This window comes from Vibrio sp. 1S139, from assembly GCF_041439475.1.
Lineage (GTDB): Bacteria > Pseudomonadota > Gammaproteobacteria > Enterobacterales > Vibrionaceae > Vibrio > Vibrio crassostreae_C.
The window spans coordinates 1-57,671 of record NZ_JBGOOD010000015.1 but is presented as its reverse complement, the minus strand read 5'-3'; the positions used below and the strand labels follow the sequence as shown (position 1 = coordinate 57,671).

The 57,671-nt window shown below is 45.8% G+C and carries 54 protein-coding genes and 1 riboswitch (1 of these 55 running past the window's edge); of the genes, 20 read left to right on the top strand and 34 right to left on the bottom strand.

Annotation, left to right across the window (positions count from 1 at the left end; genetic code table 11):
• Together ACED46_RS07410 and ACED46_RS07405 are read left to right on the top strand one after the other, a co-directional pair.
• Positions 1-284: the 3' portion of a thiol:disulfide interchange protein DsbA/DsbL gene (locus ACED46_RS07410; protein ID WP_017063015.1), read on the top strand. The gene continues 316 nt to the left of window position 1, outside the view; only the last 284 of its 600 coding nucleotides appear in the window; the start codon falls outside the window, past its left edge; the stop codon is at positions 282-284.
• A 140-nt stretch (positions 285-424) separates the two neighbouring features.
• Positions 425-1,381 carry a DUF2860 domain-containing protein gene (locus tag ACED46_RS07405; RefSeq protein ID WP_371721169.1) on the top strand — a complete coding sequence of 319 codons (957 nt, stop codon included), beginning with the start codon at positions 425-427 and terminating at the stop codon, positions 1,379-1,381.
• A gap of 62 nt (positions 1,382-1,443) precedes the next feature.
• Here the strand turns inward: ACED46_RS07405 and ACED46_RS07400 are convergent, their stop codons facing one another.
• Positions 1,444-2,967 (bottom strand): YifB family Mg chelatase-like AAA ATPase, encoded by a 1,524-nt coding sequence (locus tag ACED46_RS07400; RefSeq protein ID WP_371721168.1) that lies wholly within the window; start codon positions 2,965-2,967, stop codon positions 1,444-1,446.
• A 472-nt stretch (positions 2,968-3,439) separates the two neighbouring features.
• Between ACED46_RS07400 and ilvG the strand changes: the two genes are divergently transcribed.
• The 5 genes from ilvG to ilvA are packed head-to-tail and all read left to right on the top strand — an operon-like array spanning position 3,440 to position 9,776.
• Entirely contained in the window at positions 3,440-5,086 is a 1,647-nt protein-coding gene (gene ilvG, locus ACED46_RS07395) for an acetolactate synthase 2 catalytic subunit (protein ID WP_371721167.1), read from the top strand.
• A gap of 1 nt (position 5,087) precedes the next feature.
• The gene (gene ilvM / locus ACED46_RS07390; protein ID WP_017055442.1) at positions 5,088-5,372 is read left to right on the top strand and encodes an acetolactate synthase 2 small subunit; all 285 of its coding nucleotides are present in this window, start codon (positions 5,088-5,090) and stop codon (positions 5,370-5,372) included.
• 12 nt (positions 5,373-5,384) lie between these two features.
• On the top strand, positions 5,385-6,353 hold the full coding sequence (locus ACED46_RS07385) for a branched-chain amino acid transaminase (protein ID WP_017063017.1): 969 nt from the start codon (positions 5,385-5,387) through the stop codon (positions 6,351-6,353).
• Between the two features lie 33 nt (positions 6,354-6,386).
• Positions 6,387-8,228 carry a dihydroxy-acid dehydratase gene (gene ilvD, locus ACED46_RS07380; RefSeq protein WP_371721166.1) on the top strand — a complete coding sequence of 614 codons (1,842 nt, stop codon included), beginning with the start codon at positions 6,387-6,389 and terminating at the stop codon, positions 8,226-8,228.
• A 3-nt stretch (positions 8,229-8,231) separates the two neighbouring features.
• A complete protein-coding gene (gene ilvA, locus ACED46_RS07375) occupies positions 8,232-9,776 on the top strand; it encodes a threonine ammonia-lyase, biosynthetic (RefSeq protein WP_261885050.1) in 1,545 nt (514 codons plus the stop codon).
• Positions 9,777-9,876: 100 nt separating this feature from the next.
• Here ilvA and punR read toward each other — a convergent pair whose 3' ends face one another.
• Positions 9,877-10,791, bottom strand: a complete 915-nt coding sequence (punR, locus tag ACED46_RS07370; RefSeq protein ID WP_371721165.1) for a DNA-binding transcriptional activator PunR — start codon at positions 10,789-10,791, stop codon at positions 9,877-9,879.
• Positions 10,792-10,954: 163 nt separating this feature from the next.
• On the opposite strand from punR, the gene punC reads away from it, so the two are divergent.
• Positions 10,955-12,166: a purine nucleoside transporter PunC gene (gene punC / locus ACED46_RS07365; protein ID WP_017063021.1), complete on the top strand. Its 1,212-nt coding sequence runs from the start codon at positions 10,955-10,957 to the stop codon at positions 12,164-12,166.
• 124 nt (positions 12,167-12,290) lie between these two features.
• Here punC and glmU read toward each other — a convergent pair whose 3' ends face one another.
• The 23 genes from glmU to ACED46_RS07250 all read right to left on the bottom strand — a co-directional run bounded on the left by glmU (position 12,291) and on the right by ACED46_RS07250 (position 32,486).
• Positions 12,291-13,652 (bottom strand): bifunctional UDP-N-acetylglucosamine diphosphorylase/glucosamine-1-phosphate N-acetyltransferase GlmU, encoded by a 1,362-nt coding sequence (gene glmU / locus ACED46_RS07360; RefSeq protein ID WP_017058790.1) that lies wholly within the window; start codon positions 13,650-13,652, stop codon positions 12,291-12,293.
• Positions 13,653-13,834: 182 nt separating this feature from the next.
• A complete protein-coding gene (locus ACED46_RS07355) occupies positions 13,835-14,257 on the bottom strand; it encodes a F0F1 ATP synthase subunit epsilon (protein WP_017058791.1) in 423 nt (140 codons plus the stop codon).
• Between the two features lie 18 nt (positions 14,258-14,275).
• Entirely contained in the window at positions 14,276-15,679 is a 1,404-nt protein-coding gene (gene atpD, locus ACED46_RS07350) for a F0F1 ATP synthase subunit beta (RefSeq protein WP_017058792.1), read from the bottom strand.
• Positions 15,680-15,713: 34 nt separating this feature from the next.
• Positions 15,714-16,580, bottom strand: coding sequence for a F0F1 ATP synthase subunit gamma (atpG, locus tag ACED46_RS07345; RefSeq protein WP_017058793.1), 867 nt, complete (start codon positions 16,578-16,580; stop codon positions 15,714-15,716).
• 48 nt (positions 16,581-16,628) lie between these two features.
• Positions 16,629-18,170, bottom strand: a complete 1,542-nt coding sequence (atpA, locus tag ACED46_RS07340) for a F0F1 ATP synthase subunit alpha (RefSeq protein ID WP_017063023.1) — start codon at positions 18,168-18,170, stop codon at positions 16,629-16,631.
• A 13-nt stretch (positions 18,171-18,183) separates the two neighbouring features.
• A complete protein-coding gene (gene atpH, locus ACED46_RS07335; protein ID WP_371721164.1) occupies positions 18,184-18,717 on the bottom strand; it encodes a F0F1 ATP synthase subunit delta in 534 nt (177 codons plus the stop codon).
• A 15-nt stretch (positions 18,718-18,732) separates the two neighbouring features.
• Positions 18,733-19,203 (bottom strand): F0F1 ATP synthase subunit B, encoded by a 471-nt coding sequence (gene atpF, locus ACED46_RS07330; protein WP_010433231.1) that lies wholly within the window; start codon positions 19,201-19,203, stop codon positions 18,733-18,735.
• 59 nt (positions 19,204-19,262) lie between these two features.
• Positions 19,263-19,520 (bottom strand): F0F1 ATP synthase subunit C, encoded by a 258-nt coding sequence (atpE, locus tag ACED46_RS07325; protein ID WP_004411110.1) that lies wholly within the window; start codon positions 19,518-19,520, stop codon positions 19,263-19,265.
• Between the two features lie 49 nt (positions 19,521-19,569).
• On the bottom strand, positions 19,570-20,367 hold the full coding sequence (atpB, locus tag ACED46_RS07320) for a F0F1 ATP synthase subunit A (protein ID WP_009848124.1): 798 nt from the start codon (positions 20,365-20,367) through the stop codon (positions 19,570-19,572).
• An 8-nt stretch (positions 20,368-20,375) separates the two neighbouring features.
• Positions 20,376-20,765, bottom strand: coding sequence for a F0F1 ATP synthase subunit I (locus ACED46_RS07315; RefSeq protein WP_010433210.1), 390 nt, complete (start codon positions 20,763-20,765; stop codon positions 20,376-20,378).
• Positions 20,766-20,956: 191 nt separating this feature from the next.
• A complete protein-coding gene (locus tag ACED46_RS07310; protein WP_017063024.1) occupies positions 20,957-21,838 on the bottom strand; it encodes a ParB/RepB/Spo0J family partition protein in 882 nt (293 codons plus the stop codon).
• A gap of 23 nt (positions 21,839-21,861) precedes the next feature.
• On the bottom strand, positions 21,862-22,635 hold the full coding sequence (locus ACED46_RS07305; protein ID WP_371721163.1) for a ParA family protein: 774 nt from the start codon (positions 22,633-22,635) through the stop codon (positions 21,862-21,864).
• A gap of 14 nt (positions 22,636-22,649) precedes the next feature.
• Positions 22,650-23,282 (bottom strand): 16S rRNA (guanine(527)-N(7))-methyltransferase RsmG, encoded by a 633-nt coding sequence (rsmG, locus tag ACED46_RS07300; RefSeq protein WP_017058801.1) that lies wholly within the window; start codon positions 23,280-23,282, stop codon positions 22,650-22,652.
• Positions 23,282-25,177 (bottom strand): tRNA uridine-5-carboxymethylaminomethyl(34) synthesis enzyme MnmG, encoded by a 1,896-nt coding sequence (gene mnmG / locus ACED46_RS07295; RefSeq protein WP_136974238.1) that lies wholly within the window; start codon positions 25,175-25,177, stop codon positions 23,282-23,284. Before mnmG ends, rsmG begins: the two co-directional genes overlap by 1 nt.
• A 482-nt stretch (positions 25,178-25,659) precedes the next feature.
• Positions 25,660-26,094 carry an FMN-binding protein MioC gene (gene mioC, locus ACED46_RS07290; protein WP_371721162.1) on the bottom strand — a complete coding sequence of 145 codons (435 nt, stop codon included), beginning with the start codon at positions 26,092-26,094 and terminating at the stop codon, positions 25,660-25,662.
• A 50-nt stretch (positions 26,095-26,144) separates the two neighbouring features.
• Positions 26,145-27,506: a tRNA uridine-5-carboxymethylaminomethyl(34) synthesis GTPase MnmE gene (gene mnmE, locus ACED46_RS07285; protein ID WP_029235098.1), complete on the bottom strand. Its 1,362-nt coding sequence runs from the start codon at positions 27,504-27,506 to the stop codon at positions 26,145-26,147.
• Between the two features lie 130 nt (positions 27,507-27,636).
• Positions 27,637-29,259 (bottom strand): membrane protein insertase YidC, encoded by a 1,623-nt coding sequence (gene yidC, locus ACED46_RS07280; RefSeq protein ID WP_017058806.1) that lies wholly within the window; start codon positions 29,257-29,259, stop codon positions 27,637-27,639.
• Positions 29,260-29,261: 2 nt separating this feature from the next.
• Positions 29,262-29,519 (bottom strand): membrane protein insertion efficiency factor YidD, encoded by a 258-nt coding sequence (gene yidD / locus ACED46_RS07275; RefSeq protein WP_004735802.1) that lies wholly within the window; start codon positions 29,517-29,519, stop codon positions 29,262-29,264.
• Positions 29,486-29,809, bottom strand: a complete 324-nt coding sequence (gene rnpA / locus ACED46_RS07270) for a ribonuclease P protein component (RefSeq protein ID WP_017055478.1) — start codon at positions 29,807-29,809, stop codon at positions 29,486-29,488. Before rnpA ends, yidD begins: the two co-directional genes overlap by 34 nt.
• Positions 29,810-29,854: 45 nt before the next feature.
• Positions 29,855-29,989 (bottom strand): 50S ribosomal protein L34, encoded by a 135-nt coding sequence (rpmH, locus tag ACED46_RS07265; protein ID WP_004735800.1) that lies wholly within the window; start codon positions 29,987-29,989, stop codon positions 29,855-29,857.
• Positions 29,990-30,195: 206 nt separating this feature from the next.
• Positions 30,196-30,933, bottom strand: coding sequence for an amino acid ABC transporter ATP-binding protein (locus ACED46_RS07260; RefSeq protein WP_371721161.1), 738 nt, complete (start codon positions 30,931-30,933; stop codon positions 30,196-30,198).
• The gene (locus tag ACED46_RS07255) at positions 30,930-31,601 is read right to left on the bottom strand and encodes an amino acid ABC transporter permease (protein WP_009848134.1); all 672 of its coding nucleotides are present in this window, start codon (positions 31,599-31,601) and stop codon (positions 30,930-30,932) included. The genes ACED46_RS07260 and ACED46_RS07255 overlap by 4 nt, the downstream gene beginning before the upstream one ends.
• A gap of 135 nt (positions 31,602-31,736) precedes the next feature.
• Positions 31,737-32,486 (bottom strand): amino acid ABC transporter substrate-binding protein, encoded by a 750-nt coding sequence (locus ACED46_RS07250; protein ID WP_009848135.1) that lies wholly within the window; start codon positions 32,484-32,486, stop codon positions 31,737-31,739.
• A gap of 311 nt (positions 32,487-32,797) precedes the next feature.
• Between ACED46_RS07250 and dnaA the strand changes: the two genes are divergently transcribed.
• The 4 genes from dnaA (at position 32,798) to gyrB (ending at position 38,969) form a co-directional block, all read left to right on the top strand.
• Entirely contained in the window at positions 32,798-34,219 is a 1,422-nt protein-coding gene (dnaA, locus tag ACED46_RS07245; protein WP_017058808.1) for a chromosomal replication initiator protein DnaA, read from the top strand.
• 81 nt (positions 34,220-34,300) lie between these two features.
• A complete protein-coding gene (gene dnaN, locus ACED46_RS07240; RefSeq protein WP_017058809.1) occupies positions 34,301-35,401 on the top strand; it encodes a DNA polymerase III subunit beta in 1,101 nt (366 codons plus the stop codon).
• 53 nt (positions 35,402-35,454) lie between these two features.
• Entirely contained in the window at positions 35,455-36,534 is a 1,080-nt protein-coding gene (recF, locus tag ACED46_RS07235) for a DNA replication/repair protein RecF (protein WP_017058810.1), read from the top strand.
• A gap of 17 nt (positions 36,535-36,551) precedes the next feature.
• The gene (gyrB, locus tag ACED46_RS07230) at positions 36,552-38,969 is read left to right on the top strand and encodes a DNA topoisomerase (ATP-hydrolyzing) subunit B (protein WP_017058811.1); all 2,418 of its coding nucleotides are present in this window, start codon (positions 36,552-36,554) and stop codon (positions 38,967-38,969) included.
• A 239-nt stretch (positions 38,970-39,208) separates the two neighbouring features.
• On the opposite strand, the gene ACED46_RS07225 is transcribed toward gyrB, so the two are convergent.
• Positions 39,209-39,331, bottom strand: coding sequence for a hypothetical protein (locus tag ACED46_RS07225; RefSeq protein WP_267869012.1), 123 nt, complete (start codon positions 39,329-39,331; stop codon positions 39,209-39,211).
• Positions 39,332-39,473: 142 nt separating this feature from the next.
• Here ACED46_RS07225 and ACED46_RS07220 point away from each other — a divergent pair, with 142 nt between their 5' ends.
• Entirely contained in the window at positions 39,474-39,908 is a 435-nt protein-coding gene (locus ACED46_RS07220; protein WP_009848140.1) for an Hsp20 family protein, read from the top strand.
• A 106-nt stretch (positions 39,909-40,014) separates the two neighbouring features.
• Here the strand turns inward: ACED46_RS07220 and ACED46_RS07215 are convergent, their stop codons facing one another.
• From ACED46_RS07215 to glyQ, 4 genes are all read right to left on the bottom strand, one after another.
• Positions 40,015-41,265, bottom strand: a complete 1,251-nt coding sequence (locus ACED46_RS07215) for a valine--pyruvate transaminase (RefSeq protein WP_017058812.1) — start codon at positions 41,263-41,265, stop codon at positions 40,015-40,017.
• Between the two features lie 254 nt (positions 41,266-41,519).
• Complete coding sequence (locus ACED46_RS07210; RefSeq protein WP_017058813.1) at positions 41,520-43,607, bottom strand: alpha-amylase; 2,088 nt, start codon at positions 43,605-43,607, stop codon at positions 41,520-41,522.
• 202 nt (positions 43,608-43,809) lie between these two features.
• A complete protein-coding gene (gene glyS / locus ACED46_RS07205; protein WP_017058814.1) occupies positions 43,810-45,876 on the bottom strand; it encodes a glycine--tRNA ligase subunit beta in 2,067 nt (688 codons plus the stop codon).
• Between the two features lie 2 nt (positions 45,877-45,878).
• Positions 45,879-46,796 carry a glycine--tRNA ligase subunit alpha gene (glyQ, locus tag ACED46_RS07200; RefSeq protein ID WP_017058815.1) on the bottom strand — a complete coding sequence of 306 codons (918 nt, stop codon included), beginning with the start codon at positions 46,794-46,796 and terminating at the stop codon, positions 45,879-45,881.
• 210 nt (positions 46,797-47,006) lie between these two features.
• Positions 47,007-47,182: riboswitch (yybP-ykoY riboswitch) on the top strand.
• Between the two features lie 34 nt (positions 47,183-47,216).
• Between glyQ and ACED46_RS07195 the strand changes: the two genes are divergently transcribed.
• Together ACED46_RS07195 and ACED46_RS07190 are read left to right on the top strand one after the other, a co-directional pair.
• Positions 47,217-47,771 carry a TMEM165/GDT1 family protein gene (locus tag ACED46_RS07195; RefSeq protein ID WP_017055491.1) on the top strand — a complete coding sequence of 185 codons (555 nt, stop codon included), beginning with the start codon at positions 47,217-47,219 and terminating at the stop codon, positions 47,769-47,771.
• A gap of 151 nt (positions 47,772-47,922) precedes the next feature.
• Positions 47,923-48,177, top strand: a complete 255-nt coding sequence (locus tag ACED46_RS07190; RefSeq protein ID WP_017058818.1) for a hypothetical protein — start codon at positions 47,923-47,925, stop codon at positions 48,175-48,177.
• Positions 48,178-48,260: 83 nt separating this feature from the next.
• Here ACED46_RS07190 and tusA read toward each other — a convergent pair whose 3' ends face one another.
• Positions 48,261-48,512 (bottom strand): sulfurtransferase TusA, encoded by a 252-nt coding sequence (gene tusA, locus ACED46_RS07185; protein ID WP_004736675.1) that lies wholly within the window; start codon positions 48,510-48,512, stop codon positions 48,261-48,263.
• Between the two features lie 149 nt (positions 48,513-48,661).
• Between tusA and ACED46_RS07180 the strand changes: the two genes are divergently transcribed.
• Positions 48,662-48,847 carry a hypothetical protein gene (locus ACED46_RS07180; protein WP_004736674.1) on the top strand — a complete coding sequence of 62 codons (186 nt, stop codon included), beginning with the start codon at positions 48,662-48,664 and terminating at the stop codon, positions 48,845-48,847.
• A 156-nt stretch (positions 48,848-49,003) separates the two neighbouring features.
• Entirely contained in the window at positions 49,004-49,945 is a 942-nt protein-coding gene (locus tag ACED46_RS07175) for a LysR family transcriptional regulator (protein ID WP_017058819.1), read from the top strand.
• Between the two features lie 135 nt (positions 49,946-50,080).
• On the opposite strand, the gene ACED46_RS07170 is transcribed toward ACED46_RS07175, so the two are convergent.
• From ACED46_RS07170 to fadB, 3 genes are all read right to left on the bottom strand, one after another.
• The gene (locus tag ACED46_RS07170) at positions 50,081-51,061 is read right to left on the bottom strand and encodes an MDR family oxidoreductase (protein WP_017058820.1); all 981 of its coding nucleotides are present in this window, start codon (positions 51,059-51,061) and stop codon (positions 50,081-50,083) included.
• A gap of 242 nt (positions 51,062-51,303) precedes the next feature.
• A complete protein-coding gene (gene fadA, locus ACED46_RS07165; protein WP_371721160.1) occupies positions 51,304-52,467 on the bottom strand; it encodes an acetyl-CoA C-acyltransferase FadA in 1,164 nt (387 codons plus the stop codon).
• Between the two features lie 26 nt (positions 52,468-52,493).
• The gene (gene fadB, locus ACED46_RS07160; protein WP_371721159.1) at positions 52,494-54,665 is read right to left on the bottom strand and encodes a fatty acid oxidation complex subunit alpha FadB; all 2,172 of its coding nucleotides are present in this window, start codon (positions 54,663-54,665) and stop codon (positions 52,494-52,496) included.
• A gap of 227 nt (positions 54,666-54,892) precedes the next feature.
• On the opposite strand from fadB, the gene ACED46_RS07155 reads away from it, so the two are divergent.
• The 3 genes from ACED46_RS07155 to hemG are packed head-to-tail and all read left to right on the top strand — an operon-like array spanning position 54,893 to position 57,546.
• The gene (locus ACED46_RS07155) at positions 54,893-55,516 is read left to right on the top strand and encodes a YigZ family protein (RefSeq protein ID WP_017058823.1); all 624 of its coding nucleotides are present in this window, start codon (positions 54,893-54,895) and stop codon (positions 55,514-55,516) included.
• Positions 55,517-55,550: 34 nt separating this feature from the next.
• On the top strand, positions 55,551-57,008 hold the full coding sequence (locus tag ACED46_RS07150; protein WP_371721158.1) for a TrkH family potassium uptake protein: 1,458 nt from the start codon (positions 55,551-55,553) through the stop codon (positions 57,006-57,008).
• 10 nt (positions 57,009-57,018) lie between these two features.
• Entirely contained in the window at positions 57,019-57,546 is a 528-nt protein-coding gene (gene hemG, locus ACED46_RS07145) for a menaquinone-dependent protoporphyrinogen IX dehydrogenase (RefSeq protein WP_017058824.1), read from the top strand.
• Positions 57,547-57,671: the final 125 nt, after the last annotated feature.

Genomic DNA, 57,671 nt, shown 5'->3' with positions numbered 1-57,671 from the left:
CAGTGATGTTTAACCGCATCCACACAATGAACAAGCCACCACGTGATGAAGAAGAACTGCGTCAAATCTTCCTAGACGAAGGCGTTGATGCGAAGAAATTCGATGCTGCGTATAACGGCTTTGCTGTAGATTCTATGGTTCGTCGCTTCGACAAAGCATTCAAAGACAGCGGCCTTTCAGGTGTACCCGCTGTTGTGGTTAACAACCGCTACCTAGTAGAAGCTCAAGGTATCAACTCTCTTGATGAGTACTTCGAGCTCGTGAACTTCTTATTAAAGAAGTAAGCCATTGATGAAAGGAAGCTTCGGCTTCCTTTTTTTTTGCTAGTTCAAAAATCATTATTGATAAATAATTAACCTGGAAGTTTAAAGCTTTACTGCTATTAATAACCCGTCCTAAGAACCGGTGGGCAAGGAGCCCTTGAATGAAAATAAAAATAACTCTCTTGGCATTGAGCGTTGCGGCTTCTCCCGCTTTTGCCAAGCTTGCAGACCAACAAGGTTTCAGTGGTGAAATCTCTCTCAATACCGGGGTTACCTCTTCCACCTCGAACTTTAATACCGATGCTGATAGCAATCTTTCATCCACAGATCAGAAGGCTTCTTCGGAAAGCTCTTTTCTGGTTGCTCCTTTAGGTAGTGTTGCTTATACCTTTGGTGAAAAGCTAAACCATCAGGTATACACAGGTACCGCGCGAGATGATGTAGCAACAGGTACTGTAGTTCTCGAAGTCGGTTACAAATACCAACTTGAGTCAGGCATGGTGATCGACGCTTCACTGCTGCCAACCATTATGTCTGGTGAAACTTGGGCTGATCCATACAACACCACATCAGCTCGCACCAAGACCAATGAAACTGGCAATGCGTTTCGTTTGAAGCTAAGCAACATTGCGGGCTCAGCTTTCTCGCTAGACATGGCCTATGCGACCAAAGATGTCGACAAGGATGATATTCAAGATCAAGAGCTCAAACGAGATGCCAATACTCTCTACTTGAAAGGTCAATATCGCCTGCCACTCAGTCGTACCATGATGCTTATTCCATCCGTCATCTATCAAACACGTGATGCTGATGGTAAAGCTGAATCTTACGACCAATTCGGTGGTGAGGTAAGCTTGTTTGGTGGCATGGGGCGTCACCAGTACGCACTAACAGCGGGTTACAACCAACGCTCTTACGATGCGAGCAACCCGATCTACGACAAGAAACGCAGCGACGACAATATCAACCTATTCGCCGCCTATGAGTATGTTCAATTCATGGATTGGGAAAACTGGTCGTTTATTTCACTGGCAGGCTACGGCACCAGCGACTCGAACATTACCTTCTACGGCGAGTCTCAATATATAGTTTCAGTTGGCTTGAACTACAAGTTCTAACCTTAGCGAGTATGAACTGCAATCCAACGAAAGCCTGCATCTAAGCAGGCTTTTTCTGCTTGCTAGACAGCTTGAGCCGTGAGTTGTTTCAGCAAGCGATCCATCGCGCGATAGCCTAGCGCTTCTGATAGATGTTTCTTTTCGATCTGCTCGTTACCGTCAAGGTCGGCAATGGTTCGTGCCACCTTAATAATTCGATGATAAGCACGAATCGATAAACCCAAGCGATGTAGTGCTGTCTCAAGAAACTCTGCATCTTCGCGTCGCAGTGGGCAATACTTCTCAATTTCTCGGCTACCTAACAGTGCATTCGATTTATGGTTGCGAGATAGCATTAACTCGCGCGCCTGCCTAACCCTTTGCTTAACTACTTGAGTTGTTTCACCGCGATCACCGCCTTCGGCCAACATTCCTTTTGGCAACAGAGGTATCTCCAATGACATATCGAACCTATCCAGCAAGGGCCCAGATAAGCGATTGAGGTAACGCAGGATGATCTGTGGGTTGACGCGCGCCTGGTTACCTTCGTAATAACCCGTTGGACTTGGGTTAAGTGCACCGACCAATTGAAAACGCGCAGGAAAACGAGTCTTGCCCGCAGCACGGGAGATAATGATCTCGCCCGACTCTAGTGGCTCTCGTAATGAATCAAGCACCTTGCGCTCAAACTCCGGCATCTCATCTAAGAACAATAAGCCGTTATGCGCTAAAGAGATCTCTCCGGGGCGAGGCACCGAACCACCACCCACTAATGCCGCCATTGAACTGGAATGGTGAGGAGAGCGAAAAGGTCGTTGCTTCCAGTTGTATTGATTGATTTCTTGTTGCGTTAACGAGGCCACCGACGCGGTTTCCATCGCTTCGTCATCACTCATTTCAGGTAATAGGTCACGCAGTCGAGAAGCGAGCATAGTTTTTCCGGTTCCGGGTGGGCCAAGAAACAATAAGTTATGATTCCCAGCAGCGGCTATCTCTAGAGCTCGCTTGCCTTGTTGTTGGCCGATAATATCTTGTAGGTCGCGAAGCACTGAAACATCAGCCTGATGATGTTCCGTTCTATATAGCCCAAGCTGAGCCTGTCCACACATGTCAGCACAAACCTCCAACAAGGTTTGTGCAGATTTATGCGCTCCCTTGCCCACCAGCGCAGCCTGATCACCGTTATGATGTGGGACAACTAAGCATCGCTCTACACTGTCGGCGGCTAACGTCGCAGGCAAAACGCCCTTTACCGAGCGAAGTTCTCCTGACAATGCCAACTCACCGATAAATTCATGTTGAGCTATTTTTGATGTCGGAAGCTGATCTGACGCCACCAAAATCCCAAGCGCGATGGGCAGGTCAAAACGACCACCTTCTTTGGGCAAATCGGCTGGGGCGAGATTGACCGTGATTCTTTTCGATGGAAACTCAAAGCGAGAATTGATGATCGCGCTTCTCACTCGGTCTTTAGATTCCTTGACCGTTGTTTCAGGTAGACCCACCAGCGTGAAGCCAGGCATTCCGTTGCTTATATGCACCTCAACGGTCACTTCTGGCGCCTCTACACCCACACTAGCTCGGCTATGAATTATCGCGAGTCCCATAACTTTCCTTTGTCTTTGATTTAAAAGTATTCGCTCTGGATATTCGTTGCTCACCAAAGCGATAAGGTTGTTATATAGCTTGGTGGAATGGTATTTTAATGTGAAAAAAGAATGACATTTCCCTTGTCATGCGGCAGATTTGTGTGATAACACTAGAGATGTAGACATTTACTGAAGACAATAAACGAGAAAACTCGAATATTATGATTTTTAACGCTCGCATTTACGCACTGATTAACCTGATTATCGTAGTCATTATTAAGACTGCGCGGGGGCGAGTGGGAAGAAAGTAACCACGAATTAGAAAAAACCCCCGCACTGACAAGTCCGGGGGTTTTTTCTAATTTAAACATTCGATTTTTATATTTTTGAGCATTTTCGGCTTTGCCGATTTACAGGAAGAATGGGAGCACAAGATGTGCAGAGACAAAGGAAACAGTTACCAAAATAAAGGTAATACGGGAGAATTCCGATGAAAGGCGCAGAACTAGTCGTATCCGCACTCAAGCAACAAGGAATTGAGACCGTATTTGGTTACCCCGGTGGTGCCATCATGCCAATCTACGATGCACTCTATGACGGCGGGGTTGAACATATCCTATGTCGCCATGAGCAAGGCGCCGCTATGGCCGCGATCGGCATGGCTAGAGCAACACAAGATGTCGCTGTTTGTATGGCAACCTCGGGACCAGGTGCAACCAACCTAGTCACTGGCCTTGCTGATGCCTTTATGGATTCAATCCCATTGGTTGCTATCACAGGTCAGGTTGCAAGTTCCCACATTGGTACCGATGCATTCCAAGAAATGGATGTGATTGGTATGTCTCTGTCATGTACTAAACACAGCTACCTAGTAACTGATATTGAAGAGCTAGCTCCAACCCTCGCTGAAGCGTTTGTGGTAGCAAAGTCTGGCCGCCCTGGCCCGGTTATCGTCGATATCGCTAAAGACGTTCAACTAGCAGAAACACCTGTTAACGCTCTTCCTGAATTTACTCCACCCGCAATTCCTGTTGCGACAACTGATGCCATTGAACAGGCACAGTACTTTTTGTCTCAAGCGACCCGTCCTGTTTTATACGTAGGTGGTGGTGTTCAACTTGCTAAAGCAACCGATGCGGTTCGTGAGTTTTTACGCCTAAACCCAATGCCAGCAGTAAGCACACTGAAAGGCTTGGGCACTATCGAACGTGACGACCCACACTACCTTGGCATGCTGGGTATGCACGGCACTAAAGCCGCTAACCTTGTGGTTCAAGAGAGTGACCTGTTGATTGTTGTCGGTGCTCGTTTTGATGACCGAGTAACTGGCAAACTCGATACCTTTGCGCCGCATGCTAAGGTTATCCATATCGATATCGATGCCGCTGAGTTCAGCAAACTGCGTCTTGCCAATGCGCCAATTCGCGGTGACATCAACAAGATCATGCCTCAACTAGAGCTAAGCCAAGACATCTCCTCTTGGGTTCATCACTCTGAAGGTCTTCGTAGCTCATTCAAATGGCGTTACGACCACCCTGGTGATCTGATTTTTGCTCCACTGCTGTTGAAGCAACTGTCAGACATGATGCCAGCAAGCTCTATCGTATCGACTGATGTGGGCCAACACCAAATGTGGGCAGCTCAGCACATTCAGCCTCGCGATCCACAGAACTTCATTACCTCTGCCGGTTTAGGCACCATGGGCTTTGGCTTGCCAGCTGCAATGGGTGCTTCGGTTGGGCGTCCTGATGACCAATCTATTCTAATCTCTGGTGATGGCTCGTTCATGATGAACGTGCAAGAGCTTGGCACATTGAAGCGTCGTCAGATCCCAGTGAAGATGGTACTGCTTAATAACTCTCGCTTGGGTATGGTTCGCCAATGGCAATCGTTGTTCTTCGATGGCCGCCACAGTGAAACCATCCTAGATGACAACCCAGACTTCGTGATGCTAGCGAAAGCCTTCGATATCCCGGGTAAAACCATCACGCGCAAAGAAGAAGTAGAGCCAGCACTGAAAGAGATGCTAGAAAGCAAAACCGCTTACCTACTTCATGTTCTTATTGATGAAGAAGAGAACGTATGGCCACTAGTACCGCCAGGTGCTTCAAACAGTGAGATGTTGGAGAACACATAACATGAAAAGATACCTATTAGACATCAAAGCCGATGATAAGCCTGTACTACTAGAGCGTGTTCTTCGTGTTATCCGCCACCGTGGCTTTATTGTTAAGCAAGTCGCGGGCACTCAAAACCACGAAAGTAAAGTGGCGAGTGTAGAGATCATTGTAGACAGTGACCGTCCAATCTCTTTTTTGGTCAATCAAATCGAAAAGCTGTGGGATGTGCGTACCGTTGACGTTATCTCGATCAGCCGTAATGAACTGCCAAACAACAACTTACAACAAAAGATAAACGCATAAGGAACCGCAAACATGACAGCTAAAACAGCAGACTATATTTGGTTTAACGGTGAGATGGTTCCTTGGGCAGAGGCGAACGTTCACGTCCTGACTCACGCAATGCACTACGGTACTTCTGTGTTTGAAGGTGTTCGTTGTTACAACACACCAAAAGGGCCGGTTATCTTCCGTCACCCTGAACATGCTAAGCGCCTAAAAGACTCAGCAAAAATCTATCGCTTCCCTATTCCTTACACTGAGGAAGAAATTATGGAAGCGACTCGCGAAACGCTACGCCAAAATAAGCTAGAGTCAGCGTACATCCGCCCTCTAGGTTTCGTAGGTAACGTTGGTTTGGGTGTCTGCCCGCCAGAAAATACTGAGATGGAACTGATCATCGCTGCTTTCCCTTGGGGGTCTTACCTAGGCGAAGAAGCACTAGAAAACGGCGTTGATGCAATGATTTCTAGCTGGAACCGTGCCGCTCCAAACACGATCCCAACCGCAGCAAAAGCCGGTGGTAACTACCTATCTTCACTATTAGTTGGTGGCGAAGCTCGCCGTCATGGTTACGATGAAGGCATCGCACTGAGTGTTGATGGTTACCTTTCTGAAGGGGCTGGTGAGAACATCTTTGTGGTACGTAACGGCGTGCTATCCACACCACCAGCGACCAGTGCGATTCTGCCGGGTATCACGCGTGATTCGATCATGACACTAGCAAAAGACATGGGTTATGAGATCCGTGAAGAGAACATTGCTCGTGAAGCGCTATACCTTGCTGATGAAGTATTCATGACAGGCACAGCGGCGGAAATCGTTCCGGTTCGTAGCGTAGACAAAATTACAGTAGGTGAAGGCAAACGCGGTCCTATCACTGAAAAAGTTCAAGCGGCTTACTTTGGTCTATTCAATGGCACCACTGAAGATAAGTGGGGCTGGTTAGACTACGTTTACCCAGCAGACCAAACTTCAGAAAACCAAACGCAAACAACTAAGTAAGCAACAGCCAAATATTTTATAAGGATTTAAGCAATGCCAATCTATCGTTCAGCAACGACTACCCACGGACGCAACATGGCTGGTGCGCGCGCTTTATGGCGTGCAACTGGCGTTAAAGATGATGACTTCGGTAAGCCAATCATCGCAGTTGTAAACTCTTTCACTCAATTCGTACCAGGCCACGTTCACCTTAAAGATATGGGTCAATTGGTAGCAGGTGAAATCGAGAAAGCGGGCGGTATCGCTAAAGAATTCAACACCATCGCAGTTGATGATGGTATCGCAATGGGTCACGGTGGCATGCTGTACTCACTGCCATCACGTGAGCTTATCGCAGACTCAGTAGAGTACATGGTGAATGCTCACTGTGCGGATGCGATGGTATGTATCTCTAACTGTGACAAAATCACTCCGGGAATGATGATGGCAGCAATGCGCCTTAACATCCCAGTGATCTTTGTATCAGGCGGCCCAATGGAAGCGGGTAAAACTAAGCTTTCCGATCAAATCATCAAGCTAGACCTTGTTGACGCAATGATCCAAGGTGCCGATCCAACCATTTCTGATGAGCAAAGTGAGCAAGTAGAGCGTTCTGCATGTCCGACATGTGGTTCATGTTCAGGTATGTTCACAGCGAACTCAATGAACTGTCTAACAGAAGCGCTTGGTCTATCTCAGCCAGGTAACGGTTCTATGCTAGCAACCCACGCAGACCGTGAAGAGCTATTCATCAATGCTGGTAAGCGCATCGTTGACCTAACCAAGCGTTACTACGAGCAAGATGACGAATCAGCACTGCCTCGTAACATCGCAAACCGCGCAGCATTTGAAAACGCGATGGCACTGGATATCGCAATGGGCGGTTCTAGTAACACCGTTCTTCACCTATTGGCAGCAGCTCAAGAAGGTGAAGTCGACTTTGATATGGGTGATATCGACGAGATGTCTCGTCGCGTTCCACACCTATGTAAGGTTGCGCCTTCAACACCTAAATACCACATGGAAGACGTTCACCGCGCTGGTGGTGTTATGGCTATCCTAGGTGAACTAGACCGCGCAGGCCTACTGAACAACCAAACTCGCACTGTACTTGGCCTAAGCATGCAAGAGCAGCTAGCTCAATACGACATCATGCAGACAGAAGACGAAGCGGTACTTAAGTTCTTCCGCGCGGGCCCAGCAGGTATTCGTACCACCAAAGCCTTCTCACAAGATTGCCGTTGGGATCGTCTTGATGACGACCGTAAAGAAGGTTGTATCCGTACTAAAGAGAATGCATTCAGCCAAGAAGGTGGCCTAGCCGTACTTTCAGGCAACATCGCCGTTGACGGTTGTATCGTTAAGACAGCAGGTGTTGATGAAGAGAACCTGAAATTCCAAGGTCCTGCTATCGTATTTGAAAGCCAAGACACAGCCGTAGACGGCATCTTAGCGGGTAAAGTAAAAGCAGGCGAAGTGGTTGTTATCCGTTACGAAGGTCCTAAAGGTGGTCCGGGCATGCAAGAAATGCTCTACCCAACTACCTACCTAAAATCTATGGGTCTAGGTAAGTCTTGTGCTCTTCTAACTGACGGACGTTTCTCTGGCGGTACATCCGGTTTGTCTATCGGTCACGCTTCTCCAGAAGCAGCAAGTGGCGGTGTGATTGGTCTAGTAAACACTGGCGATATCATCACTATCGACATCCCTAGCCGTTCAATCACACTTGATGTGCCTGAAGCCGAGCTAGAAGCGCGTCGTGTTAAGCAAGACGCACTAGGCTGGAAACCAGAAAACCGTCAGCGTGAAGTTTCATTCGCACTGAAAGCTTACGCAAGCATGGCAACCAGTGCCGACAAAGGCGCCGTGCGTGATAAGTCTAAGCTAGAGGACTAGTCTATGAGTGATGACACGGTCAGTCCCGTAAAACAAACTGGCGCAGATTACCTGCGTCAGATCTTGAGAGCGCCAGTTTACGAAGCGGCAATCGTGACACCTCTGCAAGAGATGCCTCGCTTAAGTGCTCGTATTGGTAATCAGGTTCAGCTAAAGCGTGAAGACCGTCAGCCGGTTCACTCGTTCAAGCTACGTGGTGCCTATAACATGGTATCAAGCCTTTCAGAGCAACAGAAAGCCGCAGGTGTAATTGCAGCATCGGCAGGTAACCATGCTCAAGGTATGGCGCTGTCCGGTTCTAAGCTTGGTATTCAAACCACGATTGTGATGCCGAAAACCACACCAGACATCAAGGTTGATGCGGTACGTGGCTTTGGCGGTAACGTGGTTCTGCACGGCAGCAACTTTGATGAAGCTAAAGCAGAGGCTGAACGTCTTTCAGCTGAACACGGCTATACCTTTGTTCCTCCATTCGATCACCCGTTGGTGATCGCTGGTCAAGGCACCATGGGTATGGAGATGCTGCAGCAAAATGGTCACATGGATTACATCTTTGTGCCTGTCGGTGGCGGTGGCTTAGCTGCTGGTGTTGCTGTGTTAGTAAAGCAGCTGATGCCAGAAATCAAGGTTATCGCGGTTGAACCAGAAGACTCATCTTGTTTGAAAGCAGCACTGGATGCTGGTGAGCCAGTGGTTCTTGATCAAGTGAGTATGTTTGCTGATGGCGTTGCGGTTAAGCGCATTGGTGAAGAGACATTCCGCCTATGTCAGCAGTACATCGATGGACACATTGCCGTATCTAGCGATGAGATCTGCTCAGCGGTGAAAGACATCTTTGAAGACACGCGAGCGATTGCTGAACCTTCGGGAGCGCTTGCTCTGGCTGGTCTGAAGAAGTTTGCAGAGCAGAATCAACTGCAAGGCAAGCAACTGGCGACGGTACTGTCTGGTGCTAACACCAACTTCCACGGTCTGCGTTATGTGTCTGAACGTTGTGAGTTAGGTGAGAAGCGAGAAGGTTTGCTTGCGGTGACTATCCCTGAGCGACAAGGGGCGTTCCTAGAGTTCTGCAATATTATTGGCGGCCGAGCGGTGACGGAGTTTAACTACCGCCACAACGACGAAAGCCTAGCGAATATCTTCGTTGGTGTACGTCTGCAAGGTGGTCAGGAAGAACTTGAGCACATCATCAATGACCTACGTGAGGGCGGATATCCAGTCGTCGACCTTTCTGATGATGAGATGGCAAAACTACACATTCGCTATATGATTGGCGGCAAACCATCAAAACCATTGAAAGAGCGCCTATACAGCTTCGAGTTTCCTGAATACCCAGGAGCCTTGATTAAGTTCCTTGATACCTTAGGTACCCACTGGAACATCAGCCTGTTCAACTATCGTAACCACGGTGCCGATTATGGTCGCGTATTGTGTGGCTTCGAACTTGGCGATGATGATTTAGCTCAGTTCTCAACACATTTACGAGAGCTTGGTTATCAGTGTAAAGATGAAACCGATAACCCTTCCTACAAGTTCTTCTTGTCTTAAGAATTAAACTATCAAACCCAAAAGAGCGAGTTTTTACTCGCTCTTTTTATTGATGCTGATTCAGCTTAAGCTTGAAAAGGATCTTCTTGTAAACAGATCATTAGATCGCCTTGCGATGATCCAACCAATCTTGGTGAAGTTGCTCACTCGATCCTAGGTACTTCACCATCCATTCGATCAGTTTATGGTTATCGTCTTTTCGCCAGACCAAACAACAATGACTCTGCGGGCTCGGTTCAGGCAGTATTTTTTCCACCAGCAAGCCTTGCTCGATAATTGGCGCGGCAATGTGCCTCGGCATATAACCCACCCCAACTCCATTCTTAAGACACTCTATGGCGCTATACCAGTTAGGTAACAATAGGCGTCTTTGATTTGAGTAATGGCCTGTGTGTCGCTTAGGGAGCACACTAGAGGTATCGTCCAAACATATTGCGGGATACTGGCTAACAAACTCTTCATTGAGGTTTTGCTCTCGCACACACGGGTGGCTTGGCGACATCACAAACGCCCAATCTAGGTGTCCCATATCTTTAACCTCAAAGTCGCCGCCGACCGGAATCGCCGAGGTCGCACCAATCACAATATCCGCTCTGCCCTGTGCAATCGCCTCCCAAGAGCCATTAAACACCTCCATGTTGATCTGAAGCTCTGCAAACTCAAAGGTTTGGTAGAACTCTTCAATCATCGGCTTCATTTTGTCGAGCTTAACCACGTTATCGAGCGTTAGGCGCAAGGTTTTCTTCCAGCCACGCGCTGCTCGGCGAGTCTGGGCACTGACCTCTTCCATCTGTCTCAGTAACGCACGTGCCTCTTCAATGAACAATTCACCTGCCGGTGTCAGCTCTACTTTTCTTGGTAAACGTCTGAAAAGTAGAACATCCAGTTCTTGCTCAACCTGCCTAACACCGTAGCTGATCGCCGATGGTACTTTGTGCAATTGTTCTGCCGCCGCAGTAAAACTGCCTAAGCGAGCTACCGTATCGAGCATTTCTAAAGAGGATTTAGAGAACATAAGCCTTCAAATTTTTTGATTGATAACCACATATTTTAGCGTTTTATTTTATCAGGTTCGAAAAATAGAATGTCAGCATAAATAAACAGGGGCTTTCACTTCTGTATATCAAATAATTTTTTTGATGATAAAAACATCACTACCTTTAGCTTAATGGCATCTTATGAATATTTCTAAATTTCAATTGGTCTACCTTGCAGTTCTTTCAATGCTTGGCTTTATTGCGACCGATATGTACCTTCCTGCATTTAAGGCAATGGAAGTTGATTTCGCAACCGGCCCAGAGCAAATTGCTCTGTCTCTAACGGTATTCCTTGGCGGTATGGCAATGGGTCAGCTTCTTTGGGGCCTAGCGAGTGACAAGTATGGTCACCGTAATACGTTGGCGGTTGGTCTTGTTATCTTTACTGCGGCTTCATTCGGCTTAGCATTCAGCACCGAGGTATGGCACCTACTGACACTACGCTTCATTCAAGCGATCGGTGTATGTGCTCCAGCGGTAATCTGGCAAGCAATGGTAATCAAGCGTTACTCACAAAGCAGTAGCCAGCAAATTTTTGCAACCATCATGCCTTTGGTTGCGCTATCTCCTGCACTAGCACCTCAGCTAGGTGTGTTACTGGCGGATAGCTTTGGCTGGCACAGCATCTTCATCACATTAACCTTGATGGGTGCACTGCTAGTGGCGACAACAATGGCTCAACCAAAAGAAGCGCCTGAAGTAAAACAGACATCGATTAAGACAGACATCAAGATGTTGCTTAAATCAAAGCCTTACATGGGCAATGTCTTAATGTTTGCTTCAGCATCTGCAGCGTTCTTCGCTTACCTAACGGGTATGCCAGAGATCATGGCTCAACTAGGTTATGAAGCAAAAGACATCGGTTTGAGCTTTATCCCACAAACAATCGCGTTCATGGCGGGTGGTTACTTCGGTAAGCAAGCAGTGAAGAAATATGGCGATGGCGTTGTACTAAGAAACCTTATCGGTTTGTTCAGTGTAGCGGCGATGCTTATCTTTATCGCATCACAGTGGGAACTGACGTCAATCTGGCCTCTACTTGCGCCTTTCTGTTTGATTGCTGTCGCAAACGGCGCACTTTACCCAATCGTAGTAAACCGTGCTCTATCAAGCGCTAAACAAAGCCCAGCAACAGCTGCTGGTCTACAAAACAGCCTGCAAATCAGTATCAGTGGCCTATCAAGTGCATTGGTCGCGGCAATGGCTAGCCAAGCACTAAGCGCGACGGGTATTGCCGTTGTGATCTGTTTGGGTGCGTTGTGGGTTGGCTATATTGTTTCGAACAAAGAGCTTTCTGAACACTTCGCGACACCTGACAACTCTCGAGTAGTCGCTGACGAGAAACAAGACTAGTTTCTAAGTTAACGAAAACAAAAAAGAGCGAGATTACTCGCTCTTTTTTTATATCTAGATAAATAAGAAAAAGCCAGTAGCGGTACTACTGACTTTCATTTAAATCATCTTATTTATTAAGAGACTACTTTTTCTTAGTCGGACGCTGCCAGTCAGCAATCTTACGTTCTTTCGCACGGCTGATAACTAGCTCATTTTCAGAAACATCGCGTGTTACGGTAGAGCCAGCACCAACCGTCGCACCATTACCAATCGTAACAGGCGCTATTAATTGACTATCTGAACCAACAAACACGTCATCACCAATAATGGTCTTAAACTTATTCGCCCCATCGTAGTTACAAGTAATTGCACCCGCACCCACGTTTACGCGCTGACCAATTTCAGCATCCCCAAGATAAGTCAGGTGGTTGGCTTTAGAGCCTTCGCCAAGGCGAGTGTTCTTCACTTCAACAAAGTTACCGACGTGCGAGTTATTACGCATATCGGCACCCGGACGTAGGCGAGTGAATGGACCAACGGTACAGTCTTCCCCCACCGTTGCCCCTTCAATAACGCTGTATGGACGAACGATGGTGTTGTCGTCAATCTCACAGTCTTTCAGTACACATCCCGTACCAATAACCACATTATCACCAATGCTGACACTGCCTTCAATGATAACGTTAGTATCGATCTCGACATCCATACCGCACTGCAGATCACCGCGTAGATCAAAGCGGCTAGGGTCGCGTAGCATCACGCCTTGCTTCAATAGCTTATCGGCTTGCGTAGCTTGGTAAGCGCGCTCTAGGCGAGCCAGTTGCGAACGATCGTTAACGCCTTCCACTTCAATTGGGCTTACTGGGTGTACCGCTTCAACTGCACGACCTTCGTCGTGAGCCGCAGCGATAACGTCAGTCAGGTAATATTCACCCTGTGCGTTGTCGTTGCTTAGACCTGACAACCAGCGCTTCAGATCGCCACCAGTCGCCACCATAACGCCGGTATTGATCTCTTTGATAAGCTTCTGCTCATCCGTTGCATCTTTCTGTTCAACGATAGCCACAACAGGGCCATTACGACGAATAATACGTCCGTAGCCCATCGGGTTGTCTAACACGACAGTAAGTAGCGCGATGCCACCGTTTGGTTGAGCGTCTAATAGGTTTTCAATGGTTTCAGGTGAGATTAGTGGAACATCACCGTAGAGCACCAATACTTTTTCATCATCAGCGAAATGTGCAGATGCTTGATCCACAGCGTGACCTGTGCCGAGCTGTTCAGCTTGCAGTGCCCAGTTTACAGATTCTTCAGCTAAGGTAGCCTTCATCTGATCACCACCGTGGCCGTAAACCAGGTTGATGTTTTGAGCGCCTAGACCATTACATGTATCGATAACATGTTTCACCATTGGCTTACCCGCAAGTGTGTGCAGAACCTTTGGTGTGTTTGAATACATGCGAGTGCCTTTGCCCGCCGCGAGAATTACCGCGCTAAACTTCATTGTAAACCTATCCAACGTTATTTTTATTAAGCCGATATTGTAACCGTTTTTGGGCAAAAAATTAAATCGCAATAACCATTTAACCGGTAGTGATACGTAAAAGAAGCATTTTTGAGAATCTAAAAATGCAAAAAGGCGACCCTTAGGTCGCCTTTATCTCAGAGTCTGTAATCTTAAAAAGATTAACGACGCTGTTTTGTCAGTTCGATAACTCGTAACTGAGCAATGGCTTTAGCCAGTTCACCGGCCGCTTGTGCGAAGTCTATGTCGCCATGCTGATTTTGGATATTCTCCACAGCCTTGCGCTTAGCTTCTTCCGCCTTTGCTGCGTCTAGCTCTTCACCACGGATAGCTGTATCAGCCAGTACAGTTGCTGTACCAGGCTGAACTTCTACCATACCACCAGAAACATAAATTATTTCTTCGTGGCCGTGCTGCTTAACAATACGCACCATGCCAGGCTTGATAGCGGTCAGCAGTGGACAGTGACCATGGAAAATACCAAGTTCACCCTCACTACCGGTCACCTGAAACGTCTCAACAAGGCCTGAGAAAATTTGTTTCTCTGCACTTACAACGTCTAGGTGAAAGGTTATTGCTGCCATATCGCCTCCTAGTTAGCCTTATAGCTTCTTAGCATTCTCGATAGCTTCGTCAATTGCACCACAGTACATGAACGCTTGCTCTGGAATGTCATCGTATTCACCAGATAGAAGACCTTGGAAGCCACGTAGAGTCTCTTTAAGAGGTACGTAAATGCCTGGGTCACCTGTAAATACTTCCGCTACGTGGTAAGGCTGAGTTAGGAACTTCTCAATCTTACGAGCACGAGATACAACTTGCTTATCTTCTTCAGATAGCTCGTCCATACCTAGGATAGCAATGATATCTTTCAGCTCTTTATAGCGCTGAAGAGTAGACTGAACGCCACGAGCGATGTCGTAGTGCTCTTGTCCAACTACCAATGGATCCAGTTGACGTGAAGTAGAATCTAGCGGGTCGATCGCAGGGTATAGACCCATAGATGCGATGTTACGGTTAAGTACAACCGTTGCATCCAAGTGAGCGAACGTTGTTGCTGGAGACGGGTCAGTCAAGTCATCCGCAGGTACGTATACCGCCTGTACAGACGTGATAGAACCAGCTTTAGTTGACGTGATACGCTCTTGTAGAACACCCATTTCTTCAGCCAGTGTAGGTTGGTAACCTACCGCAGAAGGCATACGACCTAGAAGTGCTGATACTTCAGTACCTGCTAGTGTGTAACGGTAGATGTTATCAACGAACAGTAGAACGTCACGACCTTCGTCACGGAAGCGCTCTGCCATTGTTAGGCCAGTCAGGGCAACACGTAGACGGTTACCTGGTGGCTCGTTCATCTGACCGTAAACCATCGCTACTTTTGATTCTTCAGGTTTTTCGATGTTTACAACACCTGCTTCCTGCATCTCAAAGTAGAAATCGTTACCTTCACGAGTACGCTCACCTACACCTGCAAATACAGATAGGCCTGAGTGTTGAAGTGCGATGTTGTTGATAAGTTCCATCATGTTAACGGTCTTACCTACACCAGCACCACCGAATAGACCGATTTTACCACCCTTAGCGAATGGACAAATCAAGTCGATTACTTTAACACCAGTTTCTAGAAGAGCTGTCTCGTTAGACTGCTCTTCGTAGCTTGGAGCTTCACGGTGAATGGCGTAATGCTCTTCAGCACCAATCTCGCCACACTCATCAATCGCGTCACCTAGGACATTCATGATACGACCCAATGTCTTAGTACCTACTGGTACTGAGATTGGAGCGCCAGTATTTTCAACTGTCAAACCACGACGTAAACCATCAGAGCTACCCATTACGATTGCGCGAACTACGCCACCGCCAAGTTGTTGCTGAACTTCAAGAACTAGACGTTCTTGTACTTCATTAACATTCAGAGCGTCGTATACACGAGGTACTTCACCCTGTGGGAACTCTACGTCGACTACCGCACCGATGATCTGTACGATCTTACCTGTAGCCATCGTTAATCCTCTAACTATTTAGTTTTACCTAAGCTTAAACCGCAGCTGCGCCTGAAACGATCTCAGAAAGTTCTTGTGTAATTGCCGCTTGACGCGCTTTGTTGTACACAAGTTCTAAGTCATCAATAATGTCACCAGCGTTATCTGTTGCTGATTTCATAGCAATCATTCGAGCCGCTTGCTCACAAGCAAGGTTCTCGACCACACCTTGATATACTTGAGATTCGACGTAGCGAACCAGTAGTGCATCTAGTAGTGGTTTTGGCTCAGGCTCATAAATGTAGTCCCAAGCATGATCGCGTTTCATGTCTTCGCTGTCTGATTTAGGCAAAGGAAGTAATTGATCGATCGTTGGTTCTTGTACCATAGTGTTTTCAAACTTGTTGAACACTACGAACAGGCGATCCAATTCGCCTTCATCATATTTCTTCAGCATAACGCTTACAGAGCCAATCAAGTCTTCAAGGCTTGGGCGATCGCCCAGACCAGAAACTTGAGCTGCTACTTTCGCGCCGCTGTTGTTGAAAAATGCTGTCGCTTTTGAACCTACAATTGCAAGTTCAACGTCAGCACCTTTCTCAGACCAATCTTTCATGTCGTTCATGGCTTTTTTGAACAAGTTAATGTTCAAACCACCACAAAGACCACGGTCTGTAGAAACGATGATGTAACCAACACGTTTGGCTTCACGTTCCTCAAGATAAGGATGCTTATACTCGAGGCTACCATTAGCCAAATGACCGATCACTTTACGCATTGTTTCTGCATATGGACGAGTAGCTTCCATTGCGTCTTGAGAACGACGCATTTTTGAAGCTGCTACCATTTCCATTGCTTTCGTAATCTTCTGTGTGCTTTTAACACTACCGATTTTATTACGTATCTCTTTTGCGCCGGCCATCGTTACTCTCCGTTAATGGTATGAGGTGGCCCTAAGACCACCTACCAATTACCAGGTCTGGGTTGCCTTGAAATCGTCAACAAGCTTCTTCAGCTCAGCTTCGATTTCTTTATTGAAAGCACCCGTTGTGTCGATCTGTGTTGCTAGATCGGCATATTGGCCACGAGCAAACGACAATAAAGCAGCTTCAAAGTCTAGAACTTTAGAAAGTTCAACGTCTTGAAGGTATCCACGCTCTGCAGCGAAGATTACTAGAGCTTGGTCAAATACAGACATAGGAGCGTATTGCTTCTGCTTCATCAGTTCTGTAACTTTTTGACCGTGGTCTAGCTGCTTCTTAGTCGCTTCATCAAGATCCGAAGAGAACTGAGCAAATGCTGCAAGTTCACGGTATTGAGCTAGAGCAGTACGGATACCGCCAGATAGCTTCTTGATGATTTTAGTCTGCGCCGAACCACCTACACGAGAAACTGAGATACCAGGGTCAACAGCTGGACGTACGCCCGCGTTGAATAGCTCAGTTTGTAGGAAGATCTGACCATCGGTAATCGAGATTACGTTCGTCGGTACGAATGCAGATACGTCACCAGCTTGCGTTTCGATGATAGGAAGAGCAGTTAAAGAACCCGTCTTGCCTTTCACTTCGCCTTTAGTGAATTCTTCTACGTAGTGTTCGCTTACACGAGCAGCACGCTCTAGTAGACGAGAGTGAAGGTAGAAAACATCACCAGGGAACGCTTCACGACCTGGTGGACGCTTAAGCAGTAGTGAGATCTGACGGTAAGCGACAGCTTGCTTAGATAGATCATCATAAACAATCAGTGCATCTTCACCGCGATCACGGAAGTATTCACCCATCGCACAACCAGCATACGGTGCAAGGTATTGCAGCGCTGCAGATTCAGAAGCCGATGCAACAACAACAACAGTGTTTGCTAGTGCGCCGTGCTCTTCTAGTTTGCGAACTACGTTAGCAATAGTCGACGCTTTTTGGCCGATAGCTACGTAGATAGAGAAAATACCAGAATCTTTTTGGTTAATAATCGCATCGATCGCCATTGCTGTTTTACCAGTCTGACGGTCACCGATTACTAGTTCACGTTGACCACGACCGATAGGGATCATTGAGTCAACAGACTTGTAACCAGTTTGAACAGGTTGATCTACCGATTTACGGTCGATTACACCTGGTGCGATAATTTCTACAGGCGAAGTCAATTTAGCTTCGATTGGACCTTTACCATCAATTGGCTCACCTAGCGTGTTTACAACACGACCAAGCATTTCAGGACCTACTGGTACTTCTAGAATACGACCAGTACCTGTAACTTTCATGCCTTCCTGTAGGTCAGCATACGGGCCCATTACAACAGCACCAACCGAATCACGGTTCAAGTTCAGTGCTAGAGCGTAACGGCCACCCGGTAGTTCGATCATTTCACCTTGCATCACGTCCGCTAGGCCGTGGATGCTAAGGATGCCATCGCTTACAGAAACGATAGTACCTTCATTGCGAGCTTCACTAACAACGTCGAAAGATTCAATACGTTGTTTAATTAGATCGCTAATTTCAGTGGAATTAAGTTGCATGCTCCAATCCCCATTAAGACTGCAATGCATCGCTCAGGCGGTCTAAACGACTGCGCGCTGAGTTATCGATGACTAGGTCTCCGGCTCGAATAATAACTCCACTAAGTAGAGTCTCATCTATACTGCAATTCAGCTGAACTTTGCGCGCAAGGCGCAGTTCCAATTTGCTGATAATGCTTGTGCGTTGTTCTTCAGAAAGTTCAACAGCTGAAGTAACTTCAACGTCGATCTCTTTCTCATACTCTTTTTTGAGTATAAAGAACTCTTTACAAACATCAGGAAAAGCCATTAAGCGGCCATTCTCTGCCATCACTTTAATTAAGTTCTGGCCGAATTCATCAAATTGTTCGCCACAAATTACAATGAATATTTCAGCTAATTTTTCAGCAGTCATAGAACCGCTTAATAAATTGTGAACATCATCATTTTGTGCCACTTCGGCAGCAAAAGTAAGCATTTGACCCCATTGGTCTAGCTCACCTTTATCTACCGCAAAGTCAAACGCTGCTTTAGCATAGGGGCGTGCGATTGTAGTCAAATCAGACATATACAGCCCCTTGCTTTAAAGTTTTGCAGTAATGTTGTTAAGAAGATCATCGTGTACATCTTTATCGATTGTACGCTCAAGGATTTTCTCAGCACCAGCTATAGCCAGAGTTGCGACTTGTTTGCGCAGGTCATCACGGGCACGTGTACGCTCTGCTTCAATTTCTGCTTCAGCTTGCGCTAAGATTTTCTGGCGTTCTGCCTGAGCTTCTTCGCGTGCTTCATCAATAATTTGAGCTTTACGTTTGTTTGCCTGATCAATAACCTCAGTTGCAGTGCGCTTTGCTTCTTTCATTTGCTCAGAAGCGTTGGCTTGTGCCAGGTTCAAGTCTTTAGCAGCGCGTTCAGCGGCTACAAGACCGTCAGCAATTTTTTTCTGACGTTCTTCAATTGCTTGCATGATTGGTGGCCATACATATTTCATGCAGAACCAAACAAACAGTGAAAAAGCAATTGCTTGACCTAGCAGAGTTGCGTTCATATTCACAACAGCTACCCCTCGTTAAGAATCAACTACAAAAATTTAATTAACTATTAAAGAGTTAATTAGCCTGCTAGTTGACCAACAAATGGGTTAGCAAACGTGAATAGTAGTGCGATTACGATACCGATCATTGGAACAGCATCCAGTAGACCAGCGATGATGAACATCTTAACTTGTAGCATTGGAGCCATTTCAGGTTGACGCGCAGCGCCTTCTAGGAATTTACCACCAAGAATAGCAAAACCAATTGCAGTACCTACGGCACAAAGACCAACAATAATAGCAACAGCGATTGCTGAAAAACTTAGTACAGTTTCCATTTACGTTCTCCGATTAACATTAATAGTTAGAATAAAGCTTAAAAATTTTTTAGTGATCACTATCTTCATGAGCCATTGATAAGTAAACGATTGTCAACATCATGAAAACAAACGCTTGAATCAATATAACTAAGATATGGAAGATAGCCCAAGGTAGTGCACCTACCCATTGTAAGTACCACGGTAGCATTGCCGCGATAAGAATAAACACCACCTCACCCGCAAACATATTACCAAATAAACGCATACCTAGAGATAGTGGCTTCGCTAATAACGAAATTACCTCAAGTACCAAGTTAAATGGGATCATGATTGGGTGATTAAATGGATGCAGTGCCAATTCTTTAGCAAATCCGCCTAGGCCTTTCACTTTGATGCTGTAGTAGATCATCAGAGCAAAAACACCCAAAGCCATTGCCATGGTTATATTTACATCAGCTGTAGGAACCACTTTCAAGTAAGGGATACCTAGCCAATGCTCTGCAGGATATGGTAAGAAATCGATAGGCACTAAGTCCATCAAGTTCATAATGATAATCCAGCAGAATATAGTCAGTGCTAGTGGGGCAATCAGAGGGTTGCGACCATGGAAAGTTTCTTTAACGTTGTCGCCAACGAATTCCACTACCATTTCAACAAAACACTGAAGCTTACCAGGTACACCTACTGTTGCTTTCTTAGCGACTGAGCGAAAAACCCAAAGGAATAACATCCCTGTCAACACCGAAAAAAACAGACTGTCTATATGTACGTTCCAGAAACTTGTCTCCTCTACAAGACCAAACTTAGCTAAAGAAAGGTTTTGTAAATGGTGTTCAATGTATCCGGATGCTGTTGGCGCAGCCATAACTCATCCTATTTTTTATTGTTAATGAAAAGCACTGGCGCAAAGATATTAATACCTAGAACCAGTAAATAGGTCAGTTTGAGGGGAATTAATTCCACCTGCATATACATGTAGACAATAGAGAATAGTAGAACTGTGATAAGGATCTTTAGTGCTTCACCTGCATAGAACGACGCCGCAACTAACTTAGTTGCGCGAGCTCCACAAAATAGGAAAGCACACACACAAAAAACCACATTCGCGATGACAAAAATACCGCCACCAACCAATGCAGCAAAACCCCAATCAGGATTAACAGCTAAACCTAACCCTATCGCCACTAATATAACCGCGCTAAGCTCGATCAATAACATTTGCTTTGCAAGCACTCGTCCTGGTCTTGCTAACGCCGCTACCATGTATTCGTTCCTCTTTAAGCCCACTTTACCACTCGCTTAAAAGCGTGCTGAGAAATTGGCGAAAATTATACGTTCAGCCAAATTGATTGCAATAAGAATGCAGCAATCATTTACATTTCTGTATATAAACCAACAACTTTTGTAAGAAATTACTTGTTTATTACATAATTGACCTAAATCAATTATCTCATTTAGTACTCTAGTTTAGCAATAAGTTGCTCTAATTTGTGAGGCTCATCAAGAGTAATTGTCACTTTTGACTTACCGCTAACAGAACGAGTAACTGAAACGTTTGCTTGCAATTTTTCCGTGAGTCTTCGTGAAAGTTCGATGGCCTCAGTGTCTTCGGGCTTCGATTCCGCTTCAACGTCTGGTTTTAAGCACTTTTTGACAAGTTGCTCAGTTTGACGCACGGTCATTTTTTTGGTTGCTGCAGTATTCGCTGCCTCAACCTGGGTAACACCTTCAAGCGCAAGCAGTGCTCTAGCATGCCCCATTTCTAGTTGTTTACTGGAAACTAAACCTTTTACTTCATTTTCGAGCTGATTTAGACGTAATAAGTTACTAACGGTAGCTCTGGATTTACCAATCACATCGGCGACCTGCTGATGTGTCAGTGAAAACTCGTTCTGCAAGCGCTCTAGCGCTTGTGATTCTTCGATAACATTCAGATCTTCACGTTGAATGTTCTCGATCAATGCCATCGCAATCGCGGCCTTGTCTTCTACTCTCTTGATCAAGCATGGAACTTGTTTAAGACCAGCTTGACGAGCCGCTCTCCAACGACGTTCACCAGCAATAATCTCAAATTGGTCGTGCGCTAAAGGGCGTACAACGATCGGTTGGATAATGCCTTGAGATTGTATAGATGCCGCTAACTCTTCTAGCGCTTCCGGCGCAATATCCTTACGCGGTTGATATACACCTGGCTTTAAGCAACCGACAGCAAGTTCGATGAGCTCACCATCAGCCGATAACGCTTGACTATGAGAAGCTACTTGTTGTTTTTCACGAGCCAGAGAGCTAGTTGCAAGCAATGCATCTAGCCCCTTTCCTAAACCGCGCTTAGACATTGAGCGAATTCCTTTGGTTAGACCTATACTGGGACTTCTTCACGACGCAACATTTCGCCTGCAAGAGCAAGATATGCCTTCGCTCCTGCGGAATATTTGTCGTAGTACATTGCTGGCTTGCCATGACTAGGCGCTTCTGCCAGACGCACATTTCTAGGGATAACAGTTCGGTAGACTTTGCTACCAAAATGTTTTTTGAGTTGATCAGATACTTCGTTCGATAAGCGGTTACGAGGATCGTACATAGTACGTAGAAGACCTTCGATCTTAAGATTCTCGTTTACTACCGCAGCGAGTTTACTGATGGTATCCATCAACGCAGTCAAACCTTCCAAAGCAAAGTATTCACATTGCATAGGAACCAATACGGAGTCGGCCGCAGCCATCGCGTTGATTGTAAGAAGGTTTAATGAGGGCGGACAATCAATAAAAATGAAATCATAGTTATTGCGAATGGGTTCGAGTGCATTTTTTAAACGAACTTCACGAGCAAACACTTCCATCAGCTTGATTTCTGCCGCAGTAACATCACCGTTCGCGGCGATGAGGTCATAATTGCCAGATGTACTCCGGCAAACCACCTCATCAAATGGGATGTCTTCAACCAACAAATCGTAAGCTGTTGCTTCAACTTGATACTTGTCGACACCGCTCGCCATAGTGGCATTACCTTGAGGATCGAGGTCAACAACCAATATCTTGCGTTTTGTTGCCGCCATTGATGCTGCTAAATTAATGCAAGTTGTTGTTTTTCCTACGCCACCCTTCTGGTTGGCAATTGCTACGATTCTACCCACTATGGCCTCGCTGATTATCCCTGACGCGATAAAGTAACTAGATGACGCTCTCCATCAAGCTCTGGCACTTGCAAAGCTTTAATGTCTGTCACTGAACACCATTCAGGTAACAGGTCGATTTCGTCTCTAGGATGTTGTCCCTTAAGAGCCAAAAATACACCGGATTGCTCTTTAGGTAAATGGTGACACCACTCTACCATGTCTGTCATTGACGCAAATGCACGACTGAGCACTGCATCAAACTTTTCTTCTGGTTGAAATTCTTCAACGCGACTTTGAACCGGTACCACGTTGTCGATACCCAGCTCATGAATCACCTGTTTGATAAAACGAATACGCTTACCTAGGCTGTCTAGCAAGTAAAACTCGCAGTCTGGATTCATGATTGAGAGCGGAATCCCAGGAAGACCAGGTCCCGTACCCACATCGATAAAGCGCTTACCTTGTAAGTGAGTGCTAACAATGATGCTATCTAAGATATGTTTCACCATCATTTCTTGTGGGTCACGAACTGATGTTAGGTTATAAGCTTTGTTCCACTTGTTCAGTAACTCAACGTAGCCAACCAACTGGCCACGTTGTTTTTCAGATACTTCAAGTTCAGTCTGGCCAATAAGGTGATCCAGTTTTTCGCGTAATGCGCTCATTATGCTTCCTCACCTTTTTTCAACAGGCCGTGTTTTTTCAAGTAAACCAACAGAATTGAGATTGCTGCAGGTGTGATACCTGAAATTCGCGAAGCAATACCAATTGAGTCAGGCTTAGCTGTCGTTAGTTTAAGAACCACTTCGTTAGAAAGTCCTTTTACCTTGCTGTAATCGATATCAGCAGGCAGTTTGGTGTTTTCATGACGCAGTGATTTTTCAATTTCGTCTTGTTGACGCTGAATGTAACCATCGTACTTCACTTGGATCTCAACTTGCTCAGACGCTTGTTGATCTTCCAGTGCAGGACCAAAACGATCCAATGCGGTTAACTGTGAATAAGTCATTTCAGGGCGACGAAGAAGATCTTCACCGCTCGCTTCACGAGACATTGGTGTTTTCAGAATTTGGTTCAGTTGATCAATATCTTCAGATTTTGGATTAATCCAAGTCTCTTTCAGACGTTGACGCTCCTTCTCCATGTTTTCCATCTTCTCGTTGAAACGAGCCCAACGAGCGTCATCAACAAGGCCAAGTTCACGCGACTTTTCAGTCAAGCGGATATCGGCGTTGTCTTCACGAAGCAGCAGACGGTATTCCGCGCGAGACGTAAACATGCGGTAAGGTTCTTTGGTACCCATGGTAGATAGGTCGTCGATAAGCACGCCCATGTAAGCTTGGTCACGACGTGGACTCCAGCCTTCTTTGCCTTGAGTAAACAAACTTGCATTCAGACCTGCCATCAAGCCTTGTGCAGCTGCTTCTTCGTAGCCAGTGGTACCGTTGATTTGACCCGCAAAGAATAGACCTTTAATAAACTTAGTTTCGTAAGTCAGCTTAAGGTCGCGAGGATCAAAGAAATCGTACTCAATCGCATAGCCAGGGCGAACGATATGAGCATTTTCAAAGCCCTTCATCGAACGAACAATTTGAACCTGTACATCAAACGGTAGACTGGTAGAGATACCATTCGGGTATAGCTCATGAGTCGTTAGACCCTCAGGTTCGATAAAAATTTGGTGACTGTTCTTATCAGCAAAACGCATCACTTTGTCTTCAATCGAAGGGCAGTAACGAGGGCCAATACCTTCAATCACACCCGCGTACATTGGGCTGCGATCTAGGTTAGCGCGAATAACGTCATGCGTATTTTCATTGGTATGCGTGATGTAACATGGAATTTGACGAGGCTGTTGAGTTCGGCTACCCATGAACGAGAAAACAGGCGTCGGGTTATCACCGTGCTGAACCTCAAGCTCAGAAAAATCAACGCTACGCGCATCGATACGAGGGGGTGTACCTGTTTTCAGGCGATCAACTCGGAATGGAAGATCACGAAGACGGTCAGCCAGTGCGATCGATGGTGGATCACCAGCACGGCCACCTGAAGAACTTTCCATACCAATATGGATCTTGCCGCCTAGGAATGTGCCCACAGTCAGAACCACAGCGCTTGCGCGGAACTTAAGGCCCATCTGCGTTACCACACCTACCACTTGATCCTGTTCAACGATCAAGTCATCAACCGACTGTTGGAACAAAGTCAGGTTTGGCGTGTTTTCAAGAACGTTACGAACAAAGGCTTTGTACAGTGCGCGGTCAGCTTGTGCACGAGTAGCACGAACCGCAGGGCCTTTTGATGCGTTCAATGTTCTGAACTGAATACCTGCATGATCAATAGCTTGCGCCATTAATCCACCCATTGCATCGACCTCTTTTACCAAGTGGCCCTTACCGATCCCGCCAATGGCTGGGTTACAAGACATTTGTCCTAGTGTATCGATATTATGAGTAAGTAATAACGTACTTTGACCAGTACGTGCAGATGCGAGTGCGGCTTCCGTTCCTGCATGGCCACCACCAACAACGATGACGTCAAATTTTTCGTGATAAAGCATGAACCGACCTCAGGTATTCAAACGTTTTCTAGATTGATAAAAAGGAGCGATATTCTACCTGTTTTCATAGCCTGAGAAAACGTTTTTGGGATTTTTCGAAAAAGCTGTTTTTAATTAATATAGATAAGATCTTTAAGGAGATCTTTTATTAGATCTATTATTAGGATCGAGGGTATCTGTGGATAAGTCGGAAATGATCAACAAGATCATGGATCTTTTTTGGATCAAATGATGTGATCTAACTTTGATCAGGATGAGGATTAGCTGGGATCAAAATGGCTACTTATTCACAGGAGGAAATTAGCCTAAAACTTGTTATTTGGATAACTATAGGTTAATCACCGTATATGTATGATCTTATCCACAGCAGAAATTGAAAATAGATCGCTAATTTTCGGTGTTTTTGAAAAAAAGTTATTCACAATCACGATGTTCAGAGACAAAAAAAGCGGCATAAGCCGCTTTTTGATAGAGGAGAGAGGTTAAAACTGGTCGCTATGATCGTTGAACCAAGCTTCTGCTGCGTCTTCTGGTACCGGAGTTTCCAATACATCGATGGTAAAACAGTCAGAAATAGGCTGAGCACCGAGCTCTTTCATCTGGCTGTGGACTGATTTTCCCGCCAAACAGAAGGTATCGTAACTCGAATCACCAAGCGCCACGACAGCAAAGCGAACCGGGCTTAAATCTGGAGATTGCTGGGTCAATGCGTCGATAAACGGCTTAATATTATCTGGAAATTCACCCGCACCATGAGTTGAAGTCACCAGCAACCAAAAGCCTTGTTGGGGAATATCATCGAATTCAGGCTGATTATGAAAGGTGATCTCGTGGCCTTGCTCTTCAAGAAGATCATTAAGGTGATCGCCAACGTACTCTGCACCACCTAAGGTGCTGCCTGTAATAATGTGGATCATTAAGCTGTCCTTACTAAAGAAAAAGGCCAGCATGAGCCGGCCTTTAAAGGTTATTTACCAATACAGAAAGAGGTGAAGATACGGCCGAGTAGGTCATCGGAACTGAATTCACCAGTAATCTCGTTAAGGTGTTGCTGCGTTATACGCAGTTCTTCTGCCAAGATTTCCCCTGCCATATAGCCTTCGAGCTGTTGCTGGCCAATATCTAGATGCTCAGATGCGCGTTCTAGGGCATCTAAGTGGCGACGACGTGCCATGAAGCCACCTTCATTGCCACCAGCAAAGCCCATGCAATCTTTTAAGTGATTACGTAGTGCATCAACGCCTTGTCCCGTCTTTGCTGATAGTCGAATCAGAGTTGGATCATTAACATGGCAAATCCCGAGATCTTCACCGGTTTGATCGGCTTTGTTACGAATCACGGTCATTCCGATGTTATTCGGCAGACGATCAACGAAATCTGGCCAGATATCTTTCGGGTCGGTTGCATCGGTAGTGGTGCCATCGACCATAAATAAAACGCGATCGGCTTGAGCAATTTCTTCCCAAGCGCGTTCAATACCGATTTTTTCGACTTCATCCGAGGCTTCACGCAGACCTGCGGTATCAATAATGTGCAGTGGCATACCATCAATATGGATATGTTCACGAAGTACATCACGGGTTGTACCTGCAATATCAGTCACAATCGCGGAGTCTTTACCCGATAATGCATTCAGTAAGCTCGACTTACCGGCATTAGGACGACCTGCAATCACCACCTTCATACCTTCACGCATGATGGCACCTTGATTGGCTTCTTGGCGAACCGCTTCGAGGTTGTCGATGATAGCTTGTAAGTCAGCACTTACTTTACCGTCAGCAAGGAAATCAATCTCTTCTTCTGGGAAGTCGATAGCGGCTTCAACATAGATGCGTAAGTGAATCAGAGAGTCCACCAGCGTATTAATGCGTTTCGAGAATTCACCTTGCAACGATTGCAGAGCTGATTTCGCCGCTTCTTCTGAACTGGCATCAATGAGGTCAGCAATCGCTTCTGCTTGGGTTAAATCCATCTTGTCGTTCAAGAAGGCACGCTCCGAGAACTCACCTGGGCGTGCTGCGCGTAGCCCTGGAATAGCGAGGATGCGCTTGATGAGCATATCCATTACCACAGGACCACCGTGGCCTTGTAGCTCTAATACGTCTTCACCGGTAAACGAGTGCGGGTTAGGAAAGTAAAGCGCGATGCCTTGGTCTAGCTCTAAACCATCGTGAGATTTAAAAGGGGTGTACTCAGCGTAACGTGGTTTCAGTACTTTGCCGGTAACTTCAAGCGCAACTTGGGCTGCTTGTGGGCCTGAAACGCGAATAATACCGACGCCGCCACGGCCGGGTGCAGTCGCTTGAGCAACAATCGTATCTGTAGTCATAGTTGTGCCTGCTAGCATGTGAAAGCCAAAAAGGGGCGCTCACGATTAATCAATTAGCTGAATTGTAATCAGCTAAAAACAAAAAGGCGACCTTTTGGTCGCCTTTCTTTGTCTCTTTCTATTATCGAACTTACTTAGAATGTAAGCCTTTCTTTTCCAGCGCGCGGTAGATAAGCGTTTGCTGAATCAGAGTTACGATGTTCGATACTAGCCAGTATAGAACCAGACCTGAAGGGAAGAACAGGAAGAAGAATGTGAACATAACCGGCATAAAGGTCATGATCTTCTGCTGCATTGGATCCGTTACAGTTGTCGGGCTCATCTTCTGGATTAGGAACATTGAAGCACCCATCAGAAGTGGCAAGATGTAGTATGGGTCTTGTGCTGAAAGGTCAGTAATCCAACCGAAGAACGGTGAGTGACGCAGTTCAACAGACTCCATTAGTGCCCAGTATAGCGAAATGAAGATAGGCATTTGCAGAAGGATAGGTAAACAGCCACCTAGTGGGTTTACTTTCTCTTTCTTGTAAAGCTCCATCATTTCTTGGCTCATGCGTTGACGGTCGTCGCCGATACGCTCACGCATTGCAGTCAGCTTAGGCTGAAGCATACGCATTTTCGCCATAGACGTGTACTGAGCTTTCGTTAGTGGGTACATAGCACCACGAACGATGAAAGTTAGACAGATGATTGCCAGACCCCAGTTCACAACGATGCCTTGAATGAACGAAAGCAGAGTATGAAGTGGTTTAGCAATGAACCATAACCAACCGTAGTCAACTACTAGGTCTAGGTTAGGTGCAACAGCAGCCATTTGGTCTTGAAGTTTAGGACCAACCCAAAGCGTTGCTTTGAAGTTTGCTTCGTCGCCAGTAGCGATGGTTTTGTTCGGCATGCGAACACCGATGTCGCCAAGGTTACCAATTACACGAGTGTAAAGGTTGCTGCCTGCTTCGTCGCGTGGGATCCATGCACTTGCAAAGTAGTGCTGAATCATCGCTGCCCAACCTTGACCGTTTGCTAGGTTAAGAGACAGGTTGCGATCTTGCATGTCGTCGAAGCTGTATTTTTTGTAACGCGTATCTTCCGTAGAGTAAGCACCACCACGGTAAGTTGGCATTGTTAGGCTACCGCCGTCATCCATTACGTTCTGACGCAGGTGAGCGTACATGCCGAATGTCGCGTTGTTACCAGAGTTGTTGACTACATCGTATTCAACATCCATTGCGTAGCTGCCACGCTTAAGGATGAATGTTTTCGTGTAATCAAGGCCGTTCGCTTGGTAAGTCATCGGGATGCGTAGTTCATCCTGACCATCAGCAAGCGTGAAGCTGTCTGCTGAAACTGTGTAGCTTGGGCGGTTTGTGCTGCTTAAATCGATACCTTGAGGACCCACTAGACCGCTTTGTGCGATAAATTGGTGACCTGGTTCGTTTTTAAGAAGAACAAACGTATCTTCAGAATCGAACTCAGCAGAGTAATCGTTTAGGTTTGCTTTAACGACATCACCACCAACCGTATCAATTGACAGAGTCAGTACATCAGTTGTTACTGTGATAGTTTTAGCAGAAGAAGCAACTTGACCAGGAGCCGGGTCTAGATCATCTGCATAAGATGGCGCTGGTAGGGTGCTGCCAGATTGTGCCTGCTCAACCGCTTGTGGTGCTGGATTCTGAGCTACGTTCCATTGTTGGAACAGTAGGAAAGAAACCAAAGCCAATGCGATTAACAGGATATTACGTTGAGAATCCATCGTTATTTATCTCTGTCTTGTTTTTGGACTGGTGGAACGGGGTCAAAGCCCCCTTCGTTCAAAGGATGGCATTTTAATAGACGTTTGCCTGATAACCAACACCCTTTTACAAAACCGTGAGCTTTCAACGCTTCTATCGCATATAAAGAGCAGGTTGGAGTAAATCGGCAGCGTGGGCCGATGAGTGGACTAATAAACCATCTATAAAAATAGATGGGTATTAGCGCTATCCACGCGAAGGGCGAGACAGGCGAAGCCATAATTTGTCGAGTAGCTTGAACATTTCTTCATTGCTTAAATCTTGCGCGCTCTTCTTAGCGATTACAACAAAATCTTTGTTAGGAAGTTTGTGTTGAGTGTTACGAAAGCTTTCACGAGTAAGACGCTTGAATCGGTTACGACCCACGGCGGTTTTAATCTGCTTTTTCGGAACGGCTAATCCAAGACGAGGATTTGAAAGAGAGTTATTTCGGGCAATGATGGTGAAATGAGGGGAGCCAGCTCGATGAGCTTGCTTGAAGACATTTTGATAATGTTCGGGAGTTAACAAGCGTAACTCCCGACCGAAGGCTAGCTTATTCAAAATAATCAAAGATTACTTAGAAAGACGCTTACGGCCTTTTGCACGACGTGCATTGATTGTTGCGCGACCGTTCTTAGTAGCCATGCGAGCACGGAAACCGTGAGTACGCTTACGCTTTAGAACTGTAGGTTGAAAAGTGCGTTTCATTGTAATTACCTTACTGATCAGTAGTTTTAGGTTTTTGTTAAACCCGGCGTGGGCATTTTTTCTCTTCTTTATATAAGAAAGGAAAACCGACGCCTCTCAACAAAGAGGCGGAATTGTAATCACTGTCACAAAAAGTGTCAATGATTGGGTTAACTAAAATTCCGGTCGGGGGATTATACGTAGAATAACTAAAATCACAAGGATCCTTAGTCGATCCCAACCTTATTTAAGAATTTTTTTAATTTAGGATCCTGTGGATTACCAAAAATATCCTGTGGAGATCCCTGCTCGATAATATGACCGTCAGCCATGAAGATCACTCGGTCTGCGACCTCTCTCGCGAACTGCATTTCATGGGTAACCACCAGCATGGTTTGATGCTGATTTGCCAGTTTTTTCATTAGGTTAAGCACTTCGCCAACCCACTCAGGATCGAGCGCTGAAGTCGGCTCATCAAACAGTAAAAGCTCGGGTTGTAGTGCCATTGCACGGCCAATACCCACCCGTTGTTGCTGGCCACCAGAGAGCGCGGCTGGGTAGCTATCACCTTTGTCACCTAAGCCAATATCATCAAGTATTTGTTGTGCTTTTTCATGGGCTTGCTGTTTTTTCCAACCACGAACGGTAATTAAACCTTCAGCAATATTCTGTCTCGCGGTTTGGTGAGCGAACAGTGCATAGTTTTGGAACACAAAACCGGTCTTACGACGCAGTGCAAGCACCTCTGCCTTAGTGTGTTTCTGAGTATCAACCTTGATATCATCAATCGAAATCGTGCCTTGCTCGGCTTGCTCTAGAAAATTCACACAACGCAGTAGGGTAGATTTACCCGTACCACTTGAACCTATGATGACAATTATCTCACCTTGTTTGATTTCTAGGTCGATCCCTTTCAAAACTTCGGTGTCACCAAACTGCTTGTGGATACTTTGTAATTTGATCATCGTACATACGCCTTATTCAGTTTCACTTCGGCCCAAATTTGAATACGAGTGAGGATAACCACCACGCCCCAGTAAATCAGTGCGACTGCTAAGAAAGCCTCGAAGAAGCGGAAACTTGAAGAAGCCTCCATCTGAGCTTTAGCCATGATTTCGGCGACACCTAGGGTGAAGGCAAGTGAAGTCGACTTGATCATATCGATGAAGTAGTTCATCAACGACGGCAGTGCCACGCGAGTTGCTTGCGGTAAGATCACTCGGCGCATCGCTTGGCTGGTTGTCATACCGACCGAAAGGCTGGCTTCCATCTGGCTGCGATCAATACCGATAATCGCGGCACGAATACTTTCTGCCATATACGCGGCAAAGTGCAGGGTTAAGCCAATCACAGCGGCGCTGAAGGCATCCAACCCAACCATCCACGGGAAGACTTGTGGTAAGCCGTAATAAAGGAGGAACAGCTGCACCAACAGTGGTGTGCCTCGGAAGAAGCTAATGTACAGCTGGCTCAGTTGGTCGAGCACTGGGATTTTGAATACACGAATATTCGCCAGTATCAGAGACAGGATCAGAGCAAAGAACAAGCCCCAGGTCGCCATCTCCATCGTGGTGCCTAAATACTTCAGTAGTATTGGCAACAGCTCTAGCATGTAATTAAAGTCAAATCCCATAATCTATCTCGTATTTTTATTGGCAGTGTTGTTCTATATGTAAGTACTGTTGTATCAGGTTTTTTAATCAGTGCACAAAAGCAAAAAGCCCACCGCTGTATAAAGCAGTGGGCCTTGAATGGAGAAAGTGAGTAATTACTTCTGAGTAATGTCCGCACCAAACCATTTCTGAGAGATACTTTCTAGCGTACCATCTGCGCGCATTGCTGCTAATGCTTCATTTACTTCTGCTTGCAGTTTTTTGCCGTTATCGTTGTCGACGAAAGGCCAAGCGTTTTCAATTGTTTCGAATGGCTGACCTGCTAGTTGTAATGGTAGACCAGTCTTCTTGATAAGCTCTAGTGCTGATAGGCGATCCATTACGAATGCATCGGCACGACCCAGTGCCACGTCATGTTCAATACCTGTATCGTAGGTTTTTACATTGATCTTGCCATCTTTGTCGTAGCTGCGAAGCAGTTGTTCAAAGTTTGAGCCTAGGTTTACCGCAACCGTCTTGCCATCAAGGTCTTCGATGCCTTTAATGCTGTCATTACCTTTACGAACGGTAATTTGTGCGCCGTCTACTACGTATGGGTCTGCGAATAGGTATTTCGCTTTACGTGCATCCGTCATTGTAATTTGGTTTGAAATGGTATCGATGCGACCCGTTTCAAGAAGACCAAACAGACCAGAGAAGTTTGCCGTTACGTATTCAACCTTGTAATCGTTACGCTTACCGATCTCATCCCATAAATCCACTTCAAAACCCTGTAGCTGGTCTTGTTTAACGAACGTAAACGGGAAATAGCGACCAGACATGCCGACTTTAACTTCAGTCGCAGCTTGAACAGTAGCAGCAGAGAGTGCGATAGCCGCAATTGCAGCCTTAATCCAGTTATTCATTTGGTAACTCCTTATATTTATGGGTTTGGATGTTACTGGGAAAATGCTCACTAGAATAAATAACCAGATGTTATTAACCATAACCAGATTGAATTCCCGATTTGGGGATAACTAGCAAGGATCCGGGCATAAGTGGATCATTGTGTGAGTAAATTAGGGGCAAGATGTGTGGATCCACCGATAAATTACAAATTTATTGTGAATAACTTGGATCTTATTCACTGGATCTGTGATCAATTGCTGGTGATCTGACTTATCAACAGGTAAAATTAGCGGTCATTTCATATTACTTTAAATAGAGTGAGGGCACCGTGTCATCTTCGCTTTGGTTGCAGTGTTTGCAACAGCTTCAAGAAGAGTTACCAGCTACAGAATTCAGTATGTGGGTTCGTCCGTTACAAGCGGAACTCAATGACAATACTCTAACTCTATTTGCACCGAACCGTTTCGTACTCGATTGGGTTCGTGATAAGTATCTAAATAGCATTAACCGTCTGCTGCAAGAATATTGCGGTAACGATATCCCACATCTTCATTTTGAAGTGGGAAGCAAGCGTGTGATTGCACCAAAGCCTGCGACACCGACACCAACTCAGACTCGCACTGCAGCTGATGTGGCCGCTGAGTCATCAGCACCTGCGCAATTACAAGCTCGCAAACCTGTCCATAATATCTGGCGTGATGAAGAGCCTGTCGCGGTTGACTTGAATCACCGCTCAAACGTGAACCCAAAACATAAGTTCAATAACTTTGTTGAAGGTAAGTCGAACCAACTCGGTTTGGCTGCGGCACGTCAGGTTTCTGATAACCCAGGTACAGCCTACAACCCGTTGTTCCTATACGGCGGCACTGGTTTAGGTAAAACGCACTTGTTGCATGCGGTGGGTAACGCCATTGTTGATAATAAGCCGAATGCGAAAGTGGTTTACATGCACTCAGAGCGTTTTGTTCAGGATATGGTAAAGGCTCTGCAAAACAACGCGATCGAAGAATTTAAGCGCTACTACCGTAGTGTTGATGCATTGCTTATCGATGACATCCAATTCTTTGCTAATAAAGAGCGTTCTCAAGAAGAGTTCTTCCATACCTTTAACGCGCTGCTTGAAGGCAATCAACAGATCATCCTAACGTCTGACCGTTATCCAAAAGAGATCAACGGGGTAGAAGATCGTCTTAAATCTCGTTTCGGCTGGGGTTTGACGGTAGCGATTGAGCCACCAGAGCTTGAGACACGTGTTGCGATCTTGATGAAGAAAGCCGAAGACCACCAAATTCACCTTGCGGATGAAGTGGCGTTCTTTATTGCCAAGCGTCTACGCTCTAACGTTCGTGAACTGGAAGGCGCATTGAACCGTGTTATTGCGAATGCAAACTTCACTGGCCGCCCGATCACGATCGACTTCGTGCGTGAAGCACTGCGTGACCTACTTGCACTGCAAGAAAAACTGGTCACTATTGATAACATTCAAAAGACAGTAGCCGAGTACTACAAAATCAAAGTCGCTGATCTATTGTCTAAGCGTCGTTCTCGTTCTGTTGCTCGTCCACGTCAATTGGCGATGGCACTGGCGAAAGAGCTAACAAACCACAGCTTGCCTGAGATTGGCGATGCATTCGGTGGTCGTGACCACACGACGGTACTGCATGCTTGTCGTAAGATTGCTCAGCTGCGTGAAGAGAGCCACGACATTAAAGAAGATTATTCGAACTTGATTCGTACCCTTTCTTCTTAATACACAGTATTCTTAACCTTAATAAGCAGAATCTTGGCCACGTACTATTACGCAGTGCCATTTAGACCGTAAGAGCAAGATATGAAATTTACCATTGAACGTAGTCACCTGATTAAGCCATTACAACAAGTATCTGGCGCACTCGGTGGCAGGCCAACGCTTCCAATTCTAGGAAACCTACTGATTAAAGTAGAAGATAACGTGTTGTCGATGACAGCGACGGATCTAGAAGTTGAACTGATCAGCCGTGTAACGCTTGAAGGTGATTTCGAAGCGGGTAGCATTACCGTACCTTCACGTAAATTCCTAGATATCTGCCGTGGATTGCCAGATAACTCAGTGATCACGGTGGTATTGGATGGTGACCGTATTCAGGTTCGCTCTGGTCGTAGCCGCTTCTCTTTAGCAACATTACCTGCGGCAGATTTTCCAAATATTGAAGACTGGAGCAGTGAAGTTGAAGTGTCAGTGACACAAGCTGAACTTCGCGGTCTTATCGAGAAAACACAATTCTCAATGGCGAACCAAGATGTTCGTTACTACCTCAACGGTATGTTGTTTGAGATTGAAGGCTCTATCCTGCGCAGCGTAGCGACCGATGGTCACCGTATGGCAGTATCTCAAGCACAACTGGGTGCGGATTTTGCTCAGAAGCAGATCATTGTTCCTCGTAAAGGTGTTCAAGAGTTAGTGAAGCTATTGGATGCACCTGAACAGCCAGTAACACTGCAAATTGGTAACTCTAACGTGCGAGCTGAAGTGAACAACTATGTCTTCACTTCTAAGCTGGTTGATGGTCGTTTCCCTGATTATCGCCGCGTAATGCCGCAAAATACCACCAAGACACTTGAAGCTGGCTGTGATGAATTACGTTCAGCATTTTCTCGTGCTGCGATTCTATCGAATGAAAAATTCCGTGGTGTTCGCGTTAACCTTGCGGATAGCGAGATGCGCATTACCGCGAACAACCCAGAGCAAGAAGAAGCAGAAGAAGTACTCGATGTTAACTTCGACGGTGACGCGCTAGAGATTGGCTTCAACGTAAGCTACGTATTGGATGTTCTGAACACACTGCGTTGTGAACAGGTTCGCATCTCAATGTCAGACGCCAATGCGAGTGCTCTTATCGAGAACGCACAAGATGACAGCGCGATGTACGTTGTTATGCCAATTCGCTTATAAGCAGCCCTATGTTGACCTACCGAGTCGTGATTGAAGATTAATATGAAGACGTTATGCCTTTATCGCGCTTAATCGTTAAGCAGTTTAGAAATATTGAAGCCTGTGACATTCAACCGTCATCAGGCTTTAACTTTCTTATAGGGGCTAACGGAAGCGGCAAAACCAGTGTCCTTGAAGCTGTGTATCTGCTCGGACATGGTCGCTCATTCAAGAGTTCACTTACCGGTCGTATCATACAAAACGAGTGTAGTGAGCTGTTTGTACATGGCCGTTTTATGACCTCGGATCAATTTGAGCTGCCAATTGGCATTAATAAGCAGCGCGATGGCACGACAGAGGTTAAAATAAGCGGTCAAACTGGGCAAAAGTTGGCTCAGTTAGCTCAAGTCTTACCTTTGCAGTTGATTCACCCTGAAGGGTTTGATTTACTAACCGATGGACCTAAGCATCGCCGAGCATTCATTGATTGGGGAGTCTTCCACAGTGAGTCGGGCTTTTATGATGCGTGGGGCAGGGTAAAGCGCCTCAATAAGCAGCGAAACGCCTTATTGAAAACGGCAACGCACTATCGAGAGCTGAGCTATTGGGACCAAGAATTGGCCCGTTTAGCAGAAAGCATCAGTCAGTGGCGTGCCACCTACGTTGATCAGCTCAAAGAAGTCGCCGAAGAAATCTGTGCGACCTTCCTTCCTGAGTTTGAGATAAAGATTAACTACTATCGTGGCTGGGACAAAGACACCCCGTACGCCGATATATTAGAAAAGAATTTTGAAAGGGATCAGCAGCTTGGTTACACCTTTAGTGGGCCAAACAAAGCGGATCTGAAGATAAAAGTGAACGGCACTCCAGTGGAAGATGTCTTGTCACGAGGTCAATTGAAGTTGATGGTGTGCGCGCTACGAGTAGCACAAGGGCAACACCTCACTCAAATGACAGGTAAGCAGTGCATCTATTTGATAGATGACTTCGCTTCCGAATTAGATAGCCAACGCCGAGCACGTCTTGCTGAGTGTTTAAAGGCGACCCAGGCTCAAGTTTTTGTAAGCTCTATTACCGCTGATCAGATTGCAGATATGCATGACGAAAATAGCAGGATGTTTCATGTGGAACATGGCAAAATAGAGCAAGGATAATTAGTCAGAGAGTAACTATGTCAGATAATTACGATTCATCGAGTATTAAAGTACTGAAGGGTCTGGATGCGGTACGTAAGCGTCCTGGAATGTACATTGGCGACACGGATGATGGTACCGGTCTGCACCACATGGTTTTTGAGGTGGTAGATAACTCTATTGATGAAGCGCTAGCTGGTCACTGTAATGACATCATTGTAACTATCCATGAAGATAGTTCTGTGTCTGTGAGCGATGACGGCCGTGGTATTCCAACAGAATTGCACCCAGAAGAAAACGTATCTGCAGCCGAAGTAATCATGACGGTTCTTCACGCTGGTGGTAAGTTCGATGATAACTCGTACAAGGTATCTGGTGGTCTGCACGGTGTTGGTGTTTCAGTAGTTAACGCACTTTCTAAGCAAGTTACTCTTACTATCCACCGCGGTGGCAAAATCCACACTCAAACCTACAGCCACGGTGAGCCTCAAGCGCCACTAGCGGTTATCGGTGACACGGATAAAACAGGTACAGAGATTCGTTTCTGGCCGAGTGAAGAAACCTTCACTAACATCGAGTTCCATTACGACATTTTAGCTAAGCGTCTACGTGAGCTATCATTCTTGAACTCAGGTGTATCAATTAAGCTAATTGACGAGCGCGAAGAAGACAAAATGGATCACTTCGAATACGAAGGCGGTATCCAAGCGTTTGTTGAACACCTTAATACTAACAAAACGCCAATCATCCAAAAAATCTTCCACTTTAACTCTGAGCGCGAAGACGGTATTACCGTTGAAGTTGCGATGCAGTGGAATGACGGCTACCAAGAAAACATCTACTGTTTCACCAACAACATCCCTCAACGCGATGGTGGTGCTCACTTAGCAGGTTTCCGTGCGGCGCTAACGCGTACTCTGAACAGCTTCATGGACAAGGAAGGCTTCTCTAAGAAAGCGAAGACTGCGACCTCTGGTGATGATGCTCGTGAAGGTCTGACGGCGATTGTTTCTGTTAAAGTGCCTGATCCTAAGTTCTCAAGCCAAACTAAAGATAAGCTGGTTTCTTCAGAAGTGAAGTCTGCCGTTGAATCTACAATGGGTGAGAAGTTGTCTGAGTTCCTTATTGAGAACCCAGGTGAAGCGAAAACAGTTTGTTCTAAAATTATTGATGCAGCACGTGCTCGTGATGCAGCGCGTAAAGCTCGTGAAATGACTCGTCGTAAAGGCGCATTAGATTTAGCGGGTCTTCCTGGTAAGCTTGCTGACTGTCAGGAAAAAGATCCTGCACTGTCTGAACTATATATTGTGGAAGGAGACTCTGCTGGCGGTTCAGCTAAGCAGGGGCGTAACCGTAAGAACCAAGCAATCCTACCGCTGAAAGGTAAAATCCTTAACGTAGAGAAAGCACGTTTCGATAAAATGCTGTCTTCTCAAGAAGTAGCAACGCTAATCACCGCTCTTGGTTGTGGTATTGGTCGTGACGAATACAACCCAGATAAACTGCGTTACCACAACATCATCATCATGACCGATGCCGATGTCGATGGTTCTCACATCCGTACCCTGCTACTGACGTTCTTCTACCGTCAAATGCCAGAGCTGATTGAACGTGGCTACATCTACATTGCTCAACCGCCACTTTACAAAGTGAAGAAAGGTAAGCAAGAGCAGTACATTAAAGATGAAGATGCGATGAACCAGTATCAAGTATCTTTGGCTTTAGACAACGCAGAACTGCACGTAAACCCTGAAGCGCCAGCATTTGCAGGTGAAGGTTTAGAGAAGCTTGTTCAGCAATACAATGCAGGCATCAAGCTTGTTGATCGTATGAGCCGCCGTTACCCACGCGCATTGGTTCACGAACTGATTTACGTTCCTCGTCTAACGGCCGAGCAGTGTCATGATGACGCGGCAGTTGAAGCTTGGGGTAAGCAGCTTGTTGAACAGCTAAACGCGAAAGAAGTAGGTGCAAGCCAATACAGCCTTGAAGTTGAAAAACACGAAGAGCTAGGCTTAAGCGTTCCTAAGATTGTGGTTCGTACTCATGGTGTGACTCATGAACACCTACTAAGCATCGATCTTATTAACTCTAAAGAGTTTGGTAAGCTAGCGGATCTTTCTGAAGCTCTTGATGGCTTGATTGAAGAAGGCGCTTACATTAAGCGTGGTGAGCGTACTCAAGAAGTTTCTAGCTTCGTTGATGCTCTGAACTGGTTAGTGAAAGAGTCTCGTCGTGGTCTAAGCCTACAGCGATACAAAGGTCTAGGTGAGATGAACCCTGATCAACTTTGGGAAACCACGATGGATCCTGAAACTCGCCGTATGATGCAAGTAACAATTGAAGACGCTGTTGGTGCTGATTTGTTGTTTACGACGCTAATGGGTGACCAAGTTGAACCTCGTCGTAACTTCATCGAAGAGAATGCACTGAAAGTAGCAAACCTAGACGTTTAGTCTCTTTGATACTTCGCTCTTTGGCTTAATTTCTGTGTCAGAGGTGCTCACATACATTCGTATGCTCCGCGCCCCTTCCTTGAACTAAAGCCAAATAGCTTCGTCTCAAAAAACTAAAATCATTTTAAAGCACTATCCTTTGGATGGTGCTTTTTTATGTTTGTAAGATATTGAAAAATATTGAGTTGCAAAAATAATTGAAAATAACCCCTTGAAACTATTTTGCTCAATCCATATATCTATTTGTGAAGAGGATGACTGTCTTGCTCTACAAGAGAAGAAACAGAACCTTCATTACCGCTAACGAAGTATCGCTCAATAGAGGATAACTTTGGCAGCACACAACTTAAAAATTGATTCATTGCCATGTCCCAGCGTTGTCGCCAATAGAGGTGAAACCCGAGGAATGCGAATTGAATCTCTTAGCTGTTTACTGGGTCACACACAGGTTAGATCCAAGTAAAATTCGCAGCTAAGACTATTGCTTACTAAAAGGATAGCATTATGAGAACTGTAGATTTCACTCCACTTTACCGCAACGCAATCGGCTTCGATCGTCTATTCAACATGATGGAAGCGAATACATCGAAGAACTCTTCTGGCGGTTACCCTCCATACAACATCGAGCAAAAAGACGAGAACAACTACCGTATTACTATGGCAGTCGCTGGTTTTGCTGATGACCAATTAGATCTGACTCAGAAAGAGAACATGCTAATTGTGAAAGGTGAGCGTAAAGCAGAAGCAGAGAAAACCTTCGTATACCAAGGTATCGCAGAGCGCGATTTCGAGCGTAAATTCCAACTGGCTGACTACGTAAAAGTGGTAGGTGCAAGCATGGAAAATGGTCTTCTTCACATCGACCTCGAACGCGAAATCCCAGAAGCGATGCAACCACGTAAGATTGCTATCAATGGTAATAGTTTACTAGAAGGCTAATTACTGTTAGCTCCTTAGAGCTAAAAAATATCGGGAAGTAAAAGTGAAAGAGCACCTAATGAGGTGCTCTTTTTGTATTTGACCTGCGGTAAGCTAAAAGCTCTTATTACTGCTCTGAGTAAGCCTTTTTCACTTCTTCAGCAATGATAGCAATGCCTTTCTGCATCGCCTCATCATCTTGCACGTAGTTCATACGTAGACATTGATGGGCATGATCCCACTCGTCTTCTTGGCCGATAAAGAAGTATTCACCCGGAACAATCAATACGCCGCGAGCTTTAAGGCGGTCGTACAGTTCCATTGTGGTGATCGGCAGCTCATCAAACCATAGCCATAAGAAGATAGCGCCTTCAGGCTTGTGAATACGGAAGCGAGGGTCGTCGATAGCGTCTTGTAACAGTTCAACTGCACGTAGTGACTTATCTTTATAGAAAGGTTTGATTACCTCGCTACTTAAGCGCAGTAAATCGCCTTTTTCAATCATGTGATTGGCAATTGCAGGGCCAACACTGTTTGGCGCTAAGCTAATGATGCCATTCATGTTGGTCAATGCTTGTGTTACTTCTTCACTCGCAATTACGATACCGCAACGCACACCCGGCAAACCAAGCTTAGAAAGGCTCATGCACAGAATCGTATTTTCATTCCAGAGCGGTTCGACATCTTCAAAGATGATGTTAGGAAACGGCAGGCCGTAAGCATTGTCGATCAGCAGTGGGATGTTGTTTTCACGCGCCAGTTTATCCAGTTTACGCACTTCTTCGTCGGTCAGTACGTTACCCGTTGGGTTGGTTGGACGAGATGCACAGATAGCCGCGACTGAGTCATCAACCTTTAGTTGTTCAAAATCAACGTGGTATTTAAACTGACGGTTTTCTAGCAGTTCGATCTCTGGGTGGTAAGAGATAAAAATATCGTCATCAATACCCGCGTCGCCGTAGCCGATGTATTCCGGTGCGATCGGCAGTAGGATTTTCTTATGTGAGCCGTCAGGCTGTTGGCCTGCTAGCAGGTTGAATAGGTAGAAGAAGCCACTTTGACTGCCATTAGTCAGGCTGATGTTCTTCTCGCTGATGTCCCAACCGTAGGTCTCTTTCAGCATTGCCGCTAACGATTTGATGAAGCTGTCTTTACCCTGCGGACCATCGTAGTTGGCGAGGGCGGCGATGAGTTCTCCACTGGCGAGCATGTCGGCACTGGCTTGGTTAAAGTAATCGAGCATGGCAGGGATAGCGGCTGGGTTGCCACCACCGAGCATGATAGCGCCAGGAGTGCGCAGGCCATCATTCAAATCATCCATTAAACGAGTGATTCCAGAGTATCGATTAAACTTTTCGCCAAACTTAGAGAACTGCATTACTAATTTTACCTAATTCATTGTGATTGCTTGTTACGTGTCATTAAGGCAGACCTTATGTCTGCCATCAGTGTATTCCTTGAACATACCGCAATGTTTTTGCGACGCATAGCGCCAAATGCTCTAACACGTAAAAAATTTCTATAAAGTTTGGTTAATGAGTGACAGCTTGCTTATTGAACGTACCTTTAGCGATAAAAAAAGGAGAAGCCTAAGCTTCCCCTTTAGTTTCTGGTGTTTATGTTAATGAAGGTTTAGTTCGAACCGGTATAAACGACTAATACCTTGTCATCTTGGTATTGGCGTTCGAACGCATAGTAGCCCTTGCTGTTACGGATGATGTGCTTACCCTGAGCAACGGCTGGGTGGCGTTGGCGGAATTGGCCAAGCGCTTGCCAGTGTTCTAGCAGCTCTGCACGTTCGCCAGTGATTTGATCCCAAGGCATGTCTGAGCGTGTGCCTTGCATTGGATCAGACCCCGTTGGGCCAAAGTCTCGGGCGATTTCATCGCCGTAATAGATCTGTACCGCACCGGGAGCCAGCATCAACGCGTTTGCAGCTTTGGTTTGTTTTGCAAAGTCACTGCCATGTTGTGTCCAGAATAGCGAGGTGTCGTGAGACGAAAGGTAACTCAGTACGTTGAACTCGCTGTCGTTGTTGATCTTCTCTGCGTATCGAAGGTAATCAGCATCAAGATCGGATAGGCACTTGAGCGCCTTTGGTGCGATATCACTCTGGAATTCAAAGTTGATGATCGAATCAAATCCGTTAGCGAAGTAATCTGATTTGACCACGCTGTGTGCCCATACTTCGCCAGTCATCCAGAAGGGTAAGTCATCCAAGGCCTTGTCTGGGTTGTTCTGTTTCCACTCGGCAAGTGCCTGGTTGGTGCTCTCTTTCAGTTCTGCCCATGCTTCGAGTTCAACGTGTTTAGCGGTATCGACCCTGAAACCATCGACACCATATTCGCGCACCCAATCCGATAACCAAGTGATTAAATGGTTACGAGGTGTTTTGAGTTCATCGGTCGCGCTGGTGGACTTATTGCGATAGAAATTAGGCAGCCCGATTGTCTCTGTCGACTCTGTTTTGAAATCGGGCAGATGCGCCAAAGACATGGTGAGGTTATTGTAGCCCGGAGAGTCATAGGCGCCGATATCGCTGCGTAGCCAAGCTTTGCCCCACCACTTTTCCCACGCTTCTTTGTCGCTGTAAGAGATGTAGTTGTTGAAGTAGTGCCAGTTCTGACCTTTGGCAGGTTGCCAATCTGTCCAGTTTTCGCCAAGTGTTTGTTTGGCTTCTTCGTCAGTTAGGTTGAGCTTACCAAAATCAAACTCTTGCATGTCGGCAAGCGTCGCATAGCCGGTGTGGTTCATTACCACATCCCAAACAACACGAATGCCTTTGCTATGCGCGGTATCGATGAAGGTTTTTAGCTCGTCTTCGGTGCCCATGTTGTCATCGAGCTTGGTCCAATCTTGATGGTAGTAGCCGTGGTAGCCGTAGTGTTTGAAGTCACCTCGATCACCGCCGCCAACCCAGCCGTGGATTTGCTCTAACGGAGACGTTATCCAGATAGCATTAGCACCGAGTGATTCTATGTAATCGAGTTTTTCGGTTAAGCCTGCCAAGTCACCACCGTGGAAGGTGCCGATTTCGTCTTGTCCATCTTGGCTGCGACCGTAACTGTTGTCGTTATCAGGATTACCATTGTGGAAACGGTCAGTCATTACGAAGTAAACCGTGGCGTTATCCCAACTAAAGTCAGCTTTGGTTTCTGGTTCTACTTTCTCAAGCAGCAGAACACCTTGGCTATTTTCTGCTGGCTGCATGGTGACGCTGCCATTCGTTACTGTGACTTGTTTGCCTGAAAGAGCGTCTCTAACCACGGTGCCATCATCAAAGGTTTGAGCAACGTCGATGATGGTTGGTTCGTCACTAGGAACCGGACAAGCAAAGCTTTGTACTTGTTGTTGCTTCGGCTTTATCTGAACGGTCAGTTCATTGGTTTGTGGGTTGAGCATAAACTGATAGGTGTTAGCGCGAAAGATCTTGATATCTAATTCAGACTTCTCGGCGCAGTCGTCTAGGCGAAGGGGTTTATTGAATTTGATGCGGTTTTCTTCAGCCAGCGCATAGTTGGTGCCACAGGTATTTTGAGTATCGCTGATAGAGAAGGTATAGCTACCTTTCGCGAGTTCCTGTTCTGCAATCACGGTGCCTTTACCGGATGATTCGAATACGACAGTGTCGTTATCAATTGTCAGTAATAGGTTGTTGTCACTGGTTTGGCTGCATGCGCTGAGTGCGAGTATTGAAAGCGCGAGTACTGTTTTTTTCATTGTTCCCTTCCCCTGAATAAACAGGTCAGTTATAGCAAACAATGCCCTCTACAGTCTGAGTGCTGTTTCATTCAGTTAATCAATAAGACCTCTACAAACAAATGCTTGGTTCACAAAAACAAAAAGGGAAGCTTTCGCTTCCCTTTGGGTGTTTACCGTTAATTACTCAGAGTATGACTTAGAGTAATTGTCTCACTTGTGCTTATTTTTGCAGTAGAGAGATGTCAGCAATCTGTAGGAACAGGTTACGTAGGTTGTTCAGTAGCGTTAGACGGTTCTTCTTAAGCGCTTCGTCATCAGCCATAACCATTACGTTATCGAAGAATGCATCAACTGGTTCACGTAGATCAGCAAGCTTGCTTAGGGCTTCTTGGTAGTTACCTGTTGCGAATGCTGGTTCTAGTGCTTCCGTCATTACTTCAACGTTTTCAGCCAGTGCTTTCTCTGCGTCTTCTTGAAGAAGCGTTAGGTCGATTTCAGCTGGTAGCTCGCCATCGAATTTCGCAAGGATATTACCTACACGCTTGTTCGCTGCTGCTAGTGCTTCTGCTGCTTCCAGTTCACGGAAGTGAGAAACCGCTTTAACACGTTGGTCAAAGTCAGCAGGCTTAGTTGGACGACGTGCTAGTACCGCTTGGATGATATCAACGCTGAAACCAGCATCTTGGTACCATGCGCGGAAACGACCTAGCATGAAGTCGATAACGTCAGCTTCTACGTTTTTGTTAGTCAGCTTGTCGCCTAGTAGCTCTTTCGCTTTGCCGATCAGATCGGTTAGGTCTAGGTTGTAGCCGTTTTCAACGATGATACGTAGCACACCTAGAGACGCACGACGAAGTGCAAATGGGTCAGAACCTTTTGGTGCTTGGCCAATACCGAAGATACCTACGATAGTGTCTAGCTTGTCTGCCATTGCTACTGCTGAAGAGATACCAGTGCTTGGTAGATCGTCACCCGCGAAACGAGGCATGTATTGCTCGTAAAGTGCCAGTGCAACTTGCTCGTCTTCACCGTCGTGAGTCGCGTAGTGCATGCCCATCACACCTTGAGTATCCGTAAATTCGAATACCATAGAGGTCATTAGGTCACACTTAGCCAGTAGGCCAGCACGCTTAGACTTTTCAACGTCAGCATCGATTTGCTCAGCAATGTAGCCTGCAAGCTCTGTGATGCGGTCTGTTTTGTCTTTGATAGTACCCAATTGCTTCTGGAAGATAGCCTGGTCTAGTTCAGCAAGACGGTCGATAAGCGGGCGCTTACGGTCTGTGTTGAAGAAGAATTCAGCATCAGCAAGACGTGGGCGTACCACTTTCTCGTTACCTTCGATAACGTGACGAGGCTCTTTAGACTCGATGTTCGATACGAAGATGAAGTTCGGTAGTAGCTTCTTGTTGTCATCGTAAACAGGGAAGTACTTTTGGTCACCCTTCATGGTGTAAACCAAAGCTTCAGAAGGGACTTTTAGGAATTCTTCTTCAAACTTCGCTGTCAGTACTACTGGCCATTCAACCAGAGACGTTACTTCTTCAACAAGGTCATCTTCTAGGTCAGCTGTACCGCCAACCGCAGCTGCCGCTTTTTGCGAATCAGCAAGGATGATCGCTTTACGCGCTTCGTAATCTGCCATTACTTTACCGCGCTCTTCTAGGATCGCAGGGTATTGGTCAGCAGAGTCGATTGTGAACTCTTGTTCGCCCATGAAACGGTGGCCACGGATAGTACGAGCAGATGCTACGCCTAGGATTTCGCCTTCAACAAGCTCATCACCTAGTAGTACTGTCAGTGTTTTTACTGGACGGATAAATTGAATGTCTGAGTTACCCCAGCGCATTGCTTTAGGAATTGGTAGGCCAGCCAGTGCTTTCGCAGCAATGTCCATCACCAATTCTTGAACTGGTTTGCCAGCTACTTCTTGTTTGAAAAGAAGCCACTCGCCTTTGTCTGTTTTCAGACGGTCAGCTTGCTCAACAGTAATACCGTTACCACGAGCCCAACCTTGTGCCGCTTTGGTCGCGTTGCCTTCAGCATCGAATGCCACAGAAACAGCAGGGCCACGTTTCTCAACCACTTTGTCTGCTTGGCCTTCAGCCAGTGCAGTTACTTTAAGTGCTAGACGACGAGGTGCTGCGTACCACTTGATGCCTTCGTGAGAAAGCTCAGCCGTTTTAAGACCTGCTTCAAAGTTAGAAGCAAACGCTTCTGCTAGAGAACGAAGTGCTGTTGGTGGAAGCTCTTCCGTACCCAGTTCAATTAGAAAATTCTTCGCCATGATTATTTACCTTCCTTCTTACACATTGGGAAGCCAAGCGCTTCACGTGACGCGTAGTACGCTTCAGCAACTGATTTAGTCAGGTTGCGGATACGAAGGATGTAACGTTGACGCTCTGTTACAGAGATAGCTTTGCGCGCATCAAGGATGTTGAATGCGTGACCTGCTTTTAGAATGCGCTCGTAAGCTGGAAGCGGCAGTGGCTTCTCAAGCTCAAGTAGCTCTTTACACTCTTTCTCGCACTGGTCGAAGAAAGTGAATAGGAAATCTACGTCTGCGTGCTCGAAGTTGTACGTCGATTGCTCAACTTCGTTTTGGTGGAAGATGTCACCGTAAGTCACGTTAGAACCGTCTGGTGCTACGTTCCATACTAGGTCGTAAACAGAATCTACTTCCTGGATGTACATTGCTAGACGCTCGATACCGTAAGTGATCTCGCCAGTTACTGGCTTACACTCAAGGCCGCCAACCTGTTGGAAGTAAGTAAACTGAGTTACTTCCATGCCGTTTAGCCATACTTCCCAACCAAGGCCCCATGCGCCTAGTGTTGGGTTTTCCCAGTTATCTTCAACGAAGCGAATGTCGTGAACAAGTGGGTCAACACCAAGAACCTCTAGGGAGCCTAGGTACAACTCTTGGATATTGTCTGGCGATGGTTTTAGCGCTACTTGGAATTGGTAGTAGTGCTGCAGACGGTTCGGGTTTTCACCGTAACGGCCATCGGTCGGACGACGAGAAGGTTGAACGTAAGCTGTAGACATTGGCTCTGGGCCAAGTGCTCGTAGACATGTCATTGGGTGAGAGGTGCCTGCACCTACTTCCATATCTAGAGGTTGAACAATGGTACAACCGTTTTGAGCCCAGTAATCCTGCAGCGCGAGGATCATTCCCTGGAAGGTTTTGATATCGTATTTTTGCATAGTCAGGTTCGCGCGATTCTTTTAAATGAATGAGAAAAATAACCTCTGAGTATACCGAGATATTCGTAAAGCGAGTAGGGGTAATCTTGTTTAATTAGTGGTCTAAAATGTCGTTTAGTGGATTTTTTTGCCTTTAATGTTTGTTTTTCGGCACAAGTGGATATTTTGATAAGTTTGACACTTGTGTTTGAAAGCGTGGGTGATTAAAATCTCGCGGTCTTTGGGGAGTAGCTTACTTATTCATATCCTATTGAATGAGTTCGTTCGTCAACATAATTGATGCAAAATCATCATGGCGTTCGAGGCAACCACCACCTTGGTGGCGCTTAGCAAGACCTTAGACAAGCATCGTGAACCGGGATGGGGCGCGAGGTTTGTCTTTGGTTAAATATAATAATCTCCATCCCAAATGAGCATGTCGTGAGCGTTTTAGCAATTTCAATTACAACTGTCGCCTTAGCCGAGATCGGTGATAAGACCCAGTTGCTATCCCTTTTATTAGCCAGTCGATATCGAAAACCGATACCTATCATTGCGGCTATCTTCTTTGCCACCATTGCCAATCATGCCCTTGCTGCATGGCTCGGGGTTGTGGTCGCCGACTATCTTTCACCTGAAGTATTAAAGTGGGTGCTGGTGGTTAGTTTCATCGCTATGGCGGGCTGGATTCTGATTCCGGATAAGTTGGATGACGATGAGCAGATATCAAACCGAGGCCCGTTTGTCGCCAGTTTCATCGCCTTCTTCATTGCTGAGATCGGTGATAAAACCCAAATTGCGACCTCTATTCTAGGGGCTCAATATTCTGATGCATTAACGTGGGTGATTCTGGGTACTACGATCGGTATGCTGCTGGCGAATGTGCCTGTGGTGATCATCGGTAAGCTCTCTGCGGATAAGATGCCGCTTGATCTGATTCGTAAGATCACAGCCTTGCTATTCGTGGGTTTAGCTATCGCTGCTGCTTTCTATTAACAGGTGGTATTGAGTCTTATTATACTCAATCAGTAGAGTAATGTGTTGTAGGTCATACTCTTACAGTATTGTGGGGTTTATCGAGCGAATGGACATATAACTGTCATACTTGTCATGATATTTTAATCTTGTGAGTTAAGAACACGAGGGCATGATTATGTTGACGCGTTATATGGGTATTACTCCACAAAGCCAAAGTTATCTTTTTACCTTTGGTCTTGCACTTACACTATTAGGCATGGTGTTGACGGACATGTGGCTGCCAATGGTCGCGGGTGCCATCATCATGACTGCACTTGCGGTAGAGGCTTGGATTCGGGTCGCGCATATTATTCCGATGCGCAAAGATATCCGAGAAATTCAGCATCAGCTGGAGCATCTGCAAAACAAATCTAGAAGCGAATAAACAAAAAGCCGCTCGTACTCTGAGTTCTGTTTAAGAACATAAGGTACGAGCGGCTTTTTTGATACTTGATAGTCGGTGGGGCGTTACGCCTCCAATCCCTTTCTGATCAAATACTGGTAAGGCAACGTTTCTGTTGCTTGGCCTACCAACTGGTGATCCATGAATCGACAAAAGCTCGGAATATCTCGAGTTGTCGAAGGATCGTCAGCTTTTACCAGTAACACATCGCCATCCTGCATGTTTCTAATTGTCTTCCTGACCATCATTACTGGTTCCGGGCAACGCAGGCCTTCAGCTTCTAAAGTATGGGTTGCCAGTTCAGGTTTGAATGTCATGGTTTGTATCTCTATATCTATCTAACGAGTGAATAATACGTCTGCAGAAAAAATATGCAATAAGTGCTTGGCAAACAGAATCATTTCCTATAACTTAGTTAACAAGTTGATAACAACTTAAAGCAAAGGCAACTAGCTAAGGAGTGGCGATGTTGACAGGATTAGATAGATTAACAATTTATTCGGTTCTCTGTTTTATTTCTTTTTGTGCGTTAGTACTACGCTCATCGACAGAGACCTCACTGATGCCTATTTTTGGCATAGTAGCAACGATTATTGGTATTTGGGTAGAGATGCGCCGTTGGCAAGGCATAGCCGAAGAGCAAGAGCACTAACCCGAATACAGCAAGCGAATTCCGATACGACAACATTCCGACACTATCCCCCAATTTTCTTGGGCTTCCCCGCGTAATTGCGGGATTTTTTTTATCTAAAGCATGCTATAAACAACTTAGTGACTAATGGCAATCGTATACAGCTAGGTAAGTGGCGTGGAATTAGAAGACATCTATCGTAGAGACCTTAATTTATTGGTCGCTTTAAAGGTATTGATTGAAGAGGGCAGCGTAAGCCAGGCCGCGCTTCGTCTTAACTTAAGCCAATCCGCAACCAGTCGAGTATTAGGGCGTTTAAGAGAATTACTAAACGATCCGTTGTTTACACGTCAAGGTCAGCACCTTATTCCTACCAAGAAAGCACTCGAGATCAGTCAGCGTATTGATCAGCCTTTGGAGTCTTTTCGCCAATTGCTGAGTCCGAGTGACTTTGACCCTTACTATTGCAGCGAACGTTTTCTGATCGCTACCACCGATTATGCGATGCAAACCATCTTGCCTTATGCGTTGCCTAAGATTTATGAACAAGCACCCAATATCTCTTTGGAGTTTGCTCCGTTGCAGCATGAGCATTTGTTTAAACAGCTCAGCACCGAACGCGTTGATATGGCGATCTGTCGTCCGAGTGGCAGTATTGCACCACTTCATCAAGAAGTCTTGGGGCCGGTTGGTGTGTCGTGTCTGTTATCTAAAAACCATCCATTAGCCGATCAACCTTTAAGCCTTGCAGACTATGTTTCACTCCCACATGCGATGATTGCGATCAGTGATGGTGTTAAGGCTTTATTGGACAACGCTTTAGCTAATCAACAACCCAGAAAAATGGTACTGCGTGCTTATCACCTTGAAGCGGCATTGGCGATTGTCGATAGAATGCCGTTGGTGATTACTGTGCCTGCTGATTTGGCTTATTTGGTAGCAGAGCGTTATGACTTGGTTGTTAAGCCATTACCATTTGAATTTATGCCGTTTGATTACTCACTGATCTGGCACTCGCGTTGCGATTCTTCTGCTTCACAACAATGGTTAAGAAGAGTGGTAAAAGAAGAGTGTGGTGAGTTGATTCAAAAACGGATTGCGGATGTCGGTTTGGGTTAACCGGATCTGAGTCTGAGTTCACTTGACCCGAATGACAAAAACGCAAAAGGGCTGATAAAAATCAGCCCTTTGTTGTTTTGGGTTATCCAAGCCTAAAGCTGTTGCTTAAGGTTTGATAACTTTATGTTTGAGAGCCTATAGTTTAATGACTACGCGACCAGTGATTTGACCGTTAGTGATGTCTTCTGCTGCTTGAATTGCACCGTCTAAAGACACTTCTTTGGTTGCTTGAGCGTAGAAAGATTCTGGTAGTAGCTCAGCCAGTTGTTCCCACGCTTTAATACGTTTTTCACGAGGGCACATTACAGAATCAACACCTTGTAGGCGAACGTTACGCAGAATGAATGGCATTACCGTGGTTGGTAAGTCAAAACCGCCTGCTAGACCACACATCGCAACCGCACCGTTGTAATCAATTTGCGCCAATACTTTCGCAAGCACTTTGCTGCCTACCGTATCGATAGCGCCAGCCCACAGTTGTTTTTCTAGTGGCTTAGCTGGTTCTTCTAGTTCAGCACGCTCTACAATACGTGTCGCGCCTAGTGATTTAAGTAGTTCACCGTTTACAGAAGCACGGCCAGTCACTGCTGCCACTTTGTAGCCCAGTTGGTTTAGTAGAGTGATAGATACGCTACCTACACCGCCACTTGCGCCGGTAACTAGGATTTCACCGTCTTCAGGCTTGATGCCAGCATCGACAATAGCTTGAACACAAAGCATTGCTGTGAAGCCTGCTGTACCAATCGCCATTACTTTCTTAGCGTCTAGACCTTTAGGCATCGGCACTAACCAGTCACCGTTTAGGCTTGCTTTCTCAGCCATGCCGCCCCAGTGACCTTCACCAACACCCCAACCAGTTAGAACCACTTCGTCGCCTGCTTTGTAGCGAGGGTCATCAGATTGTGAAACCACACCAGAAAGGTCGATACCAGGAACCATAGGGAAGTTGCGAACAATGCGCCCTTTACCTGTAATCGCCAAACCATCTTTGTAGTTCAAAGAAGAGTAGCTAACATCAATCTTCACGTTACCTTCTGGTAATTGAGATTCTTCAATTTGAGAAACTGACGCGATAGTTTTTTTGTCTTCTTGGTTTAGTACAAGTGCTTTAAACATGATCTGCTCCGTGGAGGAATATTAGGAAACTGAAGTAACTTTAGTTGAATCATCCGAGAAAAAATAATGAAACATCAACATTGAATATATGCGTTTTGTGCATAGATGTCAGGGTTGGTTTTTCTCTCGTTGAGTTAGCTGAACACAATCGATGCATTGTTGGATGCCAAGCAATAAAAAGTGCAGCTATATAAATATAGCTGCACAAAAGATTACCCTTCAAATATTACAGTCAGTAAACGCTATGGGCGTTCAAATACCGTTGCAATACCTTGGCCTAAACCAATACACATAGTCGCCAAGCCGTATTTCACGTCTTGTGCTTCCATCAGGTTGATTAGCGTCGTCGAGATACGAGAACCAGAACAGCCTAGTGGGTGACCCAGAGCAATCGCACCGCCGTTAAGGTTTACTTTCTCGTCAACAACATCCAGTAGACCTAAGTCTTTAGCACAAGGTAGAGATTGAGCAGCAAACGCTTCGTTTAACTCAATCACACCCATGTCTTCAATGGTTAGTCCTGCACGTTTAAGTGCTTTTTGGGTTGCTGGTACTGGGCCGTAACCCATGATTGAAGGATCGCAGCCAGCGATAGCCATAGACTTCACGCGAGCGCGAATCTTAAGGCCAAGTGCGTTAGCTTTCTCTTCGCTCATGATAAGCATTGCAGAAGCACCATCAGACAGAGCTGATGAAGTACCTGCTGTTACTGTGCCGTTTGCTGGGTCAAATACCGGACGCAGCTGGGATAAGCCTTCAACTGTTGTCTCTGGGCGAATGACTTCGTCGTAATCCAGAGTGAACAGAGAACCGTCTGCAGCGTGAGCTTCGGTTGGCAGGATTTCATTTTTGAAACGACCTTCAACCGTAGCTGCTTGAGCGCGAGCATGTGAGCGTGCTGCGAATGCATCTTGGTCTTCACGGCTAATACCGTGCATTTTGCCTAACATCTCAGCGGTTAGCCCCATCATGCCGGCCGCTTTTGCTACGTGTTTTGACATGCCTGGGTGAAAATCAACACCATGGTTCATTGGTACGTGGCCCATGTGCTCCACACCACCAATCAGGCAGATTTCAGCATCACCAACCATGATAGAGCGAGTTGCATCATGCAAAGCTTGCATAGATGAACCACATAAACGGTTGACTGTTACAGCACCAATCTCAATCGGTAGACCAGCAAGCAAGGCAGCGTTACGTGCAACGTTGAAGCCTTGCTCTAGTGTTTGTTGTACACAACCCCAGTAAATATCTTCAATTTCGACAGGGTTTACTTCTGGGTTGCGCTCTAAAATGCCGTTCATCAAATGTGCAGACAGATCTTCAGCACGAGTGTGACGGAAAGCTCCACCTTTGGAACGTCCCATTGGGGTGCGAAGGCAATCAACAACAACTACATTTTTCATTTTGCTATTCCTTTTCCAAATGTGGGTTACAGAGAACTGGCTTGTTGGCTGTCGTAAAAGCTTTCGCCCTTCGCTGCCATATCAAGCAATAGCTGAGGAACTTGGTACATTGCACCTAAGTCTTGGTAGCCTTTCGCCATTTCAACGAAGTTACCAATGCCCACACTGTCTAAGTAGCGGAATACGCCGCCTCTAAATGGAGGGAAGCCTAAACCGTAAACCAGTGCCATATCCGCTTCTTGCGGTGTCGCGATAATGCCTTCTTCTAGACAAAGCACCACTTCGTTGATCATTGGAATCATCACGCGCTGGATAATTGTTTGGTCATCAAAATCTTGTGGTGCTTGACATACGTCAGCCAAGATAGGAAGAATGTCTTCAGAGAAGGTCTTCTTCGGACGACCACGCTTGTCTACGCTGTATGTGTAGAAACCGCTACCGTTTTTCTGACCGTATTTTTCAGCAACGTAAAGTGCATCAATCGCATCACGACCTTCTTTGCCCATACGCTCTGGGAAACCTTGCGCCATCACAGCTTGTGCGTGGTGTGCAGTGTCTAGGCCTACAACGTCTAGTAAGTAAGCCGGGCCCATTGGCCAACCGAACTTGCGCTCCATCACTTTATCGATCTTAGTGAAATCAGCACCGTCGCGTAGCAACATGCTGAAACCGCCAAAGTAAGGGAAAAGTACACGGTTAACGAAGAAGCCTGGGCAGTCGTTAACAACGATTGGGGATTTACCCATCTTCGCTGCGTAAGCAACCACGCGATTGATGGTCTCTTCTGAAGTTTGTTCACCACGGATGATCTCAACCAAAGGCATGCGATGCACAGGGTTAAAGAAGTGCATGCCACAGAAGTTTTCTGGGCGCTTCAGTGATTTCGCTAGCAGGTTGATCGGAATTGTAGAGGTGTTTGATGTTAGAACCGTGTCTTCACCAACCAAACCTTCCACTTCGCTCAGTACTGCTGCTTTTACTTTCGGGTTTTCTACTACTGCTTCAACAATCACATCCGACTGTTCTACACCCGCGTAATGCAGGCTTGGAGTAATAGAAGACAGAATACCTGCCATCTTGAATCCATCTAAGCGACCGCGTGATAAGCGTTTATTCAACAGCTTAGATGCTTCGTTCATACCTAGATCAAGCGATGCTTGTGCGATGTCTTTCATCATCACTGGCACGCCTTTTAGAGCTGATTGGTAAGCAATACCGCCGCCCATGATACCTGCACCAAGTACGGCTGCACGCTCAGTTGCTTTGTTTGCTGACTTACCCGCTTGTTTCGCTAAGCCTTTGATGTACTGGTCATTCAGGAATAAGCCAACTAATGCTTTTGCTTCTTCCGATTTCGCTAGCTTAACGAAGTGCTTACGTTCGATGTCGAGTGCTGCATCGCGATTGCTGCGTGCTGCTTCTTCAATCGCAATCACAGAAGTAATCGGAGCTGGGTAGTGAGGCCCTGCTTTTTGAGCAACTAAGCCCTTCGCCATGGTAAAGCTCATCATCGCTTCGAGTTTGCTTAGTGAAAGCGCTGATGTCTTTTGTTTACGGCGTAGCTGCCAGTCTAATTTTTCATTAGCAGCCAGAGAAATGGTATTGATTGCCGATTCTAGTAACTGGTCTGTTTCAACAATCGCATCTAACAAGCCAACTTTAAGCGCTTCATCTGCACGGCATGCTTTGCCTTGCGTGATAATTTCCATTGCGCTGTCAGCACCGATAACACGAGGTAGGCGTACACAACCACCAAAACCAGGCATGATGCCAAGTTTGGTTTCAGGTAGGCCAATGCTGGTGGTCTTGTCACCGATACGGAAATCGGTAGCGAGTACACATTCACAGCCGCCGCCAAGGGCATGGCCACGCATCATTGAAAGAGTTGGGACAGGAAGGTCTTCGAGCTTGCTGAAGATTGAATTAGCGAATCTTAACCATTCATCAAGTTCTGCTTCTGGCTTAGCAAATAGGCCAAGAAATTCAGTGATGTCTGCGCCTACAATGAACGCGTCTTTGTTTGAAGTTAAGATTAAACCACGTAATCCTGCGTGAGCATTAAGAGCATCTAACGCTTTATCTAGTGATTCTAAAGTAGCAAGGTCGAGTTTGTTTACAGAGGCTGGTGCACAGAAGCTTAATTCCGCAATACCATCTTGTAATTCCTTTACCTGTAGGGTGTTAGCTTGGTAAATCATTGTCTATCTCCATGACATACAATCCACGATTGTTTGAGAGAATCTTGTTATCTTTCTATTATTGTAGAATATCTGGTAAGACCAGTTATCTTAGTCTGTACCTCTGCTTGATTAATTTCAATACATTTTTTAAACAATTGTTTAACATTGTGCGGTGGCACAGATCCTCTAACCCTTATTATTCACGCGTGATACACTTCGTCGCTCTTATTAACTAAGTTAACGATATGAATGAACAGCCTTATTTAATACCTTCTGCGTCGGCTCTGTTTGAAGAAGAGATAAAAAAGAGCGTCTTTATTACGCATCTTGCTCATACTCCAAGTGTTGAAGCTGCAAAACAGTTCGTAGAACAGGTGAAAAAAGAGCATTCTTCAGCACGACATAACTGTTGGGGTTTTGTTGCTGGTCGACCTGAAGACTCAATGCTTTGGGGTTTCAGTGATGATGGTGAACCCTCGGGTACAGCGGGTAAGCCTATCTTGGCGCAACTATCGGGCTCTGGTGTCGGTGAATTAACGGCTGTTGTGACGCGCTACTCTGGCGGAATTAAGCTTGGAACCGGCGGTTTGGTTAAGGCTTACGGCGGTGGCGTACAACAAGCTCTCAAGCTGCTTCAAACTATCGAGAAAAAAATAACCACAAAATTACGGCTAGAGTTAGACTATGGCTTTGTGCCGATCGCACAATCCATCATGGCTCAGCATCAGGCTGTTGAGGTCCAAGCGGATTATGGTGTTCAAGTTGAGCTTATTATTGAAATAGAGCTCCTTCAGGTAGATTCGTTTACCCAAACCATGATCAATAAAAGCGGTGCTAAGGCACTGGTAACGAAAGTCAAAGACAACTAGGAAGTGTGAAGCATTTCGCTTCGTTCAATAGCTCATGCAATTTCGCTCAATTATTCGAATCGTCGGATTATTATTAGCACTTTTTAGTGTATCAATGCTTGCTCCTGCGCTCGTCGCACTGATCTATCGAGATGGTGCGGGTGTGCCATTTGTGACGACCTTCTTCGTTCTCTTATTCTGTGGAGCAACTTGCTGGTTTCCAAACCGACGTTATAAGCATGAATTGAAAGCGCGTGATGGCTTTTTGATTGTTGTTCTGTTTTGGACGGTAATCGGTAGTGCGGGTGCGCTGCCGTTTTTGATCGCCGATAACCCCAATGTGTCGGTAACCGATGCTTTCTTCGAATCCTTCTCTGCATTAACTACGACAGGTGCGACCGTAATTGTCGGCCTCGATGATCTGCCTAAGGCGATTCTTTTTTATCGTCAGTTCCTACAATGGTTTGGTGGTATGGGTATCATCGTATTAGCGGTAGCTATCCTCCCTGTTCTGGGTATCGGTGGTATGCAGTTATATCGTGCTGAAATCCCGGGTCCAGTAAAAGATAGCAAGATGACTCCGCGTATTGCTGAAACGGCAAAAGCGCTTTGGTACATCTACCTGAGCTTAACCATTGCTTGTGCAGTGGCGTTTTGGCTTGCTGGGATGAGCTTCTTTGATGCCATCAGTCATAGCTTCTCTACTATTGCGATTGGTGGCTTCTCGACTCACGATGCGAGCATGGGGTATTTCAATAGCCCTGCGATCAACATGATTACAGTTGTGTTCCTTCTTATATCCGCATGTAACTATTCGCTTCACTTTGCTGCATTTGCTTCAGGTGGTGTGCATCCTAAGTATTATTGGAAAGATCCTGAGTTCCGCGCCTTTATCTTTATTCAGGCAGTACTGTTCTTGGTTTGTTTCTTATTACTGCTCAATTATCACTCTTATGATTCGTACTACGATGCTTTCGACCAAGCCTTGTTCCAAACCGTGTCTATCTCTACGACCGCGGGTTTTACAACGACGGGTTTCTCAGAGTGGCCATTGTTCTTACCCGTACTGCTTTTGTTCTCTTCTTTTATAGGGGGATGTGCAGGTTCTACGGGTGGTGGTATGAAAGTGATTCGAATCTTACTACTTACTCTGCAAGGTGCTCGTGAAATGAAGCGTCTTGTTCACCCACGGGCTGTCTATACCATCAAGGTTGGCGGTTCTGCACTACCACAACGTGTTGTAGATGCGGTCTGGGGCTTCTTCTCTGCATACGCATTAGTGTTTGTGGTTTGTATGCTGGCTCTTATTGCAACTGGTATGGACGAGTTGAGTGCTTTCTCTGCGGTAGCGGCGACATTAAATAACCTTGGCCCGGGCCTTGGTGAAGTCGCGGTGCACTTTGGCGATGTGAACGACAAAGCAAAATGGGTACTTATCGTATCTATGCTGTTTGGCCGATTAGAAATCTTCACCTTATTAATCTTATTGACCCCTACGTTTTGGCGTAGCTAAGGACAACATTGTGGCAAAAGTTCTATTTTTGTATTCAAGCCGTGAAGGGCAGACCAAGAAAATCTTGAACTATATAAAAGAAGAAATGAGTGAGTTCGAATGTGAGCTTCAAGATCTGCACACTATTGGCAAGGTGGACTTTGCTCAGTACGACAGAGTGTTGATTGGCGCATCGATTCGTTATGGCCACCTTAATAAGAAGCTATATCAATTTATTGATGCCAACCTTACTCAGTTGCAATCAAGCAAGGTTGCGTTCTTCTGTGTTAACTTAACGGCGCGTAAAGAAGACCAAGGCAAAGATACACCAGAAGGCAGTGCGTATATTAAGAAGTTCCTTACCAAGTCTCCATGGCAGCCGACTTTAATCGGTGTATTTGCAGGTGCCCTCTATTACCCACGTTATAACTGGTTCGATAGAACCATGATCCGCTTTATTATGAATATGACAGGTGGTGAAACGGATACAACGAAGGAAGTTGAGTACACAAACTGGGAAAAAGTCTCTTTGTTCACTGAAAAACTGAAGAATATGTAAGATAAAAGCCTACTTTTGAGGCGTTTTGAGTTCTTTTTAATCGAACGAATAAAAAAACGAAAAAAACTTAAAAAAGGGCTTGCCAGTGTGATCGAAATCTCTATAATGCCACCTCGCTGACACGG

Bases quoted from the DNA above. Each gene is read 5' to 3' on its own strand.
- ACED46_RS07260 (WP_371721161.1), bottom strand. From the start codon at position 30,933: ATGATCAAATTACAAAGTATCCACAAGCAGTTTGGTGACACCGAAGTT.
- gyrB (WP_017058811.1), top strand. From the start codon at position 36,552: ATGTCAGATAATTACGATTCATCGAGTATTAAAGTACTGAAGGGTCTG.
- recF (WP_017058810.1), top strand. From the start codon at position 35,455: ATGCCTTTATCGCGCTTAATCGTTAAGCAGTTTAGAAATATTGAAGCC.
- fadB (WP_371721159.1), bottom strand. From the start codon at position 54,665: ATGATTTACCAAGCTAACACCCTACAGGTAAAGGAATTACAAGATGGT.
- fadA (WP_371721160.1), bottom strand. From the start codon at position 52,467: ATGAAAAATGTAGTTGTTGTTGATTGCCTTCGCACCCCAATGGGACGT.
- ACED46_RS07315 (WP_010433210.1), bottom strand. From the start codon at position 20,765: ATGGTAGCGGCGTTAGCAAGACCAGGACGAGTGCTTGCAAAGCAAATG.
- ACED46_RS07400 (WP_371721168.1), bottom strand. From the start codon at position 2,967: ATGGGACTCGCGATAATTCATAGCCGAGCTAGTGTGGGTGTAGAGGCG.
- yidD (WP_004735802.1), bottom strand. From the start codon at position 29,519: ATGGCTTCGCCTGTCTCGCCCTTCGCGTGGATAGCGCTAATACCCATC.
- mnmE (WP_029235098.1), bottom strand. From the start codon at position 27,506: ATGACTACAGATACGATTGTTGCTCAAGCGACTGCACCCGGCCGTGGC.
- mnmG (WP_136974238.1), bottom strand. From the start codon at position 25,177: ATGCTTTATCACGAAAAATTTGACGTCATCGTTGTTGGTGGTGGCCAT.
- ACED46_RS07210 (WP_017058813.1), bottom strand. From the start codon at position 43,607: ATGAAAAAAACAGTACTCGCGCTTTCAATACTCGCACTCAGCGCATGC.
- atpD (WP_017058792.1), bottom strand. From the start codon at position 15,679: ATGGCTACAGGTAAGATCGTACAGATCATCGGTGCGGTAGTCGACGTA.
- punR (WP_371721165.1), bottom strand. From the start codon at position 10,791: ATGTTCTCTAAATCCTCTTTAGAAATGCTCGATACGGTAGCTCGCTTA.
- ilvA (WP_261885050.1), top strand. From the start codon at position 8,232: ATGAGTGATGACACGGTCAGTCCCGTAAAACAAACTGGCGCAGATTAC.
- ACED46_RS07220 (WP_009848140.1), top strand. From the start codon at position 39,474: ATGAGAACTGTAGATTTCACTCCACTTTACCGCAACGCAATCGGCTTC.
- atpH (WP_371721164.1), bottom strand. From the start codon at position 18,717: ATGTCTGATTTGACTACAATCGCACGCCCCTATGCTAAAGCAGCGTTT.
- atpA (WP_017063023.1), bottom strand. From the start codon at position 18,170: ATGCAACTTAATTCCACTGAAATTAGCGATCTAATTAAACAACGTATT.
- rsmG (WP_017058801.1), bottom strand. From the start codon at position 23,282: ATGAGCGCATTACGCGAAAAACTGGATCACCTTATTGGCCAGACTGAA.
- ACED46_RS07255 (WP_009848134.1), bottom strand. From the start codon at position 31,601: ATGGGATTTGACTTTAATTACATGCTAGAGCTGTTGCCAATACTACTG.
- ACED46_RS07180 (WP_004736674.1), top strand. From the start codon at position 48,662: ATGTTGACAGGATTAGATAGATTAACAATTTATTCGGTTCTCTGTTTT.
- glmU (WP_017058790.1), bottom strand. From the start codon at position 13,652: ATGAAGTTTAGCGCGGTAATTCTCGCGGCGGGCAAAGGCACTCGCATG.
- ACED46_RS07250 (WP_009848135.1), bottom strand. From the start codon at position 32,486: ATGAATAACTGGATTAAGGCTGCAATTGCGGCTATCGCACTCTCTGCT.
- ACED46_RS07355 (WP_017058791.1), bottom strand. From the start codon at position 14,257: ATGGCAGCAATAACCTTTCACCTAGACGTTGTAAGTGCAGAGAAACAA.
- ilvD (WP_371721166.1), top strand. From the start codon at position 6,387: ATGCCAATCTATCGTTCAGCAACGACTACCCACGGACGCAACATGGCT.
- ACED46_RS07190 (WP_017058818.1), top strand. From the start codon at position 47,923: ATGATTATGTTGACGCGTTATATGGGTATTACTCCACAAAGCCAAAGT.
- dnaN (WP_017058809.1), top strand. From the start codon at position 34,301: ATGAAATTTACCATTGAACGTAGTCACCTGATTAAGCCATTACAACAA.
- ACED46_RS07150 (WP_371721158.1), top strand. From the start codon at position 55,551: ATGCAATTTCGCTCAATTATTCGAATCGTCGGATTATTATTAGCACTT.
- glyQ (WP_017058815.1), bottom strand. From the start codon at position 46,796: ATGCAAAAATACGATATCAAAACCTTCCAGGGAATGATCCTCGCGCTG.
- rpmH (WP_004735800.1), bottom strand. From the start codon at position 29,989: ATGAAACGCACTTTTCAACCTACAGTTCTAAAGCGTAAGCGTACTCAC.
- ACED46_RS07170 (WP_017058820.1), bottom strand. From the start codon at position 51,061: ATGTTTAAAGCACTTGTACTAAACCAAGAAGACAAAAAAACTATCGCG.
- ACED46_RS07225 (WP_267869012.1), bottom strand. From the start codon at position 39,331: ATGAATCAATTTTTAAGTTGTGTGCTGCCAAAGTTATCCTCTATTGAG.
- ACED46_RS07385 (WP_017063017.1), top strand. From the start codon at position 5,385: ATGACAGCTAAAACAGCAGACTATATTTGGTTTAACGGTGAGATGGTT.
- atpG (WP_017058793.1), bottom strand. From the start codon at position 16,580: ATGGCCGGCGCAAAAGAGATACGTAATAAAATCGGTAGTGTTAAAAGC.
- tusA (WP_004736675.1), bottom strand. From the start codon at position 48,512: ATGACATTCAAACCTGAACTGGCAACCCATACTTTAGAAGCTGAAGGC.
- atpB (WP_009848124.1), bottom strand. From the start codon at position 20,367: ATGGCTGCGCCAACAGCATCCGGATACATTGAACACCATTTACAAAAC.
- ACED46_RS07215 (WP_017058812.1), bottom strand. From the start codon at position 41,265: ATGCAGTTCTCTAAGTTTGGCGAAAAGTTTAATCGATACTCTGGAATC.
- yidC (WP_017058806.1), bottom strand. From the start codon at position 29,259: ATGGATTCTCAACGTAATATCCTGTTAATCGCATTGGCTTTGGTTTCT.
- punC (WP_017063021.1), top strand. From the start codon at position 10,955: ATGAATATTTCTAAATTTCAATTGGTCTACCTTGCAGTTCTTTCAATG.
- glyS (WP_017058814.1), bottom strand. From the start codon at position 45,876: ATGGCGAAGAATTTTCTAATTGAACTGGGTACGGAAGAGCTTCCACCA.
- atpE (WP_004411110.1), bottom strand. From the start codon at position 19,520: ATGGAAACTGTACTAAGTTTTTCAGCAATCGCTGTTGCTATTATTGTT.
- ilvG (WP_371721167.1), top strand. From the start codon at position 3,440: ATGAAAGGCGCAGAACTAGTCGTATCCGCACTCAAGCAACAAGGAATT.
- ACED46_RS07310 (WP_017063024.1), bottom strand. From the start codon at position 21,838: ATGTCTAAGCGCGGTTTAGGAAAGGGGCTAGATGCATTGCTTGCAACT.
- ACED46_RS07155 (WP_017058823.1), top strand. From the start codon at position 54,893: ATGAATGAACAGCCTTATTTAATACCTTCTGCGTCGGCTCTGTTTGAA.
- ACED46_RS07405 (WP_371721169.1), top strand. From the start codon at position 425: ATGAAAATAAAAATAACTCTCTTGGCATTGAGCGTTGCGGCTTCTCCC.
- mioC (WP_371721162.1), bottom strand. From the start codon at position 26,094: ATGATCCACATTATTACAGGCAGCACCTTAGGTGGTGCAGAGTACGTT.
- ilvM (WP_017055442.1), top strand. From the start codon at position 5,088: ATGAAAAGATACCTATTAGACATCAAAGCCGATGATAAGCCTGTACTA.